54 protein-coding genes, 7 tRNA genes and 5 rRNA genes (1 of these 66 only partly in view) are annotated in these 57,671 nt (G+C 39.2%); 28 read left to right on the plus strand and 38 right to left on the minus strand.

All coding sequences use genetic code 11. The features are described from left to right. Positions 1–169 precede the first annotated feature (169 nt). From CZ490_RS12370 to CZ490_RS12425, 12 genes are all read right to left on the minus strand, one after another. Positions 170–3,100 (minus strand): 23S ribosomal RNA (locus CZ490_RS12370). 396 nt (positions 3,101–3,496) lie between these two features. Then, a 16S ribosomal RNA gene (locus CZ490_RS12375) occupies positions 3,497–5,048 on the minus strand. Together the 16S and 23S rRNA genes form the textbook arrangement of a ribosomal RNA operon. A 302-nt stretch (positions 5,049–5,350) precedes the next feature. Next, complete coding sequence (gene lysS, locus CZ490_RS12380; protein WP_200801576.1) at positions 5,351–6,841, minus strand: lysine--tRNA ligase; 1,491 nt, start codon at positions 6,839–6,841, stop codon at positions 5,351–5,353. A gap of 188 nt (positions 6,842–7,029) precedes the next feature. Next, positions 7,030–7,118: transfer RNA gene (locus CZ490_RS12385), tRNA-Leu, on the minus strand. 18 nt (positions 7,119–7,136) lie between these two features. Then, a tRNA-Gly gene (locus tag CZ490_RS12390) sits at positions 7,137–7,211 on the minus strand. Between the two features lie 4 nt (positions 7,212–7,215). Next, positions 7,216–7,296: transfer RNA gene (locus tag CZ490_RS12395), tRNA-Leu, on the minus strand. A 14-nt stretch (positions 7,297–7,310) separates the two neighbouring features. After that, a tRNA-Lys gene (locus CZ490_RS12400) sits at positions 7,311–7,386 on the minus strand. A gap of 7 nt (positions 7,387–7,393) precedes the next feature. Further along, a tRNA-Thr gene (locus tag CZ490_RS12405) sits at positions 7,394–7,469 on the minus strand. Positions 7,470–7,491: 22 nt separating this feature from the next. Beyond that, a tRNA-Val gene (locus CZ490_RS12410) sits at positions 7,492–7,567 on the minus strand. Between the two features lie 10 nt (positions 7,568–7,577). Further along, positions 7,578–7,693: ribosomal RNA gene (gene rrf, locus CZ490_RS12415) — 5S ribosomal RNA — on the minus strand. Between the two features lie 225 nt (positions 7,694–7,918). After that, positions 7,919–10,849 (minus strand): 23S ribosomal RNA (locus CZ490_RS12420). 273 nt (positions 10,850–11,122) lie between these two features. Next, positions 11,123–12,674: ribosomal RNA gene (locus tag CZ490_RS12425) — 16S ribosomal RNA — on the minus strand. 474 nt (positions 12,675–13,148) lie between these two features. On the opposite strand from CZ490_RS12425, the gene CZ490_RS12430 reads away from it, so the two are divergent. The 4 genes from CZ490_RS12430 to CZ490_RS12445 all read left to right on the plus strand — a co-directional run bounded on the left by CZ490_RS12430 (position 13,149) and on the right by CZ490_RS12445 (position 15,711). After that, positions 13,149–13,349, plus strand: a complete 201-nt coding sequence (locus CZ490_RS12430) for a hypothetical protein (RefSeq protein ID WP_077619178.1) — start codon at positions 13,149–13,151, stop codon at positions 13,347–13,349. A gap of 155 nt (positions 13,350–13,504) precedes the next feature. After that, positions 13,505–14,050: an RNA polymerase sigma factor gene (locus CZ490_RS12435; protein WP_077619179.1), complete on the plus strand. Its 546-nt coding sequence runs from the start codon at positions 13,505–13,507 to the stop codon at positions 14,048–14,050. Further along, on the plus strand, positions 14,028–14,639 hold the full coding sequence (locus CZ490_RS12440; RefSeq protein WP_077619180.1) for a hypothetical protein: 612 nt from the start codon (positions 14,028–14,030) through the stop codon (positions 14,637–14,639). Before CZ490_RS12435 ends, CZ490_RS12440 begins: the two co-directional genes overlap by 23 nt. A gap of 115 nt (positions 14,640–14,754) precedes the next feature. Beyond that, positions 14,755–15,711 carry a processed acidic surface protein gene (locus CZ490_RS12445; protein WP_077619181.1) on the plus strand — a complete coding sequence of 319 codons (957 nt, stop codon included), beginning with the start codon at positions 14,755–14,757 and terminating at the stop codon, positions 15,709–15,711. 46 nt (positions 15,712–15,757) lie between these two features. Here the strand turns inward: CZ490_RS12445 and CZ490_RS12450 are convergent, their stop codons facing one another. From CZ490_RS12450 to CZ490_RS12470, 5 genes are all read right to left on the minus strand, one after another. Further along, entirely contained in the window at positions 15,758–16,672 is a 915-nt protein-coding gene (locus tag CZ490_RS12450; RefSeq protein WP_077619182.1) for a DMT family transporter, read from the minus strand. 81 nt (positions 16,673–16,753) lie between these two features. Continuing rightward, positions 16,754–18,652, minus strand: coding sequence for a beta-propeller domain-containing protein (locus CZ490_RS12455; protein WP_077619183.1), 1,899 nt, complete (start codon positions 18,650–18,652; stop codon positions 16,754–16,756). Positions 18,653–18,736: 84 nt separating this feature from the next. After that, the gene (locus tag CZ490_RS12460; protein ID WP_077619184.1) at positions 18,737–20,329 is read right to left on the minus strand and encodes an aminotransferase class V-fold PLP-dependent enzyme; all 1,593 of its coding nucleotides are present in this window, start codon (positions 20,327–20,329) and stop codon (positions 18,737–18,739) included. A 16-nt stretch (positions 20,330–20,345) separates the two neighbouring features. After that, positions 20,346–20,915 carry a glycerol-3-phosphate 1-O-acyltransferase PlsY gene (gene plsY / locus CZ490_RS12465; protein WP_077619185.1) on the minus strand — a complete coding sequence of 190 codons (570 nt, stop codon included), beginning with the start codon at positions 20,913–20,915 and terminating at the stop codon, positions 20,346–20,348. 209 nt (positions 20,916–21,124) lie between these two features. Next, positions 21,125–22,267 carry an acyl-CoA dehydrogenase family protein gene (locus CZ490_RS12470; RefSeq protein WP_077619186.1) on the minus strand — a complete coding sequence of 381 codons (1,143 nt, stop codon included), beginning with the start codon at positions 22,265–22,267 and terminating at the stop codon, positions 21,125–21,127. Between the two features lie 232 nt (positions 22,268–22,499). Here CZ490_RS12470 and CZ490_RS12475 point away from each other — a divergent pair. Beyond that, positions 22,500–22,571, plus strand: a tRNA-Ala gene (locus tag CZ490_RS12475). A 40-nt stretch (positions 22,572–22,611) separates the two neighbouring features. Here CZ490_RS12475 and CZ490_RS12480 read toward each other — a convergent pair. Continuing rightward, positions 22,612–23,325, minus strand: a complete 714-nt coding sequence (locus tag CZ490_RS12480; RefSeq protein ID WP_077619187.1) for a DUF421 domain-containing protein — start codon at positions 23,323–23,325, stop codon at positions 22,612–22,614. 220 nt (positions 23,326–23,545) lie between these two features. On the opposite strand from CZ490_RS12480, the gene CZ490_RS12485 reads away from it, so the two are divergent. Further along, positions 23,546–23,968, plus strand: coding sequence for a universal stress protein (locus CZ490_RS12485; protein ID WP_077619188.1), 423 nt, complete (start codon positions 23,546–23,548; stop codon positions 23,966–23,968). 185 nt (positions 23,969–24,153) lie between these two features. Beyond that, entirely contained in the window at positions 24,154–25,638 is a 1,485-nt protein-coding gene (locus CZ490_RS12490; RefSeq protein ID WP_077619189.1) for an aldehyde dehydrogenase family protein, read from the plus strand. Between the two features lie 69 nt (positions 25,639–25,707). On the opposite strand, the gene CZ490_RS12495 is transcribed toward CZ490_RS12490, so the two are convergent. Beyond that, entirely contained in the window at positions 25,708–26,322 is a 615-nt protein-coding gene (locus CZ490_RS12495) for a YitT family protein (RefSeq protein WP_077619190.1), read from the minus strand. Between the two features lie 209 nt (positions 26,323–26,531). Then, positions 26,532–27,032, minus strand: coding sequence for a hypothetical protein (locus CZ490_RS12500; RefSeq protein ID WP_234987228.1), 501 nt, complete (start codon positions 27,030–27,032; stop codon positions 26,532–26,534). A 464-nt stretch (positions 27,033–27,496) separates the two neighbouring features. On the opposite strand from CZ490_RS12500, the gene CZ490_RS12505 reads away from it, so the two are divergent. The 3 genes from CZ490_RS12505 (at position 27,497) to CZ490_RS12515 (ending at position 29,882) form a co-directional block, all read left to right on the plus strand. Beyond that, positions 27,497–28,204 carry a glucosaminidase domain-containing protein gene (locus CZ490_RS12505; RefSeq protein ID WP_077619192.1) on the plus strand — a complete coding sequence of 236 codons (708 nt, stop codon included), beginning with the start codon at positions 27,497–27,499 and terminating at the stop codon, positions 28,202–28,204. A 109-nt stretch (positions 28,205–28,313) separates the two neighbouring features. Next, on the plus strand, positions 28,314–29,075 hold the full coding sequence (locus CZ490_RS12510; protein WP_077619193.1) for a CPBP family intramembrane glutamic endopeptidase: 762 nt from the start codon (positions 28,314–28,316) through the stop codon (positions 29,073–29,075). A 126-nt stretch (positions 29,076–29,201) separates the two neighbouring features. Then, the gene (locus CZ490_RS12515) at positions 29,202–29,882 is read left to right on the plus strand and encodes an SIMPL domain-containing protein (RefSeq protein ID WP_077619194.1); all 681 of its coding nucleotides are present in this window, start codon (positions 29,202–29,204) and stop codon (positions 29,880–29,882) included. A gap of 28 nt (positions 29,883–29,910) precedes the next feature. Here CZ490_RS12515 and CZ490_RS12520 read toward each other — a convergent pair whose 3' ends face one another. Both CZ490_RS12520 and CZ490_RS12525 read right to left on the minus strand, forming a co-directional pair. Next, the gene (locus tag CZ490_RS12520) at positions 29,911–30,621 is read right to left on the minus strand and encodes a CBS domain-containing protein (protein WP_077619195.1); all 711 of its coding nucleotides are present in this window, start codon (positions 30,619–30,621) and stop codon (positions 29,911–29,913) included. A 109-nt stretch (positions 30,622–30,730) separates the two neighbouring features. Further along, positions 30,731–30,883 (minus strand): DUF2639 domain-containing protein, encoded by a 153-nt coding sequence (locus tag CZ490_RS12525; RefSeq protein WP_077619196.1) that lies wholly within the window; start codon positions 30,881–30,883, stop codon positions 30,731–30,733. Between the two features lie 518 nt (positions 30,884–31,401). Here CZ490_RS12525 and CZ490_RS12530 point away from each other — a divergent pair. Then, positions 31,402–31,665 (plus strand): atypical membrane-integrating protein (Mistic protein), encoded by a 264-nt coding sequence (locus tag CZ490_RS12530; protein WP_077619197.1) that lies wholly within the window; start codon positions 31,402–31,404, stop codon positions 31,663–31,665. Positions 31,666–31,690: 25 nt separating this feature from the next. Beyond that, the gene (locus CZ490_RS12535; RefSeq protein WP_077619198.1) at positions 31,691–32,683 is read left to right on the plus strand and encodes a potassium channel family protein; all 993 of its coding nucleotides are present in this window, start codon (positions 31,691–31,693) and stop codon (positions 32,681–32,683) included. A 46-nt stretch (positions 32,684–32,729) separates the two neighbouring features. Here the strand turns inward: CZ490_RS12535 and CZ490_RS12540 are convergent, their stop codons facing one another. The 5 genes from CZ490_RS12540 to CZ490_RS12560 form a co-directional block, all read right to left on the minus strand. Then, positions 32,730–34,076, minus strand: coding sequence for a glucose-6-phosphate isomerase (locus tag CZ490_RS12540; protein WP_077619199.1), 1,347 nt, complete (start codon positions 34,074–34,076; stop codon positions 32,730–32,732). Positions 34,077–34,328: 252 nt separating this feature from the next. Then, positions 34,329–35,492 carry an iron-containing alcohol dehydrogenase gene (locus CZ490_RS12545; protein ID WP_077619200.1) on the minus strand — a complete coding sequence of 388 codons (1,164 nt, stop codon included), beginning with the start codon at positions 35,490–35,492 and terminating at the stop codon, positions 34,329–34,331. Positions 35,493–35,700: 208 nt separating this feature from the next. Beyond that, positions 35,701–36,090: a S1 domain-containing post-transcriptional regulator GSP13 gene (yugI, locus tag CZ490_RS12550; protein ID WP_077619201.1), complete on the minus strand. Its 390-nt coding sequence runs from the start codon at positions 36,088–36,090 to the stop codon at positions 35,701–35,703. A gap of 260 nt (positions 36,091–36,350) precedes the next feature. Then, entirely contained in the window at positions 36,351–37,520 is a 1,170-nt protein-coding gene (locus CZ490_RS12555; protein WP_077619202.1) for an aminotransferase, read from the minus strand. Beyond that, positions 37,517–38,017, minus strand: a complete 501-nt coding sequence (locus CZ490_RS12560) for an Lrp/AsnC family transcriptional regulator (RefSeq protein ID WP_077619203.1) — start codon at positions 38,015–38,017, stop codon at positions 37,517–37,519. The genes CZ490_RS12555 and CZ490_RS12560 overlap by 4 nt, the downstream gene beginning before the upstream one ends. A 146-nt stretch (positions 38,018–38,163) precedes the next feature. Here CZ490_RS12560 and CZ490_RS12565 point away from each other — a divergent pair, with 146 nt between their 5' ends. Next, positions 38,164–38,967, plus strand: coding sequence for an alpha/beta fold hydrolase (locus CZ490_RS12565; protein ID WP_077621048.1), 804 nt, complete (start codon positions 38,164–38,166; stop codon positions 38,965–38,967). A 23-nt stretch (positions 38,968–38,990) separates the two neighbouring features. On the opposite strand, the gene CZ490_RS12570 is transcribed toward CZ490_RS12565, so the two are convergent. Together CZ490_RS12570 and CZ490_RS12575 are read right to left on the minus strand one after the other, a co-directional pair. Continuing rightward, positions 38,991–39,251 carry a DUF1871 family protein gene (locus CZ490_RS12570; protein WP_077619204.1) on the minus strand — a complete coding sequence of 87 codons (261 nt, stop codon included), beginning with the start codon at positions 39,249–39,251 and terminating at the stop codon, positions 38,991–38,993. A gap of 7 nt (positions 39,252–39,258) precedes the next feature. Beyond that, positions 39,259–39,468 carry a hypothetical protein gene (locus CZ490_RS12575; RefSeq protein WP_077619205.1) on the minus strand — a complete coding sequence of 70 codons (210 nt, stop codon included), beginning with the start codon at positions 39,466–39,468 and terminating at the stop codon, positions 39,259–39,261. Between the two features lie 128 nt (positions 39,469–39,596). Here CZ490_RS12575 and kapB point away from each other — a divergent pair, with 128 nt between their 5' ends. Continuing rightward, positions 39,597–39,980: a kinase-associated lipoprotein KapB gene (gene kapB / locus CZ490_RS12580; protein WP_077619206.1), complete on the plus strand. Its 384-nt coding sequence runs from the start codon at positions 39,597–39,599 to the stop codon at positions 39,978–39,980. Positions 39,981–40,054: 74 nt separating this feature from the next. Here kapB and CZ490_RS12585 read toward each other — a convergent pair whose 3' ends face one another. Both CZ490_RS12585 and kapD read right to left on the minus strand, forming a co-directional pair. After that, positions 40,055–41,383 (minus strand): C40 family peptidase, encoded by a 1,329-nt coding sequence (locus tag CZ490_RS12585; protein WP_234987229.1) that lies wholly within the window; start codon positions 41,381–41,383, stop codon positions 40,055–40,057. 190 nt (positions 41,384–41,573) lie between these two features. Then, complete coding sequence (gene kapD / locus CZ490_RS12590) at positions 41,574–42,152, minus strand: 3'-5' exonuclease KapD (protein ID WP_077621050.1); 579 nt, start codon at positions 42,150–42,152, stop codon at positions 41,574–41,576. Positions 42,153–42,444: 292 nt separating this feature from the next. Between kapD and CZ490_RS12595 the strand changes: the two genes are divergently transcribed. Both CZ490_RS12595 and CZ490_RS12600 read left to right on the plus strand, forming a co-directional pair. Continuing rightward, the gene (locus tag CZ490_RS12595; RefSeq protein ID WP_077621051.1) at positions 42,445–43,626 is read left to right on the plus strand and encodes an MFS transporter; all 1,182 of its coding nucleotides are present in this window, start codon (positions 42,445–42,447) and stop codon (positions 43,624–43,626) included. Between the two features lie 137 nt (positions 43,627–43,763). Next, on the plus strand, positions 43,764–45,629 hold the full coding sequence (locus CZ490_RS12600; protein WP_077619207.1) for a transglycosylase domain-containing protein: 1,866 nt from the start codon (positions 43,764–43,766) through the stop codon (positions 45,627–45,629). Between the two features lie 10 nt (positions 45,630–45,639). On the opposite strand, the gene CZ490_RS12605 is transcribed toward CZ490_RS12600, so the two are convergent. Next, complete coding sequence (locus CZ490_RS12605; RefSeq protein WP_077619208.1) at positions 45,640–46,197, minus strand: DUF5366 family protein; 558 nt, start codon at positions 46,195–46,197, stop codon at positions 45,640–45,642. Between the two features lie 109 nt (positions 46,198–46,306). Here CZ490_RS12605 and CZ490_RS12610 point away from each other — a divergent pair, with 109 nt between their 5' ends. Next, positions 46,307–46,876 carry a hypothetical protein gene (locus CZ490_RS12610; protein WP_077619209.1) on the plus strand — a complete coding sequence of 190 codons (570 nt, stop codon included), beginning with the start codon at positions 46,307–46,309 and terminating at the stop codon, positions 46,874–46,876. Between the two features lie 135 nt (positions 46,877–47,011). Here CZ490_RS12610 and CZ490_RS12615 read toward each other — a convergent pair whose 3' ends face one another. After that, positions 47,012–47,233: a hypothetical protein gene (locus CZ490_RS12615; RefSeq protein ID WP_077619210.1), complete on the minus strand. Its 222-nt coding sequence runs from the start codon at positions 47,231–47,233 to the stop codon at positions 47,012–47,014. A 206-nt stretch (positions 47,234–47,439) separates the two neighbouring features. Between CZ490_RS12615 and CZ490_RS12620 the strand changes: the two genes are divergently transcribed. Genes CZ490_RS12620 through mnhG form a run of 7 tightly spaced genes read left to right on the plus strand, consistent with a single transcriptional unit; the run spans position 47,440 to position 53,198 of the window. Next, entirely contained in the window at positions 47,440–49,845 is a 2,406-nt protein-coding gene (locus CZ490_RS12620; protein WP_077619211.1) for a Na+/H+ antiporter subunit A, read from the plus strand. After that, positions 49,842–50,264: a Na(+)/H(+) antiporter subunit B gene (locus CZ490_RS12625; protein ID WP_077619212.1), complete on the plus strand. Its 423-nt coding sequence runs from the start codon at positions 49,842–49,844 to the stop codon at positions 50,262–50,264. The genes CZ490_RS12620 and CZ490_RS12625 overlap by 4 nt, the downstream gene beginning before the upstream one ends. 3 nt (positions 50,265–50,267) lie before the next feature. Continuing rightward, positions 50,268–50,609, plus strand: coding sequence for a Na(+)/H(+) antiporter subunit C (locus tag CZ490_RS12630; RefSeq protein ID WP_077619213.1), 342 nt, complete (start codon positions 50,268–50,270; stop codon positions 50,607–50,609). Next, complete coding sequence (locus CZ490_RS12635; RefSeq protein ID WP_077619214.1) at positions 50,602–52,083, plus strand: Na+/H+ antiporter subunit D; 1,482 nt, start codon at positions 50,602–50,604, stop codon at positions 52,081–52,083. The genes CZ490_RS12630 and CZ490_RS12635 overlap by 8 nt, the downstream gene beginning before the upstream one ends. 5 nt (positions 52,084–52,088) lie before the next feature. Next, positions 52,089–52,565, plus strand: a complete 477-nt coding sequence (locus CZ490_RS12640) for a Na+/H+ antiporter subunit E (protein ID WP_077619215.1) — start codon at positions 52,089–52,091, stop codon at positions 52,563–52,565. Continuing rightward, complete coding sequence (locus CZ490_RS12645) at positions 52,565–52,849, plus strand: Na(+)/H(+) antiporter subunit F1 (protein ID WP_077619216.1); 285 nt, start codon at positions 52,565–52,567, stop codon at positions 52,847–52,849. The genes CZ490_RS12640 and CZ490_RS12645 overlap by 1 nt, the downstream gene beginning before the upstream one ends. Continuing rightward, positions 52,833–53,198, plus strand: coding sequence for a monovalent cation/H(+) antiporter subunit G (gene mnhG / locus CZ490_RS12650; RefSeq protein ID WP_077619217.1), 366 nt, complete (start codon positions 52,833–52,835; stop codon positions 53,196–53,198). The genes CZ490_RS12645 and mnhG overlap by 17 nt, the downstream gene beginning before the upstream one ends. 36 nt (positions 53,199–53,234) lie before the next feature. Here the strand turns inward: mnhG and CZ490_RS12655 are convergent, their stop codons facing one another. Continuing rightward, positions 53,235–53,618 carry a hotdog fold thioesterase gene (locus tag CZ490_RS12655; RefSeq protein WP_077619218.1) on the minus strand — a complete coding sequence of 128 codons (384 nt, stop codon included), beginning with the start codon at positions 53,616–53,618 and terminating at the stop codon, positions 53,235–53,237. 53 nt (positions 53,619–53,671) lie between these two features. Beyond that, positions 53,672–54,256, minus strand: a complete 585-nt coding sequence (locus CZ490_RS12660; RefSeq protein WP_234987230.1) for a DedA family protein — start codon at positions 54,254–54,256, stop codon at positions 53,672–53,674. 177 nt (positions 54,257–54,433) lie between these two features. On the opposite strand from CZ490_RS12660, the gene CZ490_RS12665 reads away from it, so the two are divergent. The 4 genes from CZ490_RS12665 to CZ490_RS22920 all read left to right on the plus strand — a co-directional run bounded on the left by CZ490_RS12665 (position 54,434) and on the right by CZ490_RS22920 (position 56,223). After that, on the plus strand, positions 54,434–55,288 hold the full coding sequence (locus CZ490_RS12665) for an SDR family oxidoreductase (RefSeq protein WP_077619220.1): 855 nt from the start codon (positions 54,434–54,436) through the stop codon (positions 55,286–55,288). A gap of 83 nt (positions 55,289–55,371) precedes the next feature. Next, a complete protein-coding gene (locus CZ490_RS12670) occupies positions 55,372–55,803 on the plus strand; it encodes a YuzC family spore coat inner layer protein (protein ID WP_142255378.1) in 432 nt (143 codons plus the stop codon). A 104-nt stretch (positions 55,804–55,907) separates the two neighbouring features. After that, on the plus strand, positions 55,908–56,072 hold the full coding sequence (locus tag CZ490_RS22340; RefSeq protein WP_159439950.1) for a hypothetical protein: 165 nt from the start codon (positions 55,908–55,910) through the stop codon (positions 56,070–56,072). A 22-nt stretch (positions 56,073–56,094) separates the two neighbouring features. Next, positions 56,095–56,223, plus strand: coding sequence for a hypothetical protein (locus tag CZ490_RS22920; RefSeq protein WP_268762099.1), 129 nt, complete (start codon positions 56,095–56,097; stop codon positions 56,221–56,223). 6 nt (positions 56,224–56,229) lie between these two features. On the opposite strand, the gene CZ490_RS12675 is transcribed toward CZ490_RS22920, so the two are convergent. The 3 genes from CZ490_RS12675 to CZ490_RS12685 form a co-directional block, all read right to left on the minus strand. Next, the gene (locus tag CZ490_RS12675) at positions 56,230–56,688 is read right to left on the minus strand and encodes a helix-turn-helix domain-containing protein (protein WP_077619221.1); all 459 of its coding nucleotides are present in this window, start codon (positions 56,686–56,688) and stop codon (positions 56,230–56,232) included. 91 nt (positions 56,689–56,779) lie between these two features. Further along, positions 56,780–57,547: a sulfite exporter TauE/SafE family protein gene (locus CZ490_RS12680; protein ID WP_077619222.1), complete on the minus strand. Its 768-nt coding sequence runs from the start codon at positions 57,545–57,547 to the stop codon at positions 56,780–56,782. A gap of 119 nt (positions 57,548–57,666) precedes the next feature. Further along, positions 57,667–57,671: the final stretch of a hypothetical protein gene (locus CZ490_RS12685; protein ID WP_077619223.1), read on the minus strand. It continues 223 nt past the right edge of the window; 5 of the gene's 228 nt are visible here — the last part of the coding sequence; its start codon lies beyond the right edge, outside the window — the gene reads right to left on this strand; its stop codon occupies positions 57,667–57,669.

Consider the following 57,671-nt stretch of genomic DNA (forward strand, 5'->3'; position numbering starts at 1 on the left):
ATTCATTCCTTCAAAACTAGATAACGTACGCACATTCATGAAGTCATTTGTCTAGCTCCGGCTCCTAGCCTCTCGAGGTCGCTTCACTTCTTCTGTCAAAGTCTATCGACTTTTCGGTCAGAAGTTCCAGCGCTTGTCGAGGCAGTACAGTCGCCTACGCTTTTCTTTTTTGGTTAAGTCCTCGATCGATTAGTATCAGTCAGCTGCACATGTCACCATGCTTCCACCTCTGACCTATCAACCTCGTCATCTTCGAGGGATCTTACTAGTTTAACACTATGGGAAATCTCATCTTGAGGGGGGCTTCATGCTTAGATGCTTTCAGCACTTATCCCTTCCACACATAGCTACCCAGCTATGCCCTTGGCAGGACAACTGGTACACCAGCGGTGTGTCCATCCCGGTCCTCTCGTACTAAGGACAGCTCCTCTCAAATTTCCTACGCCCACGACGGATAGGGACCGAACTGTCTCACGACGTTCTGAACCCAGCTCGCGTACCGCTTTAATGGGCGAACAGCCCAACCCTTGGGACCGACTACAGCCCCAGGATGCGATGAGCCGACATCGAGGTGCCAAACCTCCCCGTCGATGTGGACTCTTGGGGGAGATAAGCCTGTTATCCCCGGGGTAGCTTTTATCCGTTGAGCGATGGCCCTTCCATGCGGAACCACCGGATCACTAAGCCCGACTTTCGTCCCTGCTCGACTTGTAGGTCTCGCAGTCAAGCTCCCTTGTGCCTTTACACTCTACGAATGATTTCCAACCATTCTGAGGGAACCTTTGGGCGCCTCCGTTACTTTTTAGGAGGCGACCGCCCCAGTCAAACTGCCCACCTGACACTGTCTCCAAGGCCGATAAGGCCTTCGGGTTAGAATTTCAATACAGCCAGGGTAGTATCCCACCAATGCCTCCACCGAAGCTGGCGCTCCGGCTTCCAAGGCTCCTACCTATCCTGTACAAGCTGTACCAAAATTCAATATCAGGCTGCAGTAAAGCTCCACGGGGTCTTTCCGTCCTGTCGCGGGTAACCTGCATCTTCACAGGTACTATAATTTCACCGAGTCTCTCGTTGAGACAGTGCCCAGATCGTTACACCTTTCGTGCGGGTCAGAACTTACCTGACAAGGAATTTCGCTACCTTAGGACCGTTATAGTTACGGCCGCCGTTTACTGGGGCTTCGATTCAGAGCTTCGCTTGCGCTAACCCCTCCTCTTAACCTTCCAGCACCGGGCAGGTGTCAGCCCCTATACTTCGCCTTGCGGCTTCGCAGAGACCTGTGTTTTTGCTAAACAGTCGCCTGGGCCTATTCACTGCGGCTTTTCAGGGCTATTCACCCTAAAAAGCACCCCTTCTCCCGAAGTTACGGGGTCATTTTGCCGAGTTCCTTAACGAGAGTTCTCTCGATCACCTTAGGATTCTCTCCTCGCCTACCTGTGTCGGTTTGCGGTACGGGCACCATTTACCTCGCTAGAAGCTTTTCTTGGCAGTGTGGAATCAGGAACTTCGGTACTATATTTCCCTCGCCATCACAGCTCAACCTTATGGTAAGCGGATTTGCCTACTTACCAGTCTAACTGCTTGGACGCGCATATCCAACAGCGCGCTTACCCTATCCTCCTGCGTCCCTCCATTGCTCAAACGGTAAAGAGGTGGTACAGGAATATCAACCTGTTGTCCATCGCCTACGCTTTTCAGCCTCGGCTTAGGTCCCGACTAACCCTGAGCGGACGAGCCTTCCTCAGGAAACCTTAGGCATTCGGTGGAGGGGATTCTCACCCCTCTTTCGCTACTCATACCGGCATTCTCACTTCTAAGCGCTCCACCAGTCCTTACGGTCTGACTTCGCTGCACTTAGAACGCTCTCCTACCATTGTTCGTAAGAACAATCCACAGCTTCGGTGATACGTTTAGCCCCGGTACATTTTCGGCGCAGAGTCACTCGACCAGTGAGCTATTACGCACTCTTTAAATGGTGGCTGCTTCTAAGCCAACATCCTGGTTGTCTAAGCAACTCCACATCCTTTTCCACTTAACGTATACTTTGGGACCTTAGCTGGTGGTCTGGGCTGTTTCCCTCTTGACTACGGATCTTATCACTCGCAGTCTGACTCCCGAGAATCAAGTCTTTGGCATTCGGAGTTTGACTGAATTCGGTAACCCGATGAGGGCCCCTAGTCCAATCAGTGCTCTACCTCCAAGACTCTAACTCGAGGCTAGCCCTAAAGCTATTTCGGAGAGAACCAGCTATCTCCAGGTTCGATTGGAATTTCTCCGCTACCCACACCTCATCCCCGCACTTTTCAACGTGCGTGGGTTCGGGCCTCCATTCAGTGTTACCTGAACTTCACCCTGGACATGGGTAGATCACCTGGTTTCGGGTCTACGACCACGTACTATTTCGCCCTATTCAGACTCGCTTTCGCTGCGGCTCCGTCTCTTCAACTTAACCTTGCACGGGATCGTAACTCGCCGGTTCATTCTACAAAAGGCACGCCATCACACATAAATGTGCTTTGACTACTTGTAGGCACACGGTTTCAGGTTCTCTTTCACTCCCCTTCCGGGGTGCTTTTCACCTTTCCCTCACGGTACTGGTTCACTATCGGTCACTAGGGAGTATTTAGCCTTGGGAGATGGTCCTCCCAGCTTCCGACGGGATTTCACGTGTCCCGCCGTACTCAGGATCCACTCAAGAGAGAACGAAGTTTCGACTACAGGGTTGTTACCTTCTCTGACGGACCTTTCCAGGTCGCTTCGTCTACTCCGTTCTTTTGTAACTCCGTATAGAGTGTCCTACAACCCCAAGAGGCAAGCCTCTTGGTTTGGGCTATCTTCCGTTTCGCTCGCCGCTACTCAGGAAATCGCGTTTGCTTTCTCTTCCTCCGGGTACTAAGATGTTTCAGTTCCCCGGGTCTACCTTCTCTTACCCTATGTATTCAGGTAAGGATACTGCCCCATTACGAGCAGTGGGTTTCCCCATTCGGAAATCTTCGGATCAATGCTTACTTACAGCTCCCCGAAGCATATCGGTGTTAGTACCGTCCTTCATCGGCTCCTAGTGCCAAGGCATCCACCGTGCGCCCTTATTAACTTAACCTGTTCGGCTTTGATAAGCGGCGAATTTCTTCGTTGACTTGCTTTCTCCGCTGCTCATGCACCTATAGTGCACTCCGCTGCTCAAAAACCCGTCGCCTCGAACTTCTTGCTTCTCGTGCGCCTAAAGTTGTTAAAAGAACTTTTACTACTTCAATGAATGTTTTGTTACGTTATCTAGTTTTCAAGGAACGACTTTGAGAGAAAAAGCACTCTCAAAACTGACCACAATACAAAGCGTCTTTTTATGAAGTTCGTAGAACTTCTTATGTCTAGCTACGGTTCCTAGCCTCTCGAGGTTGCTTCACTTCTTCTGTCAAAGTCTAACGACTTTTCCTGCAGAAGTTCCAGCACTTGTCGAGGCTGAACAGTCACCTTCGCTTTTCGACTTTTTCCTTAGAAAGGAGGTGATCCAGCCGCACCTTCCGATACGGCTACCTTGTTACGACTTCACCCCAATCATCTGTCCCACCTTAGGCGGCTGGCTCCTTGCGGTTACCCCACCGACTTCGGGTGTTACAAACTCTCGTGGTGTGACGGGCGGTGTGTACAAGGCCCGGGAACGTATTCACCGCGGCATGCTGATCCGCGATTACTAGCGATTCCGGCTTCATGCAGGCGAGTTGCAGCCTGCAATCCGAACTGAGAATGGTTTTATGGGATTCGCTTAACCTCGCGGTTTCGCTGCCCTTTGTACCATCCATTGTAGCACGTGTGTAGCCCAGGTCATAAGGGGCATGATGATTTGACGTCATCCCCACCTTCCTCCGGTTTGTCACCGGCAGTCACCTTAGAGTGCCCAACTAAATGCTGGCAACTAAGATCAAGGGTTGCGCTCGTTGCGGGACTTAACCCAACATCTCACGACACGAGCTGACGACAACCATGCACCACCTGTCACTTATGTCCTCGAAGGGAAAGCCCTATCTCTAGGGATGGCATAAGGATGTCAAGACCTGGTAAGGTTCTTCGCGTTGCTTCGAATTAAACCACATGCTCCACCGCTTGTGCGGGCCCCCGTCAATTCCTTTGAGTTTCAGTCTTGCGACCGTACTCCCCAGGCGGAGTGCTTAATGCGTTTGCTGCAGCACTAAAGGGCGGAAACCCTCTAACACTTAGCACTCATCGTTTACGGCGTGGACTACCAGGGTATCTAATCCTGTTCGCTCCCCACGCTTTCGCGCCTCAGCGTCAGTTACAGACCAGAGAGCCGCCTTCGCCACTGGTGTTCCTCCACATCTCTACGCATTTCACCGCTACACGTGGAATTCCGCTCTCCTCTTCTGCACTCAAGTCCCCCAGTTTCCAATGACCCTCCACGGTTGAGCCGTGGGCTTTCACATCAGACTTAAAGGACCGCCTGCGCGCGCTTTACGCCCAATAATTCCGGATAACGCTTGCCACCTACGTATTACCGCGGCTGCTGGCACGTAGTTAGCCGTGGCTTTCTGGTTAGGTACCGTCAAGGTACCGCCCTATTCGAACGATACTTGTTCTTCCCTAACAACAGAGCTTTACGACCCGAAGGCCTTCTTCGCTCACGCGGCGTTGCTCCGTCAGACTTTCGTCCATTGCGGAAGATTCCCTACTGCTGCCTCCCGTAGGAGTCTGGGCCGTGTCTCAGTCCCAGTGTGGCCGATCACCCTCTCAGGTCGGCTACGCATCGTCGCCTTGGTGAGCCGTTACCTCACCAACTAGCTAATGCGCCGCGGGTCCATCTGTAAGTGGTAGCTAAAAGCCACCTTTTAATTGAAGACCATGTGGTCTTCGATGTTATCCGGTATTAGCTCCGGTTTCCCGAAGTTATCCCAGTCTTACAGGCAGGTTACCCACGTGTTACTCACCCGTCCGCCGCTAACCTTTGGGAGCAAGCTCCCAAAGGTTCGCTCGACTTGCATGTATTAGGCACGCCGCCAGCGTTCATCCTGAGCCAGGATCAAACTCTCCAATAAGAGTATTGATTGCTCAATAGTTTGTTACCAAAATTAAAACGTTGACGCTTGTATTGTGTTCAGTTTTCAAAGAACTTTTTATTAGCGTTGCTCTCTTGAAGCAACTTTCTAATAGTATCATCTATCGATTTGATAGTCAATAACTTTTTTACTTTTTTTATTTTCACCACCGCATCTCGGCGGCAGATTTATAATATATCACCCTACGAAGATAAGCGCAAGTGTTTTTTAATAAAAATATTATATTAGAAAAGTCTTTTTAAAAATAAACAGAGTGGATATCCACTCTGTTTCCAAAAAACTTATTTGTGACGCATTTGAGGGAATAGTAATACGTCTCTAATTGATGGAGCGTTAGTTAAGAGCATCACTAGTCTATCGATACCAATTCCTAGTCCGCCAGTTGGTGGCATTCCGTATTCTAACGCTTCTACAAAATCTTCATCCATCATGTGAGCTTCGTCATTTCCTTGCTCTCTTTCCTTAAGTTGAGCTTCAAATCTTTGACGTTGATCAATTGGGTCGTTTAATTCTGTAAATGCATTTGCGTGTTCTCTTCCTACTATAAATAGCTCGAAACGATCTGTGAATCTAGGATCTACAGGATTCTTTTTCGCAAGAGGTGAAATCTCAACCGGATGTCCGTATATGAAAGTTGGTTGGATAAGCTTATCCTCAATTTTTTGTTCAAAGAATTCGTTTACGATATGTCCATACTGCATATTATTGTTTATATCTACATTATGCTCTTTTGCAAGCTGTCTAGCTTCTTCGATACTCATTTCTTTCCAGAAATCTACTCCTACATATTCTTTGATTGCGTCAACCATATGCAGTCGTTTCCATTCAGGCTTTAAGTCAACTTGGTATTCCCCATAGGCTACAGTTGTTGTACCTAGTACATCTTGCGCAATGTGAGCAACAAGGTTTTCGGTTAGACTCATGATGTCTTTATAATCCGCATACGCTTCATATAATTCAATCATAGTGAACTCTGGATTATGTCTAGTTGAGACACCTTCGTTTCGAAATACCCTACCAATTTCATATACTTTTTCTATTCCACCTACAATTAGACGCTTTAGATGAAGTTCGATTGCAATTCTCATGTAAAGTGGGATATCTAAAGCATTATGATGGGTGACGAACGGACGAGCTGATGCTCCCCCTGGGATTGAATGCATCATCGGCGTCTCGACCTCTAGGTAACCATGGTCATCTAAATAGCGTCTCATTGAACGGATAATTTTACTTCTAGTAATAAAAGTTTCTTTACTTTCTGGACTCATAATTAAATCAAGATAACGTTGACGGTAGCGCTGTTCTACATCTTTTAACCCATGGAATTTATCTGGTAGTGGTCTAAGTGCTTTTGATAAAAGTTCAAATGAAGTAACTTTAATAGAAAGTTCTCCAACCTTTGTTTTAAAGACAGTACCTGATACTCCAACTATATCCCCTAAATCGGCAATATTGAATACTTCATATTGTTCTTCTCCAACTGCATCAACACGTACATATAGTTGGATTTGTCCAGTAAGGTCCTGAATATGGGTAAAGCCAGCTTTCCCTTTACCACGTTTTGTCATAATACGTCCTGCAATGATTACGCTGATTTCTTTCTCGTCAAGTTGTTCTTTTGTAAATCCATTATATAGTTCGATTAATTCACTTGTGCTGTGTGTTCTCTCAAATCTCTTACCAAATGGATCTAACCCCATTTCGCGTAGCGTATGTAACTTTTCTCTTCTGACAATCAATTGGTCATTTAATTCCTCATGATTCATTTTCATCAACTCCTATTTTGTCACCTACTATATATACAAACCGAATACTTATTACTTGTCCTATTCCAATATAAACGTAAAGCAGAAAAACTGCCAGCATTAACTGGCAGTGGGCTACTTACGGGTATTATAAGTCTAGGAACTATTNGTCAGACGCTCTATCCAATTGAGCTACGGGCGCATTACTATTAAAGTGGTGCCGAGGACCGGAATCGAACCGGTACGGTAGTCACCTACCGCAGGATTTTAAGTCCTGTGCGTCTGCCAGTTCCGCCACCCCGGCAATGTATAAAATAACTTCTGGAGCGGAAGACGGGATTCGAACCCGCGACCCCCACCTTGGCAAGGTGGTGTTCTACCACTGAACTACTTCCGCGTAATGCGGGTGAAGGGACTCGAACCCCCACGTCAAAGACACTAGATCCTAAGTCTAGCGCGTCTGCCAATTCCGCCACACCCGCATATTTAATTAAAGTGGTGAGCCATGAAGGATTCGAACCTTCGACCCTCTGATTAAAAGTCAGATGCTCTACCAACTGAGCTAATGGCTCTAATAAATGGTGCCGGCGATAGGAGTCGAACCCACGACCTACTGATTACAAGTCAGTTGCTCTACCAACTGAGCTACACCGGCAAATTATATGGTTAATATTTTATGGTGGAGGATGACGGGATCGAACCGCCGACCCCCTGCTTGTAAGGCAGGTGCTCTCCCAGCTGAGCTAATCCTCCGTCTCTTCCAACCTAGCGACGTCCTACTCTCACAGGGGCAATGCCCCAACTACCATCGGCGCTGAGAAGCTTAACTTCCGTGTTCGGTATGGGAACGGGTGTGACCTTCTCGCCATCGTCACTAGATAAAGTAAAGACAAGATACATTATAACTATATCCTAAGAATATTTCAAGAAGAAATTTTCATTCCTTCAAAACTAGATAACGTACGCACATTCATGAAGTGATTTGTCTAGCTCCGGCTCCTAGCCTCTCGAGGTCGCTTCACTTCTTCTGTCAAAGTCTATCGACTTTTCGGTCAGAAGTTCCAGCGCTTGTCGAGGCAGTACAGTCGCCTACGCTTTTCTTTTTTGGTTAAGTCCTCGATCGATTAGTATCAGTCAGCTGCACATGTCACCATGCTTCCACCTCTGACCTATCAACCTCGTCATCTTCGAGGGATCTTACTAGTTTAACACTATGGGAAATCTCATCTTGAGGGGGGCTTCATGCTTAGATGCTTTCAGCACTTATCCCTTCCACACATAGCTACCCAGCTATGCCCTTGGCAGGACAACTGGTACACCAGCGGTGTGTCCATCCCGGTCCTCTCGTACTAAGGACAGCTCCTCTCAAATTTCCTACGCCCACGACGGATAGGGACCGAACTGTCTCACGACGTTCTGAACCCAGCTCGCGTACCGCTTTAATGGGCGAACAGCCCAACCCTTGGGACCGACTACAGCCCCAGGATGCGATGAGCCGACATCGAGGTGCCAAACCTCCCCGTCGATGTGGACTCTTGGGGGAGATAAGCCTGTTATCCCCGGGGTAGCTTTTATCCGTTGAGCGATGGCCCTTCCATGCGGAACCACCGGATCACTAAGCCCGACTTTCGTCCCTGCTCGACTTGTAGGTCTCGCAGTCAAGCTCCCTTGTGCCTTTACACTCTACGAATGATTTCCAACCATTCTGAGGGAACCTTTGGGCGCCTCCGTTACTTTTTAGGAGGCGACCGCCCCAGTCAAACTGCCCACCTGACACTGTCTCCAAGGCCGATAAGGCCTTCGGGTTAGAATTTCAATACAGCCAGGGTAGTATCCCACCAATGCCTCCACCGAAGCTGGCGCTCCGGCTTCCAAGGCTCCTACCTATCCTGTACAAGCTGTACCAAAATTCAATATCAGGCTGCAGTAAAGCTCCACGGGGTCTTTCCGTCCTGTCGCGGGTAACCTGCATCTTCACAGGTACTATAATTTCACCGAGTCTCTCGTTGAGACAGTGCCCAGATCGTTACACCTTTCGTGCGGGTCAGAACTTACCTGACAAGGAATTTCGCTACCTTAGGACCGTTATAGTTACGGCCGCCGTTTACTGGGGCTTCGATTCAGAGCTTCGCTTGCGCTAACCCCTCCTCTTAACCTTCCAGCACCGGGCAGGTGTCAGCCCCTATACTTCGCCTTGCGGCTTCGCAGAGACCTGTGTTTTTGCTAAACAGTCGCCTGGGCCTATTCACTGCGGCTTTTCAGGGCTATTCACCCTAAAAAGCACCCCTTCTCCCGAAGTTACGGGGTCATTTTGCCGAGTTCCTTAACGAGAGTTCTCTCGATCACCTTAGGATTCTCTCCTCGCCTACCTGTGTCGGTTTGCGGTACGGGCACCATTTACCTCGCTAGAAGCTTTTCTTGGCAGTGTGGAATCAGGAACTTCGGTACTATATTTCCCTCGCCATCACAGCTCAACCTTATGGTAAGCGGATTTGCCTACTTACCAGTCTAACTGCTTGGACGCGCATATCCAACAGCGCGCTTACCCTATCCTCCTGCGTCCCTCCATTGCTCAAACGGTAAAGAGGTGGTACAGGAATATCAACCTGTTGTCCATCGCCTACGCTTTTCAGCCTCGGCTTAGGTCCCGACTAACCCTGAGCGGACGAGCCTTCCTCAGGAAACCTTAGGCATTCGGTGGAGGGGATTCTCACCCCTCTTTCGCTACTCATACCGGCATTCTCACTTCTAAGCGCTCCACCAGTCCTTACGGTCTGACTTCGCTGCACTTAGAACGCTCTCCTACCATTGTTCGTAAGAACAATCCACAGCTTCGGTGATACGTTTAGCCCCGGTACATTTTCGGCGCAGAGTCACTCGACCAGTGAGCTATTACGCACTCTTTAAATGGTGGCTGCTTCTAAGCCAACATCCTGGTTGTCTAAGCAACTCCACATCCTTTTCCACTTAACGTATACTTTGGGACCTTAGCTGGTGGTCTGGGCTGTTTCCCTCTTGACTACGGATCTTATCACTCGCAGTCTGACTCCCGAGAATCAAGTCTTTGGCATTCGGAGTTTGACTGAATTCGGTAACCCGATGAGGGCCCCTAGTCCAATCAGTGCTCTACCTCCAAGACTCTAACTCGAGGCTAGCCCTAAAGCTATTTCGGAGAGAACCAGCTATCTCCAGGTTCGATTGGAATTTCTCCGCTACCCACACCTCATCCCCGCACTTTTCAACGTGCGTGGGTTCGGGCCTCCATTCAGTGTTACCTGAACTTCACCCTGGACATGGGTAGATCACCTGGTTTCGGGTCTACGACCACGTACTATTTCGCCCTATTCAGACTCGCTTTCGCTGCGGCTCCGTCTCTTCAACTTAACCTTGCACGGGATCGTAACTCGCCGGTTCATTCTACAAAAGGCACGCCATCACACATAAATGTGCTTTGACTACTTGTAGGCACACGGTTTCAGGTTCTCTTTCACTCCCCTTCCGGGGTGCTTTTCACCTTTCCCTCACGGTACTGGTTCACTATCGGTCACTAGGGAGTATTTAGCCTTGGGAGATGGTCCTCCCAGCTTCCGACGGGATTTCACGTGTCCCGCCGTACTCAGGATCCACTCAAGAGAGAACGAAGTTTCGACTACAGGGTTGTTACCTTCTCTGACGGACCTTTCCAGGTCGCTTCGTCTACTCCGTTCCTTTGTAACTCCGTATAGAGTGTCCTACAACCCCAAGAGGCAAGCCTCTTGGTTTGGGCTATCTTCCGTTTCGCTCGCCGCTACTCAGGAAATCGCGTTTGCTTTCTCTTCCTCCGGGTACTAAGATGTTTCAGTTCCCCGGGTCTACCTTCTCTTACCCTATGTATTCAGGTAAGGATACTGCCCCATTACGAGCAGTGGGTTTCCCCATTCGGAAATCTTCGGATCAATGCTTACTTACAGCTCCCCGAAGCATATCGGTGTTAGTACCGTCCTTCATCGGCTCCTAGTGCCAAGGCATCCACCGTGCGCCCTTATTAACTTAACCTGTTCGGCTTCGATAAGCGGCGGATTTCTTCGTCACCTCATTCGTCAGCATCCTCACGTACCTTAAGTACGCTCCGGTGCTTCCTCACTCGGTTCCTCGAACTCCTTGCTTCTCGTGCGCCTAAAGTTGTTAAAAGAACTTTTACTACTTCAATGAATGTTTTGTTACGTTATCTAGTTTTCAAGGAACGACTTTGAGAGAAAAAGCACTCTCAAAACTGACCACAATACAAAGCGTCTTTTTATGAAGTTCGTAGAACTTCAGTTTCCTTAGAAAGGAGGTGATCCAGCCGCACCTTCCGATACGGCTACCTTGTTACGACTTCACCCCAATCATCTGTCCCACCTTAGGCGGCTGGCTCCTTGCGGTTACCCCACCGACTTCGGGTGTTACAAACTCTCGTGGTGTGACGGGCGGTGTGTACAAGGCCCGGGAACGTATTCACCGCGGCATGCTGATCCGCGATTACTAGCGATTCCGGCTTCATGCAGGCGAGTTGCAGCCTGCAATCCGAACTGAGAATGGTTTTATGGGATTCGCTTAACCTCGCGGTTTCGCTGCCCTTTGTACCATCCATTGTAGCACGTGTGTAGCCCAGGTCATAAGGGGCATGATGATTTGACGTCATCCCCACCTTCCTCCGGTTTGTCACCGGCAGTCACCTTAGAGTGCCCAACTAAATGCTGGCAACTAAGATCAAGGGTTGCGCTCGTTGCGGGACTTAACCCAACATCTCACGACACGAGCTGACGACAACCATGCACCACCTGTCACTTATGTCCCCGAAGGGAAAGCCCTATCTCTAGGGATGGCATAAGGATGTCAAGACCTGGTAAGGTTCTTCGCGTTGCTTCGAATTAAACCACATGCTCCACCGCTTGTGCGGGCCCCCGTCAATTCCTTTGAGTTTCAGTCTTGCGACCGTACTCCCCAGGCGGAGTGCTTAATGCGTTTGCTGCAGCACTAAAGGGCGGAAACCCTCTAACACTTAGCACTCATCGTTTACGGCGTGGACTACCAGGGTATCTAATCCTGTTCGCTCCCCACGCTTTCGCGCCTCAGCGTCAGTTACAGACCAGAGAGCCGCCTTCGCCACTGGTGTTCCTCCACATCTCTACGCATTTCACCGCTACACGTGGAATTCCGCTCTCCTCTTCTGCACTCAAGTCCCCCAGTTTCCAATGACCCTCCACGGTTGAGCCGTGGGCTTTCACATCAGACTTAAAGGACCGCCTGCGCGCGCTTTACGCCCAATAATTCCGGATAACGCTTGCCACCTACGTATTACCGCGGCTGCTGGCACGTAGTTAGCCGTGGCTTTCTGGTTAGGTACCGTCAAGGTACCGCCCTATTCGAACGATACTTGTTCTTCCCTAACAACAGAGCTTTACGACCCGAAGGCCTTCTTCGCTCACGCGGCGTTGCTCCGTCAGACTTTCGTCCATTGCGGAAGATTCCCTACTGCTGCCTCCCGTAGGAGTCTGGGCCGTGTCTCAGTCCCAGTGTGGCCGATCACCCTCTCAGGTCGGCTACGCATCGTCGCCTTGGTGAGCCGTTACCTCACCAACTAGCTAATGCGCCGCGGGTCCATCTGTAAGTGGTAGCTAAAAGCCACCTTTTAATTGAAGACCATGTGGTCTTCGATGTTATCCGGTATTAGCTCCGGTTTCCCGAAGTTATCCCAGTCTTACAGGCAGGTTACCCACGTGTTACTCACCCGTCCGCCGCTAACTTTTGGGAGCAAGCTCCCAAAAGTTCGCTCGACTTGCATGTATTAGGCACGCCGCCAGCGTTCATCCTGAGCCAGGATCAAACTCTCCAATAAGAGTATTGATTGCTCAATAGTTTGTTACCAAAATTAAAACGTTGACGCTTGTATTGTGTTCAGTTTTCAAAGAACTTTTATTCATTCGCTTTGTTGAAGCGACTTTTCTAATATAACATTTTCACCTATGAGTGTCAACTTCTTTTTAGAAGTTTTTTTCTCATTCACTCATTTACTTTGTCACTCGTTTTGGCGACAAGAATTAATATATCATCTCTTTTTCACTTTTACAAGTCATTTTTCAAAAAAGTTTTTAGTGAAAATAAAAAATCACTCGTTTCTCTTCTCTATTACGTAATTGTTTACTAGTGATAGTAATTATTATACTAGAAATAGTAATAACACAAAATACTTTCTCTAGTTAAAGCTATTTTATTTTATATTATTCAATTTTACGTTCTCTATTGTTTTAATCATATTTACTAGATTAGCCCATATATTGTATTAAAAGCGATATTGGGAGGAGGAAAGGTATTGGATTTAGACTTCTTGCAAGCAGTAGGAATGTTATTATCATTTGGTATGTGTCTGTTTTTATTCTCTTTCAGCTATTTCGAGGGTTTAAGAATTAGTAATAATGAAGGAAGAATTGAAGCTAGTTCCTTTATTACGTTTATATCATCTATCATAATGGGTATTGTATTTAGTTTTTTTGCTAGTTCGTTTTATTATTAAATATATATTCTTCTTATTAAAAACTGACATTAATCCCTTCTTTGGATAATGTCAGTTTTTTTTGTTCACTACTTTAAATAAATTCAATTAATATGAAAGATAGTAATGCCTTAATCGTCTAATATATAGAGATGTAAACAAGGGGGAAACGACTTTTGGAGCAGATTGATCAAATCGAAGAATGGTTTTACAAATATGGAGATGATGTATATAACTTTCTTATTTATTACACAGGATCTTTTGATGTCGATGATTATGTTCAAGAGGTTTTTGTGAAAGCACTCGGTTCGTTTTCATCTTATGAAAAGCGCTCAAGTCCTAAGACCTGGTTACTTTCCATTGCACGAAATTTAGTAATTGATAAAACTCGTCGAAAAAGACGTATTCGTTTTCAATCTATAGACTTACTTTCGAATCGTTATATACCGATTGATAAATCTAATCCAGAGAATTCTCTACTCTCAGATGAGATTCTTAATGATATATATAACTTAATTCTTGCTCTCAAGAAGCCTTATATGGAAGTACTTGTTTCACGTTTGATTTTAGAGTTTAGTGTTGAAGAAACAGCCTCCATTTTAAATTGGTCACATAATAAAGTTTCATTGACCTACCATCGGGCACTTAAAGTTTTACAAAAACAGCTTAAGTCCATTAATGAAGGAGAGGAACAAGATTATGAAAGGTTCTTACACAAATAAATCATTCCCTAGATTTCAATTAAACGAAGCCCAAAAGTCCAAGATAGTGCAACAAATTAGAATAAATGAACCAAAGAATTTGAACAATTCAATATATAACCGATTTATTATCCCCTTCCTATCAGCAGCCGTTATGATATTTCTTTTATCTGGAACAGGATGGTTGGCCTATCAGTCCATCGTTGAAAAGGAGCTTCTACAAGGAGTCTCCTCTATTACGATTAATCTCCCGGAACAAATTATTATACAAGAAGAAGGTAGCGAATATATCTTTTTGAAAAATGGAAACTTGGTAGGCGGCATTATAAAAATTGATACTGATAAGAAACAGGAACTATTGGCACAGCCTGGGATATATGAAAATGATTTAATTGAGGACTTTCAAGAGCCAACCCAAAGAGTTCTTTTTCACGTGAAGCAAATGCATGCAATTCAAACTGTCCATTATTTCATTCAGCCAAACAAACAAGAGGTCATCTATGATGTATACTTCCACATAATTGATCCTGGACATTACGGTGAATCAGATATAAAAACAGAACTCGATACAATCCATGAAATAGCAAAAACTTTTAAAATAAACGAGTAGTTAGATTATCTATTTTAAGGATTTAGGTTTTTTCCTCATTTTTACTCTACCATGCATTATTTGGTAAAAGTTGAAAATACTACAACTATGAATATAATCGCTTGGAGGAAGAGGAATGAAAAAGTTTTTACTGGTTGGATTATTATTTTTATTCCAACTCTCGTCTTTTACAAATGGGGTGTTTGCTGAGGTTACTCCAGAGGAATTGAAAAGTTATACAACAGAAACCGGATTAACAGAAAGTGACCTTGAGGATTATTTAGCCGTTTATGATTTATCTTTAAAAGATTTCGAAAGTGTCAATGAGTTAGTTTCCTATTTAGGCGAACCTGTTAACGATGATACGATCCAAACTTTACTCACAAAACATAATATTAGCGAGGACGAATTACAGCATATTTTAGGTGGGTTTGGTGAATCGGTGCAGGATTACTTATTCATAAAGGATCTGGAAATAACAGTTGATTTCTATATAAATCATGCTGAAGTATTGGTAGAGGCTGAACGAATGCTTTCTGAAATAGGGCTAACAGAGGATGAGATTGGCGGTTTATTACTGCATTTTATAAGTTTAAATAATATAAACCTTGAGCAAAAAATGAGTTCAATAAGTACAAATTTGGAACAATATTTTTCATATAACAATTCCGAAAGCTTATCTTCAGAACAGCAAAAAGAACTTCTTGTCATGTATGATAAAATGATTGAAATATTTGAATTGCAACCAAGATATTTTTTATTGAAGGATGGCAGTAAAGAAGCGGTCGCTTATACAGAACTTCTCGAAAAGGAGTCACTCGATGGCGCAGACCTGCTTATTGAGATTTATAGAGGAAATGATCAATATCTACTCGATCTAAGAGTATCGGAGGAAATGCTTGCTTCTGATTTTATCATCGAACGTGGTGAAAAACTATTAACTGTTGCTACACTCGCTCAAGAAATGAGTGTTAAAGTTCAAGGTAATCGGCTCCCTACTACAGCAAGTCCATACTCAAACCTCCTATTACTAGGAGCCCTTTTGATAATCATTGGTATAGGTACTGTATTTATGAATCGCAAATATGCATAACGTATCAAAAATCCATGTCTAGTTATGATAGACATGGATTTTCTATTTACCCTAGACTCTGTTCTGACAATTGAACCTGTTGTTGTTTTTTCTTTCTTTCTCCAAAAGAGTATAACCAAATACCGGTGATAATTATGAAACCTCCAATAATCTGTGTGTAGAGTATTGTTTCTGATAGGATGAAATACGCTAGAATAGCAGCACCGACAGGTTCAAATAATATACTTACAGAAATCGTTGATGTACTCACCCATTTTAATGACCAATTAAAGAGATTATGACCGAGCAAAGTTGGTATTATCGCTAGTAGTAAAAAGTAGATCCAATCAACACCTGCATATCCACCAAGTGGATGATTTAGTATAACAACATATAAAAACAACGTAATGGTACTAAAACTGTAAACAACAAATGTATACGCGATAAGAGATAGGCGTTTTAGAACAGTTTGCCCAAATAAAAGATAGGCTGTAATCATCATACAAGATATAATCGCTAAAAAATTCCCATATAAGGCACTTCCACTTACTTGGAAATCACCCCAACTTATGATAATGCTCCCTACTAACGCGAGACATGTGCTTAAAATGGCTCCTATTCCTATTTTTTCTTTAAACAGGAAGAAGGTTCCTACGAATGCAAAAACAGGTTGCATAGTAACTAAAACAGTTGAGCTTGTTACCGATGTATAGTTGAGTGATTCAAACCAAAGGATAAAATGGAGGGCTAAAAATATACCTGAGATTGCCGAAAATAGCCAATCCCTTCTTGTAATAACTTTTAACTCGTTTACATGTTTCCATAAAAAAATCGGAAGCATTAGTAGTACTGTGAAAAATAATCGATAGAACGCAATAACTGGTGCTGGTGCATTTGCTAACTTCACAAAAATTGCAGATGTCGATACTGCAATCACACCAATTGCCAGAACGAAGTATGGATTTATTTTAGGTTGATTCATGTTTGTCCCTTCATTTCTCTATATAATTCTATATATTATATAGGATAAATGAGAAAAAAGGATAGAAGAAGTTCTATCCTTTTACTTTAGAGATGCTTCTGCGATTTTCTGATAATCATTTAGAGTATAAGCAGAAACCTTAGTTGGTGAGATTGCATATACCGTATCACCGATTGTAAGAACACGTTGAATCTCTCCCTCCCAGGTTTCATACTGACCACCAGTCTGATGAGATATTTTTGTCTTCAATGTAATGCCTTCTAAATTAATATCGTAGACATAGGCTCCTGTGAATTCAAAGCTTTGTTCATATTGTTTACCTTCTACATTTTGATAGACAGTGATTGGGAAGGCGAAAATTCCTTTTTCCTTACTAAATAATAGAGCCTTATGATCGTAATTTAAAGGAGAGTATGTTCCTCGACCACCAATGATTTCAGTGAATTTTTCCTTTGGATTACTTACATCTCGGACATCAAAAAGTGAGATTTTCACACCGTCAGTGTACACGATGGGTTCTCCACGGACTGATTTATCTGTCATAATCTTCGTGTCATGCCCAAACCCGATGAGATGGTTTTCATCATAAGGATGTAGATAGTTGCTAAACCCAGGAATTTTTAATTCTCCTAGTACTTTTGGACTTTTAGGATTGCTTGCATCTATTACAAACAAGGGATCTACTTGTTTAAATGTGACAATGTAAATACGTTCCCCCATAAAACGTGCCGAATAGATACGTTCTCCACGTGCAAGATCACTTAATGAACCAATCTGATTTAAATTTTCATCATACATGTACAAATTGTTTGCAGAGGGTTTAGCGTTATTCCACGTATCACCTTTAGTGGTGGCCACTCGAAACGTACCTTTGTATTCATCCATTGAAAATTGATTTAATATGGTACCCGGCACCTCGGTTGAACTATGGAGTTCTACCTTTTCTCCGCTAACAGAAAATTTATAGACTGTAGTATTAGGAGAATCAGAACTTCCCTCTCTAAAAGGCATACCATAATAATTTGCAACGGCAATATAGATGTTTTCTTTTGACATATATAATTGGTCTCCACTACCTAGATAAGAAGTAATCGAGGCTTCTTTCTTTGAGTCATCTAAATCAAAAGCAGCAATTAATGTGTAATTGGTATCTTTAGAACCTGGGATATATTGAATTCTTTCATATGGGATTAGTGAACTTTCTTTGCTATTCGCTGTATCTGAAAAACGTGGCCTCAATTCAACATCCTCAATCTTCGTATCCTCCATGATCCAATAATAAGGGTATTTATTTGAAACTAAATAAACATAATTATTAATTCTGCGTGAAGTCACGTGATTACCCTCGATTTCAACTCTACGAATTTCCTTAGGATTTTTTGCGTCCTTAATGTTATAAACAATCGCGGTAGTTGCTTCGAAATGCCTAGGGGGATAAATCATTTTGTCTTGGCTTGATTTTGCATCTGGGGCTACATCACGAAAAGAATGTCCGATGACTACAAGCTGGTCCTTATATATGAATAATTGATTGGGTGAAAAGGTATGAGAAAAAGGCAGAGATGTCACGAGTTGCATTTCTTTTGCAGGGGCAGCTTGAATAATATTTAACTTCCCATCAATAAGTTGATAAATATACTCTCCATCTGTTTTTACAATATCAGCTTCATCAACTCCTTGGACTTGTGTATTCGTCTCTGAAAATCCACCCCCGCTATCTTTTGCACTATCACCTGCAGAGGATTCGTTAGAAGTAGCCATATCTTCTCTAGCCGCATTACTTGAAAATAAACTGAACCTTCGATTTCTTTTCTCCTCTTTAATAGCATCTTTAAAAATAGCTTGGAGTTGCTCTTTTGTTACTGGCCCAATCTCTGTATCGTTTTGACTCACAACAGTCGGTTTAGAAGTGGAAAATAGAACCGTCATAACCGTAATCAGAATCACTGAAGTTATATAAAAAATCCATCTACTCTTCATACATGTCACCCCTTTTTCCACTTAGACGTAATTTGGTAAGAAATGTTACAAAAACAAAGAAAATGCACTATACAAAAAAGCCCTCTATTTCGAAGGCTCTCTTGTATATTGATGTAATAGTAGTTCAAATGCAGTCAACATTTTAAGAATTTTCTTTTCGTCATGGTTACTTAGGCATGAAATTTGAATCCACTTCTTTTCTTGTAAATAGGCACTTTCATAGTGAAGATAATACCCCTGAAGTGCCATGTCATCTCCAAAATCCTTTGATGAAATATGTTCTGGCAACAATACTGTCATAATGGCTGGTGATGAATATTCACGTGGTGTTAATATCTGAAGACCTAGATTTTCTAAGTAGTTACAAATTAACTCGTATCTATTCTTTATTTCGAGATAGTAGTCGTTATTTTCATACTTATGTAAAGCTTTGTCTAAGGCTTCCAGCAAGTTTGAAGAATGTGAATACGGAATACTATCGTTATGAGCATACATCCCTAAATCAAGATATCGTGGTATCGATTGATTTGGTATAATTTCATGATTATGAAAAACTAGAGATAAACCGGTATAGCCTCCAATTGCCTTGCCACTAACTCCTGATGCTAAATATATATCACTTAAATCAAGTTTAACTGCCCCAATTGTACTAATACAATCAAGACATAGTCTTACTTTATTTAACTGGCAGAGTTTCTTAAGACCCTCTATGTTGTTAAGCATTCCTGTTGAGGTTTCACTATGGACAGCCCAAAGCCAAGTATACTTGCCTTTTTCAAGTTCCTGCTCGATTTCGACTACTGTTATGGGAATACCCCACTTTTTTTCAAGTTTTGTAAAAGATAAGCCAGCTCGATTAGCATGATCGATAAGCCTTGAGCCAAACTCACCATTATTGAGAATTAAACCTCTTCCTCCAAGCAAAGCTAACTGGGCTGCAATAACATCATTCGCTAATGTTCCTGAGCCTACTAATACTTCAACATATTTTGCGTTCGTCATAGTACATAGTTTTTCCCTAACCGATTGCATCTGGTAAGAAAATTCGTCTGAACGATGGGAAACCGGTTCAACGCCAAGTGCTTCTTTTACAGCTTGGGCTATTTTAATCGGTCCTGGCAAAAAGCTTACAGGTTCTTTTAATATTCTTCCCGCTAATGATTCATCAAAGGTTTGTTTAGTTAAGTACATTGGCCAAAACGAAGCTTCTGCAGTACCTGTTAATGAAGAAAATGGTTTAAATCCTAGTTGTCGATATAATTTTTCTTGTCGGGTTGTTCCAGAAATTAAAGCGACGTCATACCCTTTCTTTAGGCAGAAATTAGACATGAGTTGAGCGAGTCCAAAAAACACTCTACCATTATTTCGATATTCTTCCTCTACCGATAATAAACGGATTTCACATGGATTTTTCGGTCTTACTGGAAGTTGTTCATCCAGGTTAGGAAGTTTATGATCCAGTGAGAATGGGCGGTTGGCACGAACAGCAATCATCCCAATTAATTTGGTGTCTTTTACACATATTAAATACGTATTTTCATAATGGAATTTATCGATTAACAATTTTTTATCGTTTTTTTCATGCTGTGGAATTTCTTCCACAAAGGTTTTGTAATTCAGACGATGGATTTGGTCAAATTCTTGTTTTGTCCGAGCTATTTTATAGACAAAAGACACTATTGAATCACCTCATTTAAATGATTTTTCTTGCCAATTTTTCCTTAAGATTATCCCGATGCGCCACTAACAATAAGGCAATTACAATAAAAACAAGAGTACATTCGTATAAAGAATAGTCCATAAACCAATAAATAAAAGGTACTGTCAGGAATGCCGTCATCCCAGCGAGGGTGAAACTTCTCAAAATCACTAATAAAAGTAAAAAAATCCCACCAAATACTAGAAAGGGCTGATAGGCTACCACAACTAAACCACCTGCTGCAGTCGCAATTCCTTTTCCACCCTTAAATTTGAGTGTGATTGGCCAAATATGCCCAACTACAACCGCTATTAATGCTAGAATTTGATGTTCTAACGAGAATCCTAGATATTTTGCGCCTGCAACTACAAGTATGCCCTTTAGAACATCACCGATGGCAGTTAACAAAAAACCCTTCTTTCCCAGCAACCTACCAGCATTTCGAGCCCCAACATTCCCACTACCAAGTTTACGAATATCCTCACCTTTCATAAACTTCATGACCACATAAGCAGTCATAATCGTCCCGATAAAATATGAGGCTAGCACATAAACATAGACCACGAGATCCCCCTCCTTAAAACGCGTCCTTTACTTAAAGTTTACCATTTCATACTGTATGTTAATATTTAAAATGTAAGAAAAGTCTCACTTTTTATTTAGTAGAAATATATGAACCTTTCGGCATCCTCATGCAAAAAGAAATGTATTTCAAGAAAAAAACTACCAATCTAAATGAAGAGATTGGTAGTTTTTCACGTATAGATTATTATTTATTTGCTTGCGTTTTTTGCCAGTAACATGATTGTCATGTCATCCATTGGTGGGTTATGAAGCCCAGCACGTACATCTCGGTAATACCGCTGTAACGGATTTTTTTGTGATAAGCTACGAGCGCCAACGACCCTCATTGCTAAATCTACCACTGAGATAGCAGCATTAGTCACAGCATGTTTTACTGCCCCAAGCTCTGGCAACATTTTATTGCGTTCTTCCTCACTAGAATCGTCCCACTGCTTAGCAACTGAATGTAGAAAATGTCGTGCTCTCAATAACTCTAATTCCATTTCCCCGATTTTGTGTTGAACATTTGGTAAGTCCAATATAGACCCCTTAATACTATTTGGAGAATAATCTTTTGCAAAATTAATGGCATAGGTTTGAGCGGCCTGGGCTATACCAAGGTAGCATGCAGGTATATGTAGCAACCAACCGGACGCCCCCTTATTACCAGGTTCAATCATCTGCACCAAATAGTCTTCAGGTACTTTGACGTTATTTAATACTACATCATGACTTCCAGTTCCCCTCATTGCTATACTGTCCCATGTTTCCTCTACTACTACTCCCTTCGTTACTCGAGGAATTAGAAAATAGCCAACTTGATCACTGTCTTGAATGGTAGCTGTTACATTAAAATAATCGAGTATAGGTGACATTGTAGAAAATGTTTTTCTTCCATTTAATACCCATTGATTTCCTTCTTTAACAGCAGTGGTTGTCGGTTTACCTCCACGTGTAGGACTTCCTGTTTGTCGTTCTGACGCGCAATTATTGATAAGAGCTCCGTCTTTTACGTCATTAAATAACATTTGGAGCATAGGTTCTTTCCATGGTTTTTTCTCTCCAAGATCTTGAATAATTCCCATATGCCACCCTATCGATAATGCAGTTGACCCATCACCTCTTGCAATATACTCTTGAAAACGAACAAAGTCGTAAAGGGAAATTCCTTCCCCTCCATATTCTCTTGGCAAGGTTAAAGACGTATAACCAGAGCTTTTAAGGTCGGATATATTTTGAAATGGAAAACTTCCATCTTCATCAACTTCAGCCGCCCTTGATAAAAAACGCTGAGCTAATTCCTCCATTAAATGGAGCCGCTCCTCCATGCTCGTTACATCTTGAAATTTCATAACGTAATCAGCACCTTTTTCTTTTATACTTATATTTATTCAACATTTCTCACTAATCATATCGGTTTTATAATGCAGTTTCATTATACATCTAATTTTGGATTGTTCCAAACAAGAACCTCTATAGATTAAATAATAAGGACCATTCGAAATAAGTAGATTTTTCAACCAACTATATCATGAATGATTGTCTATTTATAAAATACATGTTATAATTTTGCTACGTTCATAAGGGGTTGTAGCTCAGGGGGAGAGCATTTGCCTGGCAGGCAAAGGGTCGTGGGTTCGATTCCCATCAACTCCATACAAAAAAGCCATTTCTAGTAAAACTGAAAATGGCTTTTTTAGTGTTTCATATAATTAGGTGTATCTCTATTTACAGGAGATACATGTAACTTCAAATCTGCGGTTAGCGATGCAAAGAATACATCTTCAAGTTTCAATCCTTTTGCTCCAAGTTGTTCCATAATCCACGCTTCATTTGTCCCTACTCCTGCTAGGGTATCATGATCAACTTTCCCCTCGATAATGACAGGGTTTGGCAATCTATCCTCGAGACTTTCTACTCCTATATCTTCTCTTAATACTGGTGATTTATTTACCTTTTTATAGACTGATATCTTTCCATTTGACTCGATAATCCCTAGGTTAACTACTGAGATATCAAAGACTTCTTTTTCTCTAAGCATCTGTAGGATATTGTCAATTGAATAATGAATCTTACGTAAATTTTCCACTTTAAATTCACCATCCATAATAACGATGGTTGGCTCAAAAGTTAGGGCCTTTCCAACCTTTCTGTATTTAATAATTAAAATGGAAATGAGTTTTTGTAAGAGCGCTATACCTATCACTGCCATAGCTGTATGTATATGTTCAACTTTCGGATCAGCGATATCTGCACCGACTACAGATCCAAGCGTGATTATAATTAAAAAATCAAAAACAGGTAATTCACCGATTGATCTCTTCCCCATAAAAAGGGTCACAAGCAGTAAAAGTGGGAGTATTGTTATTATTCTTCCATACACAATCAGAATCTCCTTCATTACCTCCAACGTCTCACCTCATATCTCATCCATTGATTGGTATTCTATTTCTTTCCTAAAATTTCACTCACTATTCATACTTATATTTTGACAACTTTGTTAAAGCAGCCCTACAACTAAAGAATAAGTTTTATAATAAAGATAGGGATTGGTTTTATTCAATCAGCTGCTACTTACCACCTCAAATACGAAAAAGAATCAATCCTATCATAATGAAAGGGGCTTCTATATGAATAGATTACTTGTTCCTGTGGATGGTTCTACACATTCTATTAAAGCGTTACAATTCGCTTTAAAGCTAGCAGTTAATGGTGATTCAGAAATCGTATTACTTAATGTTCAACCAAGTTATAATACTCCTAATGTCAAACGTTTTGTAGGGTCTGAACAAATCAAAAATTATCAAAATGACGAGAGTAAACTTGCTTTTGATTGTGCTCTACACGAAACAAAAAGTTATTCAGTACCTGTAGAAACAAAGTTACGAATTGGTGATCCGTCAATAGAAATCTGCGCTGAAGCAAGAGAGCATCAAGCGACACAGATTGTTATGGGATTCAGAGGGCTTGGGGCAATCAAACGAACTGTACTCGGAAGCGTTAGCTACAAGGTTCTCCATGATGCACCCTGTCCGGTCACAATTGTACCTTAATAAATATAAGCAAAGAATGGTTGAAAATCTCAACCATTCTTTTTTGTCGAAAAAAAACGTCGTGAATAGTCGAAATCTTTTTACTACAAATTGATTGATTACGAGATTCAAAATGTTTAACATATATAGTGAAAGCGTTATCAAAAATGCTTTGTTGCTAGTTTCATATAAAAAGGAGGAAGAAAATGAGCCAATTAATCATTTCATTACGAGAAAAGGTTGAATCATTTTTAAAAGGGACAAAGAAGCTTTATATCAACGGAGAATTTGTTGAGAGTGCTTCCGGTAAGACCTTTGAATCCTACAATCCTGCTACTGGAGAAGTTCTAGCTACCGTATCTGAAGCAGGTCCTGAGGATATTGATCGTGCTGTAAAAGCTGCTCGAAAAGCCTTTGATGAAGGTCCATGGTCAAAGATGACTGCAGCTCAGAGAAGTCGTATCATGTATAAACTGGCAGATTTGATGGAGCTACATAAGGATGAGCTGGCACAATTGGAAACATTGGATAATGGTAAGCCAATTCGTGAAACATCAAATGCAGATATTCCTCTAGCAATTGAACATATGCGTTATTATGCAGGGTGGTCTACAAAAATTGTTGGACAAACAATTCCTGTAAACGGACCATTCTTTAACTATACTCGTCATGAAGCCGTTGGTGTTGTTGGACAAATTATCCCTTGGAACTTCCCACTCTTAATGGCAATGTGGAAACTAGGTGCAGCTTTAGCAACAGGATGTACAATTGTGTTAAAGCCTGCAGAACAAACACCTCTTTCGGCTTTATATTTAGCAGAACTAATGGAAGAGGCTGGATTCCCAGCAGGGGTTGTAAATATCGTTCCTGGCTTTGGTGAGACGGCTGGCCAACCGCTTGTTGATCATCCACAGGTAGATAAGATTGCATTTACTGGTTCAACAGAGGTTGGAAAGATGATTATGGCTAGAGCTTCTAAAAGTCTTAAACGTGTAACCTTAGAATTAGGCGGTAAATCACCAAATATTATATTACCAGATGCTGACTTATCAAAAGCGATTCCTGGTGCGTTAAATGGAGTTATGTTTAACCAAGGCCAAGTTTGTTGTGCAGGATCACGTGTCTTTATTCAAAAGAAACAATTTGATAATGTTGTCGCAGACATGGCAAGCCATGCTGAAAAGATTAAGCAAGGAGCAGGATTACATTCCGATACAGAAATTGGTCCTCTTGTATCAATCGAACAACAAAATCGCGTTTTAGGCTATATTGAAAAAGGAGTTAATGAGGGCGCTGAGCTGGTAGTTGGTGGTCAGAAACCGTACGAAGAAGGTTACTTTGTCTCTCCAACCATTTTTGCAAATGTAAAGGATGAAATGACAATTGCAAAAGAAGAAATCTTTGGCCCGGTTATTTCGGCTATGCCTTATGATGACCTAGATGAATTAATTGCCCGTGCCAATAATTCTGAGTATGGTCTTGCAGCTGGAGTATGGACGCAAGATGTTTCAAAAGCACATTATATCGCGAATAACCTTCGCGCAGGAACAGTTTGGGTGAACTGCTATAATGCATTTGACGCAGCTTCTCCATTCGGCGGATACAAGCAATCTGGTATCGGTCGTGAGATGGGATCTTATGCACTAAACAACTACACAGAAGTAAAGAGTGTTTGGATTTCAATGAATTAATTAGAGTTCGAGTAAATACCTTTCAAGCAAAAGCGAGAACCTTTTTTTTAGGTCCTTGCTTTTGCTTTCTTAATTAATAGTAGCATCTTGTTGTTTTTTTAGGCCTCTCGGCAAATGGGCCTTACATACTAAATCCAATATTCTTGTACTAATGAATTGGCCAATGATTGCAAAGATGATAATCTTCCAGTCTACTACAAATCCAGTAGTTAAAAGTATCGTGCCATTAATCACAAAGAGGGTTTTCCCAGGTGGGTAGCCTTTTAGCTTTGAGATGATTAATGCTAGTATATCCATTCCGCCTGATGAAGCCCCCATTCGAAATAAAATCCCTATCCCGAAACCGAAAATCATCGAACCAACAGGTAAATCAATGATTACACTTGAAACTGGATATTGTATGAATGGAGTGATGAAACGAATGGTGAGTGCTGTTACTGTAACACAATATAATGTCCAAATGGCTGTATCTTTTCCAAGCCACTTCACTGCTGCAAATAATAAGCCTGCATTTATAACCCAAAGTGTAATATCGAAGGGAGTACCCGCTACATAATTGAACAGCACAGCAACACTAGCTGCTCCTCCAGTTGGAATATAATGTGGAAATAAAAAGGTTGCCATTGCGGCACCTTGAATGATTGCTGCTATTCCTAGCATTAATCCTCGGTTAACTATTTTCATGACGTAAACTCCTATGTTAAATCCTAGGTTATTTTGTATATGGTACCATTTTTTACAAGAGTAGAACAAACTTTATTCACCTTCATACCTTGCAAGCAATTCATAAGGCCTCACTTTAAAAACCTAATATCGCTTATAATCTCCTCTATACTAAATAAAAAAAGCCCGCTTTACCATGATAAAAGGTAAGCAGGCCACTCGTTTTTTGATTAATTTTTCCAAATAATTTCACCCGATTTTGTTGTAGGATCGATTTCAACATCGAAATCGTGTTTTTCATAAAAATAGACAAGACGATCAACGTGATCCCAGTCTCTTTTTGCAATATCTCCTTTAATGACAGGTATGTTCTGTTCACGTGCAATTTCCTTTAAATGATTCATGCAAATTGATCCATACCCCTGGTTCGCAGGTCCTTTTATATCTCCAATATGGATCGCATTATCATCATCTTGGTATTTCGCTTGAAGAGAAAAATCCCAGTTACCTCTATAGGCGGTCTCACAATCATGCACCATAATTTGGCAACGATTCCCATCATCAAGTGCAGATACGATTACCCACTTTTCATCCTTTGATTGATCTATTCCAATAATTTGATGCTTTTTTGATATCTCTTTTATGTTGTCCTGCATGCGATAAAGCTGAAACTGTAAATCCTCTAAATCTTGTTTGACCTCTGACGGGCTCTTATCCAGATCCTCTTTCATTAGCAAACTCTGATAATACATAACAAACACCTTTCATTGTATTTTTTTGCCGACCTAATCAAATACGCCTTGGCGTATTTGCGCCAGATTTTTTCGAACTCGCTCGAAAAACTTCCTTTGAAAATCTGTCGCATCCGCCGGAGGCAATACTTTATTCAGCCGTGGTTGCATTACTAGGTTTAATATTATTTCACATTCATTCTCCCAATTTATAATCGGATAAATTGCTACTGAATAAAGCAATTTAATTCCAGTTTATTGATAAAAATGGAAAATGTTTACGTTTCTGACAACGAACATACAGTTTCAGATTATACTAGACTTGTAGTGTATTTGCAAATACCCATTCTATCTGTCATCTTTTTATAAGATTGTCATAACATGTTTGTAACACAACTGTTATTTTAGTATGTTAGGATAGTTTCTCGAGTAGGATAAAGGTCTTATGAAGGAGGTAGGATACATTGAAAATCTCAACTCTTATAAGAAAACCCCCATTTCTCTATTTTATTGGTGTACTAATTATTATGGGGATTAGTATTTTTGCAACGATAAATCATTCAAATGCAGAAACAATAAATAAAAATAAGATGCAAGAAGAAATAAATAAAGAGGAAATAAATAAAGAGATTCCACAGAATAAGCCCGTGGAACTGGCATCAGAGCATTATAATGTTGAACAAGAAAATTCCATTTCCGGTTCTGAGCTGGACAAGCACTTAAAGGGAAATTTAAAGGGCTTAGGACAAAATTTTGTAAAATCGGGCGAAGAACATGATATTGATCCTGTATTTTTAGCCGCATTAGCTGCGCAGGAAACAGGTTGGGGTGATTCTGATCTTTCGACTTCACCATGGAACAATATTGGTGGTATTACGTGTATGCCTGATATATACGCTGATATCTTTGGTGAAGAATATCCAAACCCCGGTTGTGAGGAGTTAGTTAATGGGGGAACTAATTGGCAAAAATTTCTTTCTATTGAAGATAGTATTCACTTTAAGGCCATTTATTTAAAGAAGTATTATGTCGAAAATGGAAAAGGAACAATTGCTGAAATTCAATCAGTTTACGCCCCAAGTCAAGCAGCAAATGACGCCACTGGCCTAAATAATCATTGGGTGAAAAATATAGTATCCATCATGAATGACGTTAAAGAAGAACAAGTATAATTAAGGTGCCCTTTATGGGTGCTTTTTTTTGTAATAAATAATAATATGAACTTTCTCATTATCTCATTCGTATTATCTACAGGAAATAGAATGAATGAGGGTGTTCAAGATGACAGAGTTTTTTATTTTTTGGATTGCAGCGTCAATTGGTGCAATCGTCGTTATGCCATATCAATTTAAAATGTTACAAGGAAGAATCGTAGAAGATGCGAAAAAGAATCCTACTAAGAAGATTCCTCCTACACCTGTACTTGTTTTAATTAGCATTATTCAAAGTGTCATTTTATTAGGAGTTTCTGCATTTATTGGTACATGGCTTGCTCCAAAAGTCGATTTACATTGGTGGTTAGTTGATCATTGGTTACACGACACTGTTGTTCCATACTCCATTCCAAGCACAATCTTTCTTGGAGTTGTTGTTGGAACTGTTGCAGCATTCTTAATTATGCTTTTGGATGTCTTGTTTATGAAAAAAATGCCAAAGGTTACAATAGATGAACCATCAAAAGCACAATCCCTTTTGGCTTCATTTTATGGAGGGATTTCAGAGGAAGTGTTAACCCGCTTATTCCTGATGACAGTGGTAGTTTATCTATCAAGACTTTTAGGTCTAGGAGAAGTTTCGTATTGGATTGGAATCATTTTTGCCGCCCTTCTGTTTGGCGTAGGGCATTTGCCGGTTGCTTTTGGACTTTTCGGAAGATCAAATATTGTTTTCTACCGTACTGTTTTACTTAATGCCATTCCTGGAATCCTGTTTGGATATTTATATTGGAAGTATGGAATTGAAATCGCTATGATTGCTCACTTTACAGGAGATATATGTTTACACGTTATTTTTGGAGCAGTAATTAGAAAGAGAACATCATAGTATCCGTGAATTAAATCGTATGAGATAGGTAGTGCTTGCCTATCTCATTTAATTTTTCTTTTTCAACACCTAACTGGGAATAAACTAATACAATACAAAAGAATAGTTTAGGGAAGGGGCTTTATAATGTACCTTTACGAACCTTGGGCGATGCGTTCCATGCCCGTTAGAAACAATCATACTAATCAAAATAAATTGAAGGTCAATGGGGAAGGAATTGTTTCAGTAACACCGACTTCATCAACCATCACGTTGGGTGTAATTACCGAAAGCAATACTGTTTCGGCTGCTCAAAATGAAAATAACCAACTAACAAATAATGTGGTTCATTCCCTTTTGGGAGCTGGAGTACCAAATGAGAACATTAAAACAGTAGATTTTCGAATTGACATTCTATATGACTTTGAAAACTCGAAACAGACCCTGCGGGGCTATCGGGTGACCCATATGCTTCAGATTTCAGATGTGCCTATTCAATCAACTGGAAGCATAGTCGATATGGCTGTTCAGAACGGAGCTAATTCTGTTACAAGCATTAATTTCACTGTCTCAGATCCTCAGGTCTATTATGCAACAGCACTTGAAAATGCTCTAAAGGATGCTACCAGCAAAGCTCGTACAATTGCCAATGAACTAGGTGTTCAACTTCAGGAAATCCCACTTCATGTTCAGGAACTTTCGCAACAATCACCTCCCATTCCATTCCAAACTGCGATGTTTGCAAAAAGTGAAACTGCTTCACCCATTCAACCAGGTGAGCTAACAATTACCGCCCGTATTGAAGCAACATTTTCTTACTCTATTTAAATGCAAAAAAGGCACTCGTCTGTGCCTTTTAATCAATTTCAATTAAATCCCAAGAAGTAATAATACCAATTGGTTTTTCATCGATTTGTCCATTTTCAGTAATGATTACAGCTTCCAACTTTTTACCATGAGCATGGCGTTTTTCAAACATTTCTTCCACTTCAAAGATATCACGTTCCTTATCAACAAAATCAATTAAATGTTTTGTTTCGTAAGGAATTACTTCTCCTACATGTATATTAGCTAAATCTATAACGTCATTTGTTAAATGTTTAGCCATCCATTTGATTACAGCTCCAGACGTCAAAATCCCGATACATGTTCCGTCTTTATAAATAGGAAACTTTGTATACGTATTCTTATGAATCGATAAAATCACATCTTTAATAGAAGAATAGTAATTAAAATAGACAACTGGGCTATTTGAAATTGATAAGGCTGTAACCGGTTTTTCTAAAAGAGTAGCAATTTCTTCAATTCGCTCGACTACCTCGCGATGGGGTTCAGCGATATAAAAATCAGTACGTAATTTCTCATGAACAATCGCATTTCGAAGCTTTGCAAATTGAAAGAGTTCATCTTTATGTGAACGAATAATGGCATGTCTTTTTGAACCATGTGCAACTAATTGACTAAAAATATTCCCATTTACCGACCGAACCATTTTACTTAGTGCTTTATGAATTCGATTGAAGGCTACCTCAAATCGTTCTGATAAATCTACTTCGACTATCTCCACTCTGTCCCCTCCTACTAACCTATTATAATATATAAAGTGAAGCTTGGTTGGAGGAAATGCTAACAATAAAAAAGTAGCCTAAAGTCTAGGCTACCTAGGGTGAATACTACTATTTTTCTTTATCTACGATTAGTTCAAGATAAAGCTTTCGTAAGATATATGTCTTATAGGTCTCGAGCTTCTTTCGTTCTACCGGATGATGGAAGATTCCTTTTTCTTTCAATTGTTTCACATACCAACCCTTTGATCCTGGATACGCCAATTTAGATTCCCCCTCTTTTTTTACACTTGTCCTAAATGTATGCTAAAAATAGAAAAAGAATGATTGAAATTCTATGAATTTTTTTATTAAATCTGTAACTTTTAATGAAACAATACGTCTATTTCAATGAAGTTTTCATTTCTCTCTTGCCTCTAGTTACTCTCTCATAATTAGAGGCAATCTTTTTCTTATCCCCTATCATTTATTTATAAAGTACCTCTAGGAATTCCTAGAGGTATATTTCTTTGTATGAAACATGACAATTTGCTAATAGTATAAAGTAGGGGTGATCGTGTGAAGAAAGAAACCATAAGTTGGATTCTAACTGGTCTCGTAATTGTCTTTTTCCTCTGTTCATTCTTTTACTTTAGTTCCGATATCTTTGAAAAATTTATAAAAGGATTCTGGGATTAAAAAGCTCTTTTCTTAGAATAGGGCTTTTTGTCTTGGTATTTTATGCAAAATTAACAACTTTTTGCACACACTATAGAGAAACACTCGGAAGAGGAGCAAAAAGTATGAAGCTTAATGAAAATGAAAAGAAGTCACTTAGTGATTCGATTGATAAATTAAATGAGGGCTTAGATGTTGTCATTGGACTTTACAATGAAGCAGAGGCGGATAAGCCACTAATTGAATTTGATCAAGAGGTCATTGAGGCTATTGAAAATGCGAAGGAAACCTTTGGGGATGAAGAAATTACTCGAAGAATCAATACCATCATAAAAGAAATCTTCGCCTTTCTACCAAAAGATGAAAAAGGAAAAAAGTTAAAAGAATAACATCTTATAGAAAGGAGTGGCCAGTATGGTTACAAGTATATTAGCTTCCTTCTTTAGGCGTTTCTTAATCGCGAAACTAATTGGAATTGTCATATTGGTCATCATCATTTTCGGGACTATTATTCATCTTATAGAACCAGAAAACTTCCCAACTATCTTTGATGGCGTATGGTGGGCAATTGTTACCGCCTCGACTGTAGGATATGGAGATTACACCCCTTCTAGTTTAATGGGAAGAATCGTAGGTATGTTTCTTATTTTTATCGGTGTTGGGATTGTAACGAGATATTTTGCCGCGATATCAACATCAGCATTGGTTACACAGAACGCTTATATTGAAGGAACATCGGACTTTTACGGAAAGAAACATATTATCATCATTGGCTGGAATGAACGAGTAAGAGAAACAATATCCGTGCTAAAAACCCCAGCCTCTAACACCGAAATTCTTCTAGTCGATGACACATTAGAAAAAAACCCGATGCCAGGTAATCATTTTCATTTCATTAAAGGTGATCCAACTCGTGATGATACGTTAATAAAAGCAAATATCCAAGAAGCGGATATGGTCCTTGTCACTGCCGACCAAGGAAAGGATGAGGTCCACGCTGACATGCTCTCAATCCTGACATTGTTAGCTATCAAAGGTTTAAATCCAGATGTTTTTACAATCGTGGAAATACTTACCACCCACCAGATTCAAAATGCAAAGCGTGGTGGAGCGGATGAAATTATTCAGACGAATCGAATTTCAAGTCTAGTCATGGTCAATAGTATTCTGTCACATGGAGTTTCTGATGCTTTACTCGCAATGTTAGTCGATCTGAAGGGCGGAAAACTTCAATACTTAGATACCACCTTTGATTTAATCGGATTAAGCTTCCAAAAAGCAAGTGAAACCTTATTAAAAGAAGGGAAGATACTAATAGGGATTAAACGGGAAGAAGAAATTACTATAAACCCTCCACTTTCCCTTGAAATCAGAAAAAACGACCAAATTCTAATCATTAAAAGTTAAAGGGATTCCTATCGATAGGAATCCCTTTATATTTACGTAAGACTTATTATAAACGTTTTTCTAGTTCAGCTTTTTTGTCCTCAAATCCTGGTTTACCAAGTAATGCAAACATATTTACTTTGTAAGCTTCAACACCTGGTTGGTCGAATGGGTTTACACCTAGTAAATAGCCACTCATTGCACATGCTTTTTCAAAGAAATACACAAGGTAGCCAAAGGAGTACTCGTCCATTTCTGGTACATTAACAATTAGATTTGGTACACCCCCATCTGTATGAGCAAGCATTGTACCTTCAAATGCTTTTGTATTAACAAACTCAACAGATTTTCCAGCTAAATAGTTTAATCCATCTAAATCATTCTCTTCTGCTTCAACAATAAGCTCATGACGGGACTTTTCAATATTAATAACTGTTTCAAATAAATCACGTCGTCCTTCTTGAACGTATTGGCCTAGTGAGTGAAGATCTGTTGAAAAGTTTGCAGATGATGGGTAAATCCCTTTCTGATCTTTCCCTTCACTCTCACCAAATAATTGTTTCCACCATTCAGAGAAATATTGAAGTCCTGGCTCATAATTGATTAACATTTCGATTGTTTTGCCCTTATTGTATAGAGCATTTCGAACTGCAGCATATTGATACGCAGGATTTTCTTCAAGTTCTGATTTAGAAAAATCAACACTTGCAGCCTGTGCACCCTTCATCATTTCTTCGATATTTGCACCACTTACTGCAATAGGTAGTAATCCAACAGCAGTTAATACAGAATAACGGCCCCCTACATCATCAGGAATAACAAAGGATTCATAGCCTTCCTCTGTAGCTAATGTTTTCAATGCACCACGAGCTTTATCTGTAGTTGCAAAAATACGGCCACGCGCTTCCTCTTTACCATACTTTTCAATCAACATCTTACGGAAGATACGGAATGCAAGTGCTGGTTCTGTTGTTGTACCTGATTTGGATATAACATTGATTGAATAATCTTTGTCTTCCAGTAAATCCATAAGATCTTTCATATAAGTGGAACTAATGTTATTTCCAACGAATACGATTTGTGGTGTTTTACGCTGTTCCTTCGTTAGAGAATTATAGAAGGAATGGTTTAACCAATCAATTGCAGCTTTGGCCCCTAAATAAGAACCACCAATACCGATGACAAGCAAAATATCCGAATCGGACTTGATTTTTTCTGCACTTTTTTGGATACGTGAAAATTCCTCTTTATCATAGTTAGTTGGAAGATCTACCCAACCTAGGAAGTCACTACCCGCACCAGTTTTTTCATGTATAGAATGGTGAGCGACCTTTACCGCATCACGTAGATATGTAATTTCATGTTCTCCAAAAAATGATAATGCTTTTGAATAATCAAAACGAACATGTGTCATTTTCAATACCTCCACCCTTGTATTTTAAAAACCTCTTTCCACTGTAACCAAAGTTTTCTGATAAATCAAGACTACAGTCTACCTGTAAGCGTATCCAATTTATTTTTTTCAAAAAAAAGCGCTACCACAGTTAGTATGAGCTTTTTTCATTGTTTATAAAATTATAAAATCAAATACGTGAAAGTTTTCACTTTTGTTAAAAAAATGAAGAATCCCTTCGATAAGATCAAAGGGACTTTCCACCAAATTTAGTTATAAAGATGCTCGAAGTATATCATATGAATCTTGTTTATTTAGGACCTTGAAACGACCAAATTCTCCATATACAACTGTTTTTTCAGCCATAAGTTCAAGTTTTTCTTCACCGATGCCGTAATCTGCTAGTCTAGATGGTGCACCTATTGAGACCCAAAACTCTCGAAGTTTTTCAATTCCTTCAAGTGCAATATCACGATCGGTTTTCCCTTCAGGGTCGACATTAAACACTCGAACTGCCAATTGCTTGAATCGACCAATGTTTTCATCTAAGACATGTTTCATCCAATTTGGGAATAGAATTGCAAGTCCACCGCCATGAGGAATATCATATACGGCTGACACTGCATGTTCAATATTATGGGTTGCCCAATCTCCGTTATATCCCATATTTAACATTTTATTTAAGGCAAGCGTTCCATTTAGCATAATGGTTGCACGGTGATCATAGTTTTCAAGATCATTGATTAGTTTTGGTGCGGTTTCAATGACTGTACGTAAAACAGACTCGCACCACTGGTCTTGTGTTAACGTATTTGGTTCATGGTGAAAATAATGTTCCAAAACATGTGACATCATATCAACTATACCGTATACAGTTTGATCCTTTGGTAGTGTAAAGGTATAGACTGGATCTAGAATCGAAAATTTCGGAAAAACAGCAGGGCTTCCCCAACCATATTTTTCGTTTGTTTCCCAATTCGTAATAACCGAACCAGAATTCATCTCTGAACCAGTTGCTGCAATTGTTAATACCGTTCCTAAAGGAAGGGCGTCAGAAGCGACTGCTTTACGAGTCATAAAATCCCACACATCTCCATCGTATTTAGCACCTGCCGCGATAGCCTTTGTACAATCAATTACACTCCCACCACCTACAGCTAGCAAGAACTCAATACCTTCCCTACGACAAATATCAATCCCTCTTCGAACAGTAGTTAAACGTGGGTTGGGTTCTACTCCTGATAACTCATGAACTTCAGTACCTAATTCATTCAATAAAGAAATCACTTCGTCATATAGTCCGTTTCTTTTTATACTTCCCCCCCCATATATAAGCAACACTTTGTTCCCATATTGAGGTATTTCGTTTCTCAATTCTTGAACCTGACCCTTCCCAAAAATTAATTTAGTCGGGTTAAAATATGTAAAGTTTTCCATTAAAAATCGCCTCCTAGCAAAAATTATGGCAATGTTTGTAATCGATGTAAAGTAGATTGCTTTCTATCTTTTAGCAGAAGTTTGCCACATTTGCTGAGATCAAAGCATTTGAATTAATCCTCTGCACATTAGATATAATTTCCATAGTTTCTTTACTCATACAAAAAAAAGAGGCAATATAAGTGATTGCCTCTTTTTTAATAGATTCTTATTTAAAACTTGATTGTTCAATCCACTCTTCAAGCTTATCCTTTAGAGTATTGAAACCTTGTGAATCAGAATTGTTCGTTTGTTGTGTTTGTGCTGGACGCTTTTTCGGTTTTGCAGCTCGTTGCTGTACCGGCTGTTCTGGTGCTTCCTGCGTTGCACGAATAGATAAGCCGATTTTGCCAGCTCCTTCATCAACAGATAAAACCTTAACTTCTACTTCATCTCCAACCTTAACATGTTCGTTAATATCTTTAACAAAACCATGGGTTACTTCTGAAATATGAACTAAACCTTGTGTATTTTCGTCTAATGCAACAAATGCTCCATAAGGTTGAATCCCTGTAATTTTACCTTTAATAACACTTCCTACTTCGATTTTCTCTGACATGCTACCCAACTCCTAAAACTTTAGTTTAATCACTTTTTATACGCAATATAAAATTATAACACAAAATGTCCATTTATTCAAAAGTAAAGCATTTCGCATTTATAGAGTTACCAATAATTAAAGAAAATATGACGTCGTAAAGGAGTTCGGTTGAAGTGTTTAAGGAAGGAGAAAATCGGGTATTCTAGATTTCAAAGGCTTTTCTAGTATTCCCCCTTTTGTATGTTGGACAAAACCAAAATTGGTTTTGTCCTTTTTTATTAGACTAGATTATTATGCTTCAGGAAGCGTCCCATGCGTTTTACAGCTTCTTGTAGTTGTTCTAATGAGGAGGCATAAGAGCAGCGGATAAAGCCTTCTCCACTTTCCCCGAACACATTTCCAGGGACAACAGCTACTTTTTCCTCCATCAGTAAACGGTGTGCAAATTCTTCTGATGACAGACCCGTTTCTTTAATAGATGGAAAAGCATAGAAAGCACCTCCTGGCATATGACACGATAGTCCAATTTCCCGTAAGGAGGTTACAAAAAAGTTTCTGCGCTGACGATAGCTTTTTCTCATTGACTCTACTTCTGAAAGGCCGTTACGAAGAGCCTCGATTGCTCCATATTGTGCCATCGTTGATGCACACATCATTGTATACTGGTGGATCTTTAACATAGCTTCAGAAATTTCTGTTGGAGCGGCTGAATACCCTAATCGCCAACCTGTCATAGCAAAGCCCTTTGAAAATCCTGATACAAGGATTGTTCGCTCAAACATACCTGGTATGCTCGAAAAACTGGTATATTGGCCTTCGTAAGAAAGCTCAGCGTAAATTTCATCTGAGATTACGATTAAGTCATGCTTTTCTACGATTTTTGCAATCGCTTCGAGCTCATCCTTTTTTAGCATTGTACCTGTTGGATTATTTGGTGAACAAATAATAATGGCCTTTGTACGCTCGGTTACAACTTTTTCAATTTCTTCAGGTTGTAGTTTAAATTCATTTTCACTCTTTGTATGAACTGGTACCGGCACTCCACCAGCTAATGCAACGATTGGTGAATAGGCAACAAAAGTAGGTTCAACAATGATTACTTCGTCTCCAGGATCGACAATTGCACGTAAAGCCAAATCAATTGCTTGGCTTCCTCCAACTGTCACTATGACCTCTTTTTCAGGTGAGTATGCTACACCAAATGAATTTTGCAAATAAGCAGATATTTCTTGTCTAAGTTCGAGCAATCCCGCGTTTCCCGTGTATGAGGTAATCCCCGATTCGATGGATTGGATACTTGCTTCTCTTATGGACCAGGGTGTTACAAAGTCAGGTTCACCTACCCCCAACGAGATAACCCCCTCCATCGTAACCGCTAAGTCAAAAAAGCGGCGAATTCCTGATGGCTTTAATTCTTGAACCTTTTTGGAAAGATAATGGGAAGTCATGGTGTCACCACAATCCGTCTATCGTCATCACCTTGGTCAAATATCGTCCCATCGTGCTTATATTTTTTTAATATAAAGTGCGTCGTTGTTGATAGAACCGAATCCAGAGTTGAGAGCTTTTCAGATACAAAAGAACCAACTTCTGACATGGTTTTCCCTTCGATTACTACGGATAAGTCATAGGCTCCAGACATTAGATAAACTGATTTTACTTCCTTAAAATGATAGATGCGCTTGGCAATTTCATCAAAACCAACGCCTTTTTTCGGGGTTACCTTAACATCAATCATGGCTGTTACACCTTCGTGACCTTCAACCTTTTTCCAGTCAACGATTGTGTTATATTCAACAATGATTTTTTGGTCTTCAAGCTTTCGGATAATACGATCAACCTCGTCGACATTTTTGCCAACTAACTTTGCGATTGTTTCTACAGGAAGTCGTCCATTATTTTCAATAATTTCTAGTATTTCAATTTCATTTTCCTGTAATTGCATAAAGGTCACCCCTACTGTATATTTGAATTTTTAATGTCACTTATTATACCAGAGATAAATTTTTTATTCATTCTAAAATTTATGAGTTTTTCTTTTGTGTTCGGGAAAAATATGGATAGAATTTGAGGAGGATGTGTTTTTGATTGATAGGTACTATTAATGTTAAAGGGATTAACCTCCATTATGAGCTTTACCAACAAGATAAAAAGAAACCTGTGTTAGTGTTATTGCATGGATTCTTATCTTCTTCTTTTAGCTTTCGGAGATTGATTCCCTATTTAAAGAGGGACTATACGATACTGTCCATAGATCTTCCTCCATTTGGAAAAAGTGAGAAATCTAGAAACTTTACATATTCGTATACAAATTTGGCACAAGTGGTCATTGACTTAATTAACTCTTTTCATTTTTCAAATATACATTTAGTTGGTCATTCAATGGGTGGCCAGATTTGCTTGTATATAGCAAAACAAGCACCTGAGTTGGTCAATAAGCTGGTATTATTATGTAGCTCTGGGTATATGAAAAGAATGCCTAAGTCGCTAATCTATTCCTCCTACCTGCCCTATTTTCATTATATTGTAAAAAGGAAACTTGCTAAACAAGGTGTATTGCATAACTTACGAAATGTCGTTCACAATCATGACCTTATTGACAAAGAGATGATTGATGGGTATTTAGAACCATTTTCGGATAATGGGATTTTTATGGGGTTAACAAGAATGATTCGACACCGTGAAGGTGATTTACCGTCTGAAGAACTAAAAAAGATCCAGCATCCTGTCATTTTAATATGGGGTGAGAAGGACCGGGTTGTTCCGCTTTCAGTCGGAAAAAGGCTACATCAAGACTTACCAAATTCGAGGTTAGTTACAATAAAAAATACAGGACATTTAGTTCCTGAGGAATGTCCTGAGAAGGTGTATGAATATATATCGGAGTTTATCTAAAAAAGATGGGTTGCCCCATCTTTTTATCGTTCACATGTCGCGTTGTTTTTTATGATTAAGAGCTTTAGGGCTATATCCTTACAAGCTTTAAGTGGGATGATTTCCTCAAATGAGAATTCAAAAATGGACTGTATTTTTCTTGCTAATTTACTAGGGTCATCTATTTGATGGATCGCCTGCAAGACATCTACAGCTTCTGTTTCATAAGAACCGATTCCATAACCAAGCGGATCCCATTCCTGAAGCATAATCATCATTTGTAAGTTGGCTTGTTGATTTTCCATACAATCACTACTTCATACTATTATTTTTTTCTTGATTACTTATTTGTTTCTCAAGTTCTTCAGCTTGGGCTTGCTCTTTCTTTGAATGCTTAATAAATAAACGAAACACTACAAATGCAACAATTAAGCAGATAACTGTCGTTATTCCGGCTGGAATATATTCAGATTTGTCCTCAGGAAAATATAAGAACAGGTTTAAGACTGATAATAACAGCATGTATACACACCTTTCAACCGATAATGATTACTCATCATTATATCATAACAGTTGTTATAGATGCTTGTTTGATTATCGTCGGTTATAATGGAAAGAGTTAGAAATTCACTATACGAGGAGTGAGGATAATGTCTGAGGAATTCAAAATCGGTGACATTGTAACTGGAATATATAAAACAGGAAAATATATCGGGGAAATTACCGCGATTAAACCAGAACATTATCTTGTGAAGGTAAAAGCTGTTTTAAGACACCCTATGCAAGGTGATATCCACTCACCAAAAGATGTTAATGTCCCATTGTTTCAAGAACGAAGGGCACTTGCTTTTAATGAACAGACTAATGTTCCTAAAAAGATGGTCCGCCCATTTTCAGGAGAGGTACCTGATTATAAAGCTTCTTTAAAAGAAGCAGTTGATAAGACCAAAAGTGATTTAGAGACGGAAGGTACAGAGTGGGCTTTACGCAGTCTTGAAAACATGAAAGTGTTGGAGAGTGACTATTTCAAATAGGCCTGAGACTGATTTCTCCTAGGGTTATTTGACAAAGTATAACCTACGGGAATTCTTCCCGTAGGTTTTTTCTATTAATAGACTCGCTTCGCTCCGACATAATATTTTGACCAGTATGAATTATCCATTGATACAACTGCAATTCCACTTGAGGATGTGGCTGAGATAAATTTGTTATTTCCTACATAAAAACCAACATGTGAAATACGACCCGTATTATTAACAGCGAAGAATACAAGGTCCCCTTGCTGCAAATTCGCCTTTGAGACAGACGTACCCATTGTGTAATAGTCTGCTGATGTTGTTCTAGGGATATCTATTCCATGTCTAGCATGCATAAAGGAAACGAAACCAGAACAATCAAACCCCGCTGTCGTTGTGCCACCCCAGAGATAAGGGATTCCAATAAAATTATATGAATCATTAACCAAATCTTGAAGCACTTGTTCACGATTCACTGTATTTGATTCGATCTTGGAGTTTCCAGACACCTGCAAGACTTGTCCAATCGAAAGTGTATTGCTTGTTAGATTATTAATGTTTTTCAGGTCTGCCACACTCATATTATAATTACGAGCAATCCCATATAAGGTGTCTCCAGCTTTTACCGTATATGTAGCACCCGCTACATTTTGCTGTGGAGTCGTTGGTGTATTCGTGCCTACTTTTAAAGTCTGCCCAACATAAATTACGGACGATGTAAGATTATTATTTTTCATGAGTTGATCAACGGTTGTATTTGCCCGATCAGCAATTGAGTATAATGAATCGCCTGGTTGCACCGTATAAGTGTTCCCTTCTATGTCAGTTGACTGTGGTGCAGTACCGACTACCTGAAACGTTTGTCCTACATGTATTGTATTTGAAGTTAAATTGTTTAATTGCTTTAGCTGGTCAACACTCATGTTATACGAGTTGGCGATGGAGTAAAGAGTGTCACCACGAGTTACCGTATACGATGAAGTGTTCTTCTGTGGTTCTTCTGTACTTATTACGAGGGTTTGCCCTGTATAAATCATATCACCGGGTAAGTGATTAAGTTGTTTGAGCTGGGACACAGTGAGATTATATTTCTTTGCAATTGAGAATAATGTTTCTCCGCTTGCTACTGTATGAGTTGTTTGGGATTGTGAACTTGCTTGATTAAGACTAGCTGCTTTTACATTCGAATCATACCCACCCACCATAGTGACAGTAGCAATCACCATGGTCCCCATCATCACTTTTACAATAGTTGGGTTTAGGTTCGGAACTTTTTCCTTAAGATATAACCGGATACTTTCATTGAAATGAAGCTTTTTTCCTTTTTCCTGTGTACCGAGTTCACTTGAAAACTCAGGTAGATGAGGGTCTATATATAAATGAATTGTTTGAGGATTTTCTATTTTATGACCAATAAACATGAGACATCCCTCCTTTTTCAATTAGGATATCCTACCTAGAGGGTATTATTTTTTGTTTTTATTGTAAATTGTTACTATAAATAGAAAAGCGCAAGGCGCCTGCCCTGAGGAACACCGAATAACTACGTAAAGAATTTTATAATCTTATATAGCTAAAAAGCCAATTCACCTTTGTAGGGAATTGGCTTTTTTATAATGCAAATTTGTTTAATACTTTTGAGAAATCAACTCGGTCACCGATTGTGGTTGGTTCAGGTTTTGCTAGATAACGCTTATCATTTTCAACTAATTTGAATATATTAAACGTTGTGAGTGCATCATCAAGCGCGCAGTGATGTTTACCCGTCCCTTCTTTGCCATATTCTTGCACAGCCTTCCATAGACCAGTCTGATTTTGGTCACCAAAAAAACGCTTATATTCCATGGACAAGTCTCTTTGCTTTCCTCGGAATGGAAAAGGGATTCCCGCCTTTTGACAATTGTGGCGAAGGACCCTCATATCCATGTTTCCCCAAGTAATGATTGTGCTGGAGGATACGCGTTCATATTCAGAAAGTTTATTTACAAATTCAGAAAAACTTACACCACGTTCGACTTCTTCTTGAGAGATGTTTAAAAAGGATTTACACCGGTTTGTTAACGTTGGGAATTTTATAGGTTTCACATATGAAGAATATTGATCAATGATCGTTTGATTCCTAACGCAAACGAGGCCAACTTCGATTATTTCGGGGTAAAATCCTTGTGGGTTGCCTTTTCCCTCTGGCATTGTAAATTCAAAGTCAATGAATAAATATTGATGTTCCACATCTAAACCTCCTTTTTCGTTTTTTAAAGAACTGACTTTACACCCACCATTTAGCAAGTACACTTTTACACATAGACGAACATCTTTTTAATTATTATAGCACGGTTCTTTTTATTTTTCAGAATATATTTATAATATATATGCATTTTCTACTTCAATAAAGTACAATAATATTCTATAATATTTAGTAAACCGAAATATTCGAGTTGAGAAGGTGTTACACATTCAAACAGCAAAACGAAATTTAGTGATTATGTGGTTTGCCAATTTCTTTGTTGCTGCAAGTGCAACAATGATTATGCCATTTCTCTCATTGTATATTGAAACGTTTGGTGATTACTCTGATAGTTTTGTACAACGGTGGGCAGGTTTAGTTTTTGCAGCAACCTTTGTAACAGCTTTTTTTATTTCACCACTTTGGGGACGTTTCGGTGACCGCAATGGCTACAAGAAAATTCTCCTAATAACGGGGACTGGCATTGCCATCAGTATTTTTTTAATGGGATATGTGACCTCAGTGGGGCAATTATTTTTTCTAAGGCTCTTCATGGGTGTTGTTACAGGCTTTATTCCAACCTCTTTGGCCCTCATTTCAGCACAAACACCGAAAGAAATAGCAGGGAAAACACTAGGAACACTTCAAATGGGGAATGTATCTGGTGCTTTGTTCGGACCACTATTAGGTGGGTTGCTTGCGGATGCAGTTGGTTTCCAGTATACCTTCGTTCTCACCGCAACTGTGATACTAGGAGCAGTTGTATTGGTTGCCTTTGGAATTAAGGAGGTACGTGTTAACGAAAAAAATACGACCGTAAAAAAATATACACGTAAGGAAGTTTTAGCTCATATCTTTACGAATCCTGTGTTATTAACCGTCATGTTTATATCTACACTTATTCAAGTTGCTAATTTTAGTATTCAGCCCCTACTAGCTTTATACGTTACTCATTTGACAGACAGTAGTAATATTGTCTTTTTAGCAGGAATGGCATTTTCTGCAACTGGATTTGGGAATTTATTGTTTACGAGACAATGGGGGAAAATAGGTGACCGAATTGGACATCAAAAAATACTTACATTCCTTCTCCTTGCGTCTTCGATATTGTTTATCCCGCAAGGACTTGTAACTGAACTATGGCAACTTGTCCTTTGTCGATTTTTATTTGGTATGGCTGTTGGTGGGCTTATACCATGTATGACGGCCTACATTCGACAAGTTGCTCCACTTTCCATGCAAGGAGAAGTACAAGGATATAATGTTAGCTTCAGGTTTTTAGGTAATGTAATTGGACCGATTTCAGGTGGAATCCTAAGTGGATTTTTTGGAATCTCAACTGTCTTTTTCATCACAAGTGGCCTATTCTTAGTGGGTGCGGCTACATTATGGTTTAGCATTGTTCGTAATTCTGAAAAGTCAACCCAACATGCTGCTTAAAACAGATGACAATCGTGTCATCTGTTTTTTACTTTATTCAGTATCAAGTTGATGTTGTAAAATGCAAACGTAACATACGCCTAGGCGAAATTGTATTATATAATTAGATAATAGTACTTATTGAGAGAGTGTTATACATGAGAAGACAAACTGGATATATTATTATTTTTTTTCTTTTAGTTTTATTTATATTAGTATTATTTCAAGTAAACACCGAATTGAAGGTGGCAAAAAGTTTTCCCGCTGTATTGGATGAAAAGATTCCAATCAACCAAATTGTATTGAAGCAGACAAGCTATATTAAGGATAGTAAAGGGAACATCATCTCTGAGATTCACCATAATGAAAATCGTACCAGCCTCCCCTCTGACGAAATCCCGCCACTTGTAAAGGACTTGTTTATCGCTATTGAGGATCAGCATTTTTACGAGCATGTAGGCTTCGATATAACAGGAATTGGTCGGGCAGCCCTTATTAATTTTAAAAATGAATCTATCGATCAAGGTGGAAGTACAATTACACAGCAATTAGCAAGGAACCTCTATTTAACAAACGAGAAAACCTATAACCGAAAATTAAGTGAGCTTTTATACTCGTACCAGTTGGAACAGAAACTAACAAAAGAGGAAATTTTGACTGCGTACAGCAATGCGATTTATTTTCAAAATGGGGCTTATGGAATCGAAAGTGCTTCTCAGCTCTATTTTAGTAAACCTATTAAAGAGGCATCACTAGCACAAATTGCATTTTTGTGCGCAATTCCGAACAATCCATCACTCTATAATCCGGTTACTCAATTTTCAAATACGAAGGAAAGACAGGAACGCATATTACAAATTCTAGTAGAGGCCGACAAAATCACACCTAAAGAGTATCAAAGAGCAATTAATGAGCCGATTGAACTTGTATTGGAAGATAGAGTGGATACTTATCCAGATTATACAACTTATATTTACCAGGAGCTTAAAATGTTAATTTCAAAAAAGGAAGGTTTCTCCGAGAAGTTAAGCTCCGCAACTTCAGTAGAAGAAAAGGAAAAACTACATGATATATTAAATCAAACAGTTAAAGATAAACTCGAATCTGGGATTATCATTGAGACAGTACTAAATACAAAAATTCAGGAGACGGCTGTGCAATCGGTGGAACGTTATTTACCTTCTGATCATGCTCAAGGAGCTGTTGCAGTGATTGATCATACCTCGAACCAGCTTGTCGCCATTGTGGGCGGAAAAAACTATAAAAAATTTGCATTCCATCGGGCTTTTCAAGGAACTCGTCAACCTGGCTCAGCGATAAAACCATTACTTGTGTATGCCCCGTATTTTGATCAAACAGGTGCCTCAATTTCACAAAAGGTTAATGCCAACAACTTTTGCAAGAACGGCTATTGCCCTCAGAATTACGGTGGCGGACAATATGGAAATGTTAGCTTACAAACAGCGTTTACGTATTCCTACAATACCCCTGCTATCCGATTATTAGATGAAATCGGAATCGAAACTGCGTTTGAATATCTAAATAAACTTCATTTTTCGAGTGTAGTAAAGGAAGACCATGGTTTACCTGCAGCTATTGGTGGCTTTACATATGGGATGTCTCCTTTAGAAATGACCAATGCATTTGCAACCTTTGCCAACAATGGACAATTTATTCAAGCTCGTGGAATTACGAAGGTAACAGATTTACAAGGGAATATTCTTTATGATTGGAATGAAGAACCCACAGGGGTTTGGAGTCAGTCAGCTAATCAGAAGGTAAGGGCGCTGCTTGCGGATGTTGTCAATACTGGTACAGCCAAAGAAGCGAACTTTTCATCCGGCTATATTGGTGGAAAAACTGGAACTACGAATGAGATTAAGGATCTCTGGTTTGTTGGCCTAACTGAAAGATATACTGCGGGTGTGTGGGTTGGAAATGATGAGAATAAAAGTGTATATTATTTGGAAGCTCAAAAACCACAAGTCTATATTTGGAGAGATATTATGAAAGCGAGCCAATAAGGCTCGCTTTTTAAATCGGTAAACTTCCAATGATACTATTGTACAATCTCATACAAACAAAGGTTATTGAAATAAAAAATGTAAACCAGCTTAATGTAAGAAAAAAAACAAGGCCAATTACCCCTCCAAAGGTCGAAGTGTTTTGAACTTTATAAACAAAGAAAATAAAATAACCCAGTGTAGCCAATATGAGAATGATAAGAAGACCGTAAAAGGAATGAACAAATGCTAAGGAAAGTGTGCCTCCACCTAGATAGAAAAAGGAACCCATTCGAATTTTTGACAAACTCTCCCCATTGCTGTCTTTTGTAAAAAATAAAAGGGAAAGTTCAAGCAATGTATTGGCAATTAATTTTAATGCAGCAAATACCATAAAGTAAATTAAAAAACACACTATAAATATCGAAAATTGAATCCAGGTAGGCGAAAAAAACTCTTGCATCCCTTTGTATACTCCAACCTGTTTAAGTACCTCTACTGTTTTTAATTCCGTCCAAATCCCATATGACACACTAAAAAGGATTATTGAAATTAGTGGGAAATAACTCGTAAAATACGTATTTTTCATTTTTGATCCTCATAATCCATACTTGATGATTTCGATTTTAGTAGTAAATCTCCTTTTTGTAAATACATATAGATTAAGGGGTTACTATTATAGGGAAAGAGGGGGTTCTATGAAAAAAGGGTTCCTGTTTTTGATGATTGTTTTCTGTTTTGCTTTTTTCACCTTCCTGAATACAGTTAGTGCTTCAGGTGAAAGCGACTTTACAAAAGCAGTAAATGAAAAACTAAAGGAAGTTAATTATTATGCGGTGGGCTCTGCTAATGTTGTAAACTCAATTTCAAAGGAAGCCGAAGTCGTTAATGTGATTACGCCAGACGACCCTAATACCGAAGAAAATGAAGAGAAAATTGAAAAATACACAGCGAATGTAGTAGTGGGACACGTAGCCTATAAATTAAAACGAGATAGCATCTTTTATCTCCAAAAACATGATTTCTTTTATTATGATGCTGACAATAAGGAATTTTTAATGCTTGGTGATTTCCCGAATGATCAGGAAATTAATTCGCTTTATGATGAATATATGGAAGCAGGACATGAGGCTGGTACTACCCTTACATCTAACATATTGTTCAGTATATTTTTATTCCTGGCTATTCTTGTGGCCCCTATACTAATAATGATTTTTCACAACAAAGCCATTCCCACACCAATCGTAAGGAATAATAGCAAGTGGTAGGATGAGATGTTTTTCAACTCATCCTTTTTTCTTTGTCTAAGCCAATTAGGACTAAACAAAATACTCATTGTACTTAAAGGCACCTTCTGGCGGTGTCTTTAACCTGCAATTAATAGATGTGCAATTACTCATTTCTTATTTCCGCGGCTCAATTCGAATATACTCTCGCGGTTTAAATCTTGGATATACCGTTGTTGTTTCCTCTGTTTGTGTATCTAGTGTTTGAATTTGAAATTGTTGTTGATCGTTATATTCTTCTCCAATGTATTCTCTCTTCGTTTGGTCATGTATAACCCATGCTACGGTAAACAAGAAGGCAAAAATAGCAATAGCCACAATTCCTTTTCTGACATTCACAGTACTCACCTCTTGCTACTAGCATTCATATTGAACATAGATTTTATACACCTCATTTAAAAAAATTTTTTTTGCCTAAAAAACACGATTCCTACTTATTTAATAACAACTAAAAATCTTGGTAACACTAGAAGTTGCAAGGCATGCAAGTTCTTATTAATTGTTATATACTTTTAAAAGAACTATAAAGTAAGGGGGTACTGTTTTTGTCACTTGTACATTGGGCCATATTATCTCCATTTATATTGGCTATCTTTATACCTTTTTTACGCAAGTATTTGCGTGGAATACATACAGGTTGGTTTGTATTAATTCTGCCTGTTTTGCTATTCTATTATTTCTTTTCATTCATGAAAAATACGATGAATGGAAATCCAATTGTTCGTACCGCAGAATGGATGCCTTCCATCGGAGTCAACTTTACTGCGTACATTGACGGGTTAGGACTTTTATTTGTCCTACTAATTACTGGTATTGGAGCATTAGTCGTCCTATACTCTATCTTTTACCTTTCTAAGGAAAAAGAATCGATACATAACTTTTATGTATACCTACTTTGCTTCATGGGAGCCATGCTGGGAGTTGTTCTTTCAGATAATGTAATTGTTCTTTATACATTCTGGGAGTTAACAAGTCTTTCATCATTCCTATTAATCGGGTACTGGCATCATCGTGAAAAGTCGAGATATGGTGCACAAAAATCAATGTTAATCACTGTATTTGGTGGACTATCAATGTTGGCAGGGTTTGTTTTACTGTCTATCATGACGAATACATTTAGTATTCGTGAAATGATTGCTCAAGTGGACACATTACCAGCGAATTCGCTATTCATCCCTGCTATGCTATTAATCCTTTTAGGTGCATTTACAAAATCAGCACAATTTCCATTCCATATTTGGTTACCAGATGCGATGGAAGCACCAACACCTGTTAGTGCTTATTTGCACTCAGCAACTATGGTTAAAGCGGGGATTTATTTAGTAGCGCGCTTAAGTCCTATTTTTGCCGGATCAAGTGAATGGTTCTGGATTATCTCTACCTTTGGTATTGTCACCTTATTTTGGGGCTCATTTAGTGCTGTAAAACAGACGGATTTAAAAGCAATCCTTGCTTTCTCAACCGTAAGTCAGCTGGGATTAATTATGTCCTTACTTGGACTTGGTTCTGCAGCTCTTCACTATGATCATCTTGAGGAGAATCTTTATTTGGCTGCAATCGTAGCTGCTGTCTTCCACTTAATTAACCATGCGACATTTAAAGGAAGTTTGTTCATGGTGGTTGGTATTGTCGACCATGAAACAGGCACGCGTGATATTCGCAAGCTAGGTGGACTAATGACCGTTATGCCGATTACCTTTACATTGTCTGTAATTGGTGCATTTTCAATGGCGGGATTACCACCATTTAATGGATTTTTAAGTAAGGAAGCTTTCTTTACAGCGATTGTAAATGCAACAACACTTGATATTTTCAATATGGAAACATTGGGGATTCTTTTCCCAATCCTTGGTTGGGTTGCGAGTGTTTTCACATTCATTTACAGTATGATTCTTGTCTTTAAAACATTTACTGGAAAAGCTCAATTTGAAAAACTTGATAAAAAGCCACATGAAGCACCGATAGGGATGTTAATATCACCTATTATCCTAGCTTCACTTGTTATTATCTTTGGGTTCTTTTCAAACATCTTAGCTCCAAGCTTAATTGAGCCTGCTGTAGCGTCAATTGTCCCAAGTTTGATAGATAGCGGTTCGAACTTTCATGTTCATTTTGGCTATTGGCATGGTTGGAATGCACCGCTGTATATGTCCATTGGGGTTGTTGTCTTAGGGACATTAATGTTCCTTACCCTAACAAAATGGGCTGGCATATACAATATCTTCTCTAAGCGCTTAACCTTAAACAATCTTTATGACAATGGTCTTATAACAATGGAAAGGTCCGCATCGAGATTAAATCGCTTTTATATGACTGGGGTTATTCGCGACTATTTAGTGATTATTTTTGCGTTTTTTATTGTTGCGATAGGAAGTGCACTTATTATAAAAGATGGGTTTGCATTTGACTTAACTCATGTTGCACCAGTTCGGATCTACGAGACGGTTCTGGCACTCGTTCTTATTGGTGGCGTTTTGACGACTATTTTTGCTAAGTCTAGACTCACTGCCATGATTGCACTTGGTGCTGTTGGATATACAGTTTCTTTATTCTTCGTGCTATTCCGTGCACCAGATTTGGCGCTGACTCAGCTTGTCATTGAAACCGTATCAGTTTCCTTATTCCTATTGTGCTTTTATCACTTGCCTAAGCTACAGAAAAAAGAAAAACCAATGCGTTTCCGCGTAACAAACCTAATTATCTCGTTGGGTGTCGGAACGATTGTTACACTGCTTGCTATTTCTGCAAATAGTACAAGGCTTGTTGACTCCATCTCAAGTTATTTTGTCGAAAATAGCTATAAAGAAGGCGGAGGAACCAATATCGTTAACGTTATTCTAGTAGACTTCCGTGGATTTGATACATTGTTTGAGATTACCGTTCTCGGTATTGCTGCACTCGGTATTTTTACAATGATTAAATTACGCTTAACAAGGAGGAAAGAAGGATGAAAACAAATGATTTAATCCTACAAACAGCTACAAAAATAACTGTTTTCATCATTCTTACCTACTCCTTAAATCTCTTTTTTGCGGGTCATAATACTCCAGGTGGAGGATTCATCGGTGGATTGATTTCTGCTGCAGCTATAGTCCTTCTCCTTTTAGCATTTGATATGAAAACAGTGAAAAAAGCCTTACCTTTTGACTTTAAAAAGGTGGCTGCTCTTGGGTTATTAATTGCAACATTAACTGCAATGGGTTCATTTTTGTTTGATGTACCTTTCTTGTCCCATACATTTGGTTATTTTGATTTACCAATATTCGGGAAAACTGAACTTGCTACTGCCGTATTATTTGATACCGGTGTTTATTTAGTTGTTGTAGGAGTAACCATGACCATTATTCAAACTATCGGGGAGGATGAATGATTAATGGAAATCTTAATGGCTATTGTCATCGGTATTCTATTTACGGCTGCAACCTATATGATGCTTTCAAAGAGTCTCATTCGCGTCATAATTGGAACAGGTTTGCTTAGTCATGGAGCACACTTATTGTTATTAACGATGGGGGGATTAAAGCAGGGCGCTGCACCTATTTTAGTAGAAGGTACAAAGGCTTATGTTGATCCACTCCCACAAGCTCTTATCTTAACAGCGATCGTAATTAGTTTTGGGGTAACTTCATTTATCCTTGTTCTAGCATATCGATCCTATCAAGAGCTTGGCACGGATAACATGGATAAATTGAGGGGAAATGATAGCGATGAATAATTTTGTAATCCTTCCAATACTGATTCCTCTCATGACGGGAATCATACTGATATTTGTAAATAAATATACGAAAGCAGCAAGAGGTATTAGCCTAATATCAACTATCCTTACTGTAATCGTGTCATTGCTACTTGTTAATCATGTCTATCAAAATGGCATTCAAACCCTTAACCTTGGGGACTGGGATGCTCCGTTTGGTATAGTGTTAGTAGCAGACATGCTTGCTGCATTACTTGTAACAGCAGGAAGCATTGTCGTATTAGCATGTATTCTATATTCATTTAAGAATATAGGGAAAGAAAGAGAGTCTTTCTTTTATTATGCTGCTGTTCAATTTCTAATGGTTGGGGTACTGGGGGCATTTCTAACAGGAGACCTTTTTAATCTCTTTGTATTCTTCGAAGTAATGCTGATGTCTTCTTATGTGCTTATTGTACATGGTGGGACAAAGCCTCAATTACGTGAATCCATTAAATATATCTTGGTAAACGTCATTTCTTCTGCCCTATTTGTTATTGGCGTAGCTTATTTATACGCAGTAACAGGAACAGTAAATATGGCTGATTTATCTGCGAAGATTAGTGAACTAGGACAGCCTGGTCTTGTCACTGTTATCTCAATCTTATTTTTAGTGGTATTTGGGTTAAAAGGAGCCATTTTCCCGTTATTCTTCTGGTTGCCAGGTTCCTATCATGCACCACCAACACCGATTACAGCTCTATTTGGAGCACTATTAACAAAGGTTGGAGTATATTCTATTATTCGTACATTTACGATTATTTTCTATAACGATACAGGTTTCACTCATACCTTAATTGGTATACTTGCCGGATTAACCATTGTGGTAGGTGTAATTGGTGCTGTATCCTATTGGGATGTTAAGAAAATCATTATTTACAATATCTTAACTGCGGTTGGTGTAATTCTTGTTGGTGTTGCAACGTTAACACCAACAGCATTAACTGGCTCGATTTATTATTTAATACATGACATGATTATTAAAGCAGCTCTTTTCCTATTAGTCGGGGCCATGATAGTGATAACTGGTACTAGCAATTTAAAGAAAATGGGTGGCTTGATCAAACATCACCCATATCTCGGCTGGATGTTCTTTATTGCAACCATTTCACTTGCAGGAATTCCACCATTTAGTGGTTTCATAGGTAAACTTCTAATTGTTAAAGGAAGCCTTGCTAATGAACATTATATGCTGGTCGCAGCAATTTTAATTTCAAGTCTTCTTGTCCTATACTCGGTGATGAAAATATTCATTAACGGATTCTGGGGTGAAGCAAAACTTAGGAAAGAAGAAGAAAAAGGTTCAACAAAAGGATTGCTATTACCAATCACTCTTCTACTTTCACTCTCAATTGCACTTGGATTTGGCGCTGAATGGTTCTATCCGTATATCTCTCAGGCAGCACAGGTTTTGACGGACCCATCCATCTATGTCCAAGCTGTCTTAAAGGAGTAGATATTATGTTGTTGCAAATCGTTTTAAATATTTTTATTGCATTTTCGTGGATGTTTATATCGAATTCATATGAGTTTGGATCCTTTTTTGGAGGTTATTTGATCGGACTTTTACTAATCCTTGTTCTTCGTCGTTCCTTCTCACACCGGTTCTATCTTCTTAATGTGTGGGCAGTGATAAAGTTAATTTTGATATTCTTTAGAGAGTTAATATTATCAAATTATGCAATTATGAAGGTAGTCGTCAAGCCAAATCTTGATATCAAACCCGGGATTTTTGCTCTACCGACGGAACTAGAAAAGGACTGGGAAATTATGGTTCTTTCGAATTTAATTACATTGACACCTGGAACATTGGTAGTTGATATTTCAGACGATCGAAAATTACTCTATATTCATGCGATGGATTTGCAAGATATAGATGAGGCAATCGAATCTATCAAAAACACGTTTGAAAAAGCAATCCTGGAGGTGAGCAGATAATGTTTGAGATTTTACTAAATATTGCATTGCTCTGCTTATCCGTTTCAACAATTGCTTATTTATATCGTGTGATTAAAGGACCTTCAATTCCAGACAAGGTAATTGCATTAGATGCAATAGGGGTCAATCTCGTCGGTATAACTGCAATTATTTCAGTAATACTGCGTTCTAATTCATTCCTTGAGGTCATTTTATTAATTGCGATTGTCGCATTTGTTGGTACAGTTGCATTTTCGAAGTTCCTTGAGAAAGGAGTCGTTATTGAACATGACCGAGATGCTTAAAATACTATTTGCTGTTATCATCTTGTTCGGAGCGCTTTTAAGCCTATTAAGTGCAATTGGAATCATTCGATTGCCTGATGTGTACACAAGAAACCACGCGGTATCAAAAAGTGCCACATTAGGTGTTCTCTCTATATTACTTGGAACGTTTTTATATTTCTGGGTAATCGAAGGCTATATGAATGCGAGGGTAATTTTAGGATTTGTCTTTCTGTTTCTGACATCTCCTGTTGCAGGCCATTTGATTAGTCGTGCTGCATATAATTCTAAGGTTCCTCTTTGGGAGAAAAGTACCCAAGATGATTTAAAGAACAAAGCACGTAGTACTAAAGGTAAAGTAAGTCAATAACAGAAAGCGAGGACTTGTTTAGTCCTCGCTTTTTCTTTACTTTTTTAATGTCAATATAGCCATTGTACAACGTGAAACACAAATGAGATTTTCTTCTTCATCAACAATTTTAATGTCCCAAACCATCGTTGTTTTACCTTTATGAAGTGGGGTGCCAATTGCTCTTACAATTCCTTTCTGTTTTGCACGAATGTGATTTGCATTAATTTCAAGCCCCGCACATCCTTGTGTTGCCTGATCAACGAGATTGTATGTACCTACACTTGCGACTGTTTCCGCTAAAGCAACAGATGCCCCACCATGTAAAATACCAAAAGGCTGACGTGTTCGCTCATCTACCGGCATAGAAGCTGTCACCCTATCAGGTGTTACTTCTTCAATTTTGATGCCTAACGCACTAATCAATGTGTTTTCTACCATTTCTTCTCCCACTCCTAACTATTACACGATTATACCGTTTATTATCCTGTCTCTTAATTTGAAAGTTTACGTAACTTGCGGGTCTTTTTTATTTTTATGCATACATACAATACTAACCCTCCAACCGTTACACCAATAACTAGGTCGTAGTATTTGATAAAGGCTTCAATGAATTCTTCCCCCGCAAAGTATCCGACCGAGAAGATTAATGAAACCCAGACCAATATGGCTGTATACAGTGTAGCTGCAAATTTTGCAAAAGGAAATTTACTGAATCCAAATAGGAACGGAAATAAAATACGAAAGCCTGGAACGAAATAGCATAAAGCCAACGCGAACATATTGTACCTTTCAATAAGGGATAAGGCGCGTTCTATCTTATTTCTCATTTTATTTTTCTTATTCAGCAGGTAGACCATTACATGCCCTGCAAAGCGTCCTGTAATATAACTTGTAGTGACAGCTGTTAAGATACCTATATACGTGACCATGAATATCTTCCACGGAACGAAGATGTCCTCAGATGCAAAAAAACCAATTGTAGAAACAATGACTTCATTTGGAATTGGTATCACAAATGCGCCAACCCAAAGCCATAAATAAAGCCCTAGATAACCGTGCTCTTGGATAACTGACACTATATCATTAATATCCATCAAATCCCTGCCTTTGAGGTCGATGTACTTAGTTATAGATTCCCATCACCTTCTATTATAAGATTAAATGGATAATGTTAGAAACATTTTTATTTTAGCTCAAATACCGGCTGTATAGACCATGTCGGATTTGGAATTGGTTTTAAGGGAGATGAAAACATGGAAAAACCCATTGTCTTAATAACTGGTGCTTCAAGTGGTTTTGGACTTTTGACAGCCGTTGAATATGTAAAAAAGGGATATTTTGTTGTCGCTACGATGAGGGATTTACAAAAAAGGTTACATGTATTACAGGAATTAAACGATCGTACTTTAGAAGATAATTTTCTATTTTGTAAATTGGATGTAACCAATGCCAAATCATTAACTGAATTGCATGACACTCTACAAAATCTTGGACGAGTTGATATTTTGTTGAACAATGCTGGGTTTGCTATGGGGGGATTTGCAGAGGAAATAACAATAGAGGAATACAAGTCTCAGTTTGAAACGAACTTTTTCGGTTTAATTGAAGCAACAAGGCTTGTCCTCCCTCATATGAGAAGACGAGGATCAGGAACAATTATTAATATAAGTAGCATAAGTGGACAAATTGGATTCCCAGGTCTATCCCCTTATGTTGCTTCTAAATACGCCCTGGAAGGATGGAGCGAATCGTTACAGCTTGAGGTAAGGCCATTTGGGATTAATGTTGCCCTAATCGAACCAGGTTCATATCAGACGAATATTTGGAGTAGTGGTAAGAAGATTGCTAAAAGGTCCATACTCACCACTTCCCCCTATTATGAAATGATGAAAAAAATTGAAAAAAGGCTTGAAAAGGGGCAATCTACCTACGGCGACCCACTTGAGGTTGCAAGATTTATTGTAAAACTCACAGAAAAACCTTCATTACCTAAACTTCGCTATCCAGTAGGAAAAAATACGAGGATCTCTATCTTTTTAAAGACAGTACTACCCTGGAGATTATGGGAACGTATTGTTTTTAGAATGTTGGGAGTTACCAGACGGTAGAGAATGCCAAAAGTCTACCGCACCTTTATCAGATAATTACATATATTGTAAGGGAAATTTGATTAAGGGGAGGTCTACTACCGTTGTATCAACATCCGTTTGTCTATGGACGTCAGGGACCACCAAGGACAGTGTTATATCCTGGTTATTATTCAAATATAACTAGACATTCTGTTTTTCCTGAACCTAAATCGTATTATCAATATCCGTATTATCGTAAATACCCAGAAGTGGATTCTACGCTATTTAGTGAATCCGCAACTGAAATGAGAAACCTAATGAAGGATGCGAGTTTAGTACTTGCAAAATTAGCGGATTCAAAGCCATTTGCCCAGCAGGTAATGGCAGCTGCTCAAAGCTCAAATGACAAAGAAGTAGAACGGTTACTAAAATCCACAGGAATTAAATCAGATATTAAAACTAAATTTAATCCAGATGGTATTAATATTGAGTTATCATCAATGGTTAATGGCGTCGAATGCTGTCATTTAACAATTACATTAAGATGGCTGTAATGACTAGTAACGAGAGGTAAAAATTTGCCTGTCGTTCTTTTTTGTTTACCAGAATGAAAATGAGCCTGTTTAGGACAAGATAAAAACACGAGGAGGTAAAATCAATGGAAAATAGAGACAGAGACATAACGAAACTTACACAAAGTAAAGAAGAACAGCTCGTAAATCAGCTTGACCCAGAGCTTGATCTTCGAAATATAAATTTTGCAACAGGCGAAAATGAGTATCTTAACCATGATAGATATGATGATTTTACAATCGATTACTAATTAATTGCATGGAGGTGGTTATATGGCTAAAAATGAAAAACTGAATGAAGAAGCAGCTATGAACAATAATTTACCTTCATCAATGTATTCGAAAAGCAAAACTGTAAAGAAGAAAAAAATGGGGCAAAATAGTATGCGCCCCACTTTTTAATTTCATTTAATTTAATTCGTCAGTAAGTTCTTTAAACCTACTATATGCTTCCTTTATATCAAAAGAAGAATACCACCGGAAGTTCGCATTATCTAAGATTCGATAATGTTGGCTTATTAGGTTCTGTTGGAGACGAAACCTTCCTTCTTTCTGAAGATCCTTCCACCAGACCTTCCCCCCCATAGTTCGTTCTTTCGCACGATTAATCCCGTTACGTCCGATAATTTCCATGACATCTATAGGGTCCTCGCCTAATGTTGTTTGGATAATTTCACTATCTCGAAATAATGCACATAGGGCAACTACACATGTCCATCCCGCTTGAATCCTTCCCTTTTCAATTTGTACCAAAGTCTTCTTTGAAATCCCCAAAATCTCAGCCATTTTATCTTGCGTATACCCTTTTTCAATTCGAATCAACTTCATTTTTTCAGATAACAATTTTATTATATGTTCCTTTTCCATATCAATCACCTTTGAGATATCCCATTTAAAAAACCTTAGTGTAATTTTACACTAAGGTTAAGAGGTTCGCAATGAAACTGCATTAATCAATCTAATAAATTAATTTTAATCCGCTTATAAAAATGATAATCCCTATTACGGTTTGCAAAGGTTTCATTGGAACCTTTGCTGAAAGTGAACTCCCAATAATTACACCTGGGATAGAACCACAAAGTAAATTTGCGACTAATAGAAAATCAACATTCCCAAAGCCTACATGAAAAATACTGCTAACTGTAACTAAGATAAAGGCGTGTGCAATGTCTGTTCCAACTAACTCGGAAGCTCGTAATTGATAAAATAAAAGCATCGCTAAAGCAAATAAAGACCCCGATCCAACAGATGTTAATCCGACAATAAAACCAAGAATCGCACCAAGAAGAATCGTTCCTTTTATTTTATCCTCAATGGGTTTTAAGCTATAAGAGCTACTTGAAAAACGAGAGCTAAACAACGTCTTTATCACAGTTGCCACAGCAACCATCATAAGTACATAACCGAGTGCATGCTTTACGATTTCACCTTGTATGAGCTTATCCCCACCAGCAATATGCAATGTGGCTACGGCAATGATAGCACTAGGAATACTGCCTATAGCCAAATATTTTACAAGCTTAAAATTAATTGTTTTCTGCCGAAAATGCTGAACAGATCCAAAGAATTTTGTAATTGAGTTATAGACAAAATCTGTTCCAACTGCGACTAGCGGATTGATGCCAATTATGATTAAAAATGGGGTTAATAATGCCGCTCCACCTACACCTGTTAATCCGACCAAAAAACCGACAAAAAGGCCCATTAATACAATTCCAATACTCATTTCCGACCGCTCCCAACATTTTCGGATATGGGCATTATATTTACAGGACATCCCTTTTGACACTTTTTTCTTACATTGGACAAGATAATTATTTTCTAACAATAATAAATTGACGCTGTTTAAT

It is taken from the genome of Litchfieldia sinesaloumensis (assembly GCF_900156865.1).
GTDB classification, from domain to species: domain Bacteria; phylum Bacillota; class Bacilli; order Bacillales; family Bacillaceae_L; genus Ferdinandcohnia; species Ferdinandcohnia sinesaloumensis.

What these genes read in the sequence shown, in the direction of transcription:
- lysS (WP_200801576.1), bottom strand. Translation starts at nt 6,841, where the DNA reads ATGAAAATGAATCATGAGGAATTAAATGACCAATTGATTGTCAGAAGA.
- CZ490_RS12440 (WP_077619180.1), top strand. Translation starts at nt 14,028, where the DNA reads ATGAAAGGTTCTTACACAAATAAATCATTCCCTAGATTTCAATTAAAC.
- CZ490_RS12445 (WP_077619181.1), top strand. Translation starts at nt 14,755, where the DNA reads ATGAAAAAGTTTTTACTGGTTGGATTATTATTTTTATTCCAACTCTCG.
- CZ490_RS12450 (WP_077619182.1), bottom strand. Translation starts at nt 16,672, where the DNA reads ATGAATCAACCTAAAATAAATCCATACTTCGTTCTGGCAATTGGTGTG.
- CZ490_RS12455 (WP_077619183.1), bottom strand. Translation starts at nt 18,652, where the DNA reads ATGAAGAGTAGATGGATTTTTTATATAACTTCAGTGATTCTGATTACG.
- CZ490_RS12470 (WP_077619186.1), bottom strand. Translation starts at nt 22,267, where the DNA reads ATGAAATTTCAAGATGTAACGAGCATGGAGGAGCGGCTCCATTTAATG.
- CZ490_RS12485 (WP_077619188.1), top strand. Translation starts at nt 23,546, where the DNA reads ATGAATAGATTACTTGTTCCTGTGGATGGTTCTACACATTCTATTAAA.
- CZ490_RS12490 (WP_077619189.1), top strand. Translation starts at nt 24,154, where the DNA reads ATGAGCCAATTAATCATTTCATTACGAGAAAAGGTTGAATCATTTTTA.
- CZ490_RS12495 (WP_077619190.1), bottom strand. Translation starts at nt 26,322, where the DNA reads ATGAAAATAGTTAACCGAGGATTAATGCTAGGAATAGCAGCAATCATT.
- CZ490_RS12500 (WP_234987228.1), bottom strand. Translation starts at nt 27,032, where the DNA reads ATGAAAGAGGATCTGGATAAGAGCCCGTCAGAGGTCAAACAAGATTTA.
- CZ490_RS12510 (WP_077619193.1), top strand. Translation starts at nt 28,314, where the DNA reads ATGACAGAGTTTTTTATTTTTTGGATTGCAGCGTCAATTGGTGCAATC.
- CZ490_RS12515 (WP_077619194.1), top strand. Translation starts at nt 29,202, where the DNA reads ATGTACCTTTACGAACCTTGGGCGATGCGTTCCATGCCCGTTAGAAAC.
- CZ490_RS12530 (WP_077619197.1), top strand. Translation starts at nt 31,402, where the DNA reads ATGAAGCTTAATGAAAATGAAAAGAAGTCACTTAGTGATTCGATTGAT.
- CZ490_RS12535 (WP_077619198.1), top strand. Translation starts at nt 31,691, where the DNA reads ATGGTTACAAGTATATTAGCTTCCTTCTTTAGGCGTTTCTTAATCGCG.
- CZ490_RS12540 (WP_077619199.1), bottom strand. Translation starts at nt 34,076, where the DNA reads ATGACACATGTTCGTTTTGATTATTCAAAAGCATTATCATTTTTTGGA.
- CZ490_RS12545 (WP_077619200.1), bottom strand. Translation starts at nt 35,492, where the DNA reads ATGGAAAACTTTACATATTTTAACCCGACTAAATTAATTTTTGGGAAG.
- yugI (WP_077619201.1), bottom strand. Translation starts at nt 36,090, where the DNA reads ATGTCAGAGAAAATCGAAGTAGGAAGTGTTATTAAAGGTAAAATTACA.
- CZ490_RS12555 (WP_077619202.1), bottom strand. Translation starts at nt 37,520, where the DNA reads ATGACTTCCCATTATCTTTCCAAAAAGGTTCAAGAATTAAAGCCATCA.
- CZ490_RS12560 (WP_077619203.1), bottom strand. Translation starts at nt 38,017, where the DNA reads ATGCAATTACAGGAAAATGAAATTGAAATACTAGAAATTATTGAAAAT.
- CZ490_RS12570 (WP_077619204.1), bottom strand. Translation starts at nt 39,251, where the DNA reads ATGGAAAATCAACAAGCCAACTTACAAATGATGATTATGCTTCAGGAA.
- CZ490_RS12575 (WP_077619205.1), bottom strand. Translation starts at nt 39,468, where the DNA reads ATGCTGTTATTATCAGTCTTAAACCTGTTCTTATATTTTCCTGAGGAC.
- kapB (WP_077619206.1), top strand. Translation starts at nt 39,597, where the DNA reads ATGTCTGAGGAATTCAAAATCGGTGACATTGTAACTGGAATATATAAA.
- CZ490_RS12585 (WP_234987229.1), bottom strand. Translation starts at nt 41,383, where the DNA reads ATGTTTATTGGTCATAAAATAGAAAATCCTCAAACAATTCATTTATAT.
- kapD (WP_077621050.1), bottom strand. Translation starts at nt 42,152, where the DNA reads ATGCCAGAGGGAAAAGGCAACCCACAAGGATTTTACCCCGAAATAATC.
- CZ490_RS12595 (WP_077621051.1), top strand. Translation starts at nt 42,445, where the DNA reads ATGTGGTTTGCCAATTTCTTTGTTGCTGCAAGTGCAACAATGATTATG.
- CZ490_RS12600 (WP_077619207.1), top strand. Translation starts at nt 43,764, where the DNA reads ATGAGAAGACAAACTGGATATATTATTATTTTTTTTCTTTTAGTTTTA.
- CZ490_RS12605 (WP_077619208.1), bottom strand. Translation starts at nt 46,197, where the DNA reads ATGAAAAATACGTATTTTACGAGTTATTTCCCACTAATTTCAATAATC.
- CZ490_RS12610 (WP_077619209.1), top strand. Translation starts at nt 46,307, where the DNA reads ATGAAAAAAGGGTTCCTGTTTTTGATGATTGTTTTCTGTTTTGCTTTT.
- CZ490_RS12625 (WP_077619212.1), top strand. Translation starts at nt 49,842, where the DNA reads ATGAAAACAAATGATTTAATCCTACAAACAGCTACAAAAATAACTGTT.
- CZ490_RS12630 (WP_077619213.1), top strand. Translation starts at nt 50,268, where the DNA reads ATGGAAATCTTAATGGCTATTGTCATCGGTATTCTATTTACGGCTGCA.
- CZ490_RS12635 (WP_077619214.1), top strand. Translation starts at nt 50,602, where the DNA reads ATGAATAATTTTGTAATCCTTCCAATACTGATTCCTCTCATGACGGGA.
- CZ490_RS12640 (WP_077619215.1), top strand. Translation starts at nt 52,089, where the DNA reads ATGTTGTTGCAAATCGTTTTAAATATTTTTATTGCATTTTCGTGGATG.
- CZ490_RS12645 (WP_077619216.1), top strand. Translation starts at nt 52,565, where the DNA reads ATGTTTGAGATTTTACTAAATATTGCATTGCTCTGCTTATCCGTTTCA.
- mnhG (WP_077619217.1), top strand. Translation starts at nt 52,833, where the DNA reads ATGACCGAGATGCTTAAAATACTATTTGCTGTTATCATCTTGTTCGGA.
- CZ490_RS12655 (WP_077619218.1), bottom strand. Translation starts at nt 53,618, where the DNA reads ATGGTAGAAAACACATTGATTAGTGCGTTAGGCATCAAAATTGAAGAA.
- CZ490_RS12665 (WP_077619220.1), top strand. Translation starts at nt 54,434, where the DNA reads ATGGAAAAACCCATTGTCTTAATAACTGGTGCTTCAAGTGGTTTTGGA.
- CZ490_RS22340 (WP_159439950.1), top strand. Translation starts at nt 55,908, where the DNA reads ATGGAAAATAGAGACAGAGACATAACGAAACTTACACAAAGTAAAGAA.
- CZ490_RS22920 (WP_268762099.1), top strand. Translation starts at nt 56,095, where the DNA reads ATGGCTAAAAATGAAAAACTGAATGAAGAAGCAGCTATGAACAATAAT.
- CZ490_RS12675 (WP_077619221.1), bottom strand. Translation starts at nt 56,688, where the DNA reads ATGGAAAAGGAACATATAATAAAATTGTTATCTGAAAAAATGAAGTTG.
- CZ490_RS12680 (WP_077619222.1), bottom strand. Translation starts at nt 57,547, where the DNA reads ATGAGTATTGGAATTGTATTAATGGGCCTTTTTGTCGGTTTTTTGGTC.